General features: G+C 61.3%; 49 protein-coding genes (2 of these 49 cut by a window edge). 42 read left to right on the top strand and 7 right to left on the bottom strand.

What is annotated here, in order from left to right:
• Positions 1–169: the 3' portion of a DRTGG domain-containing protein gene (locus tag H7C18_RS16950; protein WP_185130278.1), read on the top strand. The gene continues 1,175 nt to the left of window position 1, outside the view; the window shows 169 of its 1,344 coding nt (coding positions 1,176–1,344); the start codon falls outside the window, past its left edge; it ends in the stop codon at positions 167–169.
• On the opposite strand, the gene H7C18_RS16955 is transcribed toward H7C18_RS16950, so the two are convergent.
• The 3 genes from H7C18_RS16955 to H7C18_RS16965 all read right to left on the bottom strand — a co-directional run bounded on the left by H7C18_RS16955 (position 141) and on the right by H7C18_RS16965 (position 1,361).
• Positions 141–446: a YtpI family protein gene (locus H7C18_RS16955; RefSeq protein WP_185130279.1), complete on the bottom strand. Its 306-nt coding sequence runs from the start codon at positions 444–446 to the stop codon at positions 141–143. The genes H7C18_RS16950 and H7C18_RS16955 overlap by 29 nt on opposite strands.
• A gap of 90 nt (positions 447–536) precedes the next feature.
• Entirely contained in the window at positions 537–1,025 is a 489-nt protein-coding gene (locus H7C18_RS16960) for a sporulation membrane protein YtrI (protein WP_185130280.1), read from the bottom strand.
• 9 nt (positions 1,026–1,034) lie between these two features.
• Positions 1,035–1,361 (bottom strand): YtrH family sporulation protein, encoded by a 327-nt coding sequence (locus H7C18_RS16965; protein ID WP_185130487.1) that lies wholly within the window; start codon positions 1,359–1,361, stop codon positions 1,035–1,037.
• 101 nt (positions 1,362–1,462) lie between these two features.
• Between H7C18_RS16965 and H7C18_RS16970 the strand changes: the two genes are divergently transcribed.
• The 17 genes from H7C18_RS16970 to H7C18_RS17050 all read left to right on the top strand — a co-directional run bounded on the left by H7C18_RS16970 (position 1,463) and on the right by H7C18_RS17050 (position 23,129).
• Complete coding sequence (locus H7C18_RS16970; protein WP_185130281.1) at positions 1,463–5,119, top strand: DNA polymerase III subunit alpha; 3,657 nt, start codon at positions 1,463–1,465, stop codon at positions 5,117–5,119.
• A gap of 242 nt (positions 5,120–5,361) precedes the next feature.
• Positions 5,362–7,599, top strand: a complete 2,238-nt coding sequence (locus H7C18_RS16975; RefSeq protein ID WP_185130282.1) for a helix-turn-helix domain-containing protein — start codon at positions 5,362–5,364, stop codon at positions 7,597–7,599.
• A gap of 202 nt (positions 7,600–7,801) precedes the next feature.
• The gene (locus H7C18_RS16980; RefSeq protein WP_185130283.1) at positions 7,802–9,400 is read left to right on the top strand and encodes an extracellular solute-binding protein; all 1,599 of its coding nucleotides are present in this window, start codon (positions 7,802–7,804) and stop codon (positions 9,398–9,400) included.
• Positions 9,397–10,299 carry an ABC transporter permease gene (locus H7C18_RS16985; protein WP_185130284.1) on the top strand — a complete coding sequence of 301 codons (903 nt, stop codon included), beginning with the start codon at positions 9,397–9,399 and terminating at the stop codon, positions 10,297–10,299. Before H7C18_RS16980 ends, H7C18_RS16985 begins: the two co-directional genes overlap by 4 nt.
• A gap of 1 nt (position 10,300) precedes the next feature.
• Positions 10,301–11,191, top strand: a complete 891-nt coding sequence (locus tag H7C18_RS16990) for a carbohydrate ABC transporter permease (protein ID WP_185130285.1) — start codon at positions 10,301–10,303, stop codon at positions 11,189–11,191.
• Between the two features lie 49 nt (positions 11,192–11,240).
• Positions 11,241–11,915: a hypothetical protein gene (locus H7C18_RS16995; protein WP_185130286.1), complete on the top strand. Its 675-nt coding sequence runs from the start codon at positions 11,241–11,243 to the stop codon at positions 11,913–11,915.
• On the top strand, positions 11,912–12,994 hold the full coding sequence (locus H7C18_RS17000; RefSeq protein ID WP_185130287.1) for a Gfo/Idh/MocA family protein: 1,083 nt from the start codon (positions 11,912–11,914) through the stop codon (positions 12,992–12,994). The genes H7C18_RS16995 and H7C18_RS17000 overlap by 4 nt, the downstream gene beginning before the upstream one ends.
• A gap of 24 nt (positions 12,995–13,018) precedes the next feature.
• Positions 13,019–14,011 (top strand): Gfo/Idh/MocA family protein, encoded by a 993-nt coding sequence (locus H7C18_RS17005; RefSeq protein WP_185130288.1) that lies wholly within the window; start codon positions 13,019–13,021, stop codon positions 14,009–14,011.
• A gap of 1,120 nt (positions 14,012–15,131) precedes the next feature.
• The gene (locus H7C18_RS17010; RefSeq protein WP_185130289.1) at positions 15,132–15,320 is read left to right on the top strand and encodes a glutamate decarboxylase; all 189 of its coding nucleotides are present in this window, start codon (positions 15,132–15,134) and stop codon (positions 15,318–15,320) included.
• A 176-nt stretch (positions 15,321–15,496) separates the two neighbouring features.
• Positions 15,497–16,393 carry an acetyl-CoA carboxylase, carboxyltransferase subunit beta gene (gene accD, locus H7C18_RS17015; RefSeq protein ID WP_185130290.1) on the top strand — a complete coding sequence of 299 codons (897 nt, stop codon included), beginning with the start codon at positions 15,497–15,499 and terminating at the stop codon, positions 16,391–16,393.
• Positions 16,383–17,372 carry an acetyl-CoA carboxylase carboxyl transferase subunit alpha gene (gene accA, locus H7C18_RS17020; protein ID WP_185130291.1) on the top strand — a complete coding sequence of 330 codons (990 nt, stop codon included), beginning with the start codon at positions 16,383–16,385 and terminating at the stop codon, positions 17,370–17,372. Before accD ends, accA begins: the two co-directional genes overlap by 11 nt.
• A 127-nt stretch (positions 17,373–17,499) precedes the next feature.
• Complete coding sequence (gene pyk / locus H7C18_RS17025) at positions 17,500–19,254, top strand: pyruvate kinase (RefSeq protein WP_185130292.1); 1,755 nt, start codon at positions 17,500–17,502, stop codon at positions 19,252–19,254.
• 115 nt (positions 19,255–19,369) lie between these two features.
• The gene (locus H7C18_RS17030; protein ID WP_185130293.1) at positions 19,370–19,849 is read left to right on the top strand and encodes an acyl-CoA thioesterase; all 480 of its coding nucleotides are present in this window, start codon (positions 19,370–19,372) and stop codon (positions 19,847–19,849) included.
• Between the two features lie 87 nt (positions 19,850–19,936).
• A complete protein-coding gene (locus H7C18_RS17035) occupies positions 19,937–20,344 on the top strand; it encodes an FxsA family protein (RefSeq protein ID WP_185130294.1) in 408 nt (135 codons plus the stop codon).
• A gap of 7 nt (positions 20,345–20,351) precedes the next feature.
• Positions 20,352–20,603 (top strand): hypothetical protein, encoded by a 252-nt coding sequence (locus H7C18_RS17040; RefSeq protein WP_185130295.1) that lies wholly within the window; start codon positions 20,352–20,354, stop codon positions 20,601–20,603.
• A 157-nt stretch (positions 20,604–20,760) separates the two neighbouring features.
• Positions 20,761–22,842, top strand: a complete 2,082-nt coding sequence (gene ppk1 / locus H7C18_RS17045) for a polyphosphate kinase 1 (protein ID WP_185130296.1) — start codon at positions 20,761–20,763, stop codon at positions 22,840–22,842.
• A gap of 125 nt (positions 22,843–22,967) precedes the next feature.
• Complete coding sequence (locus H7C18_RS17050; protein ID WP_185130297.1) at positions 22,968–23,129, top strand: mechanosensitive ion channel protein MscL; 162 nt, start codon at positions 22,968–22,970, stop codon at positions 23,127–23,129.
• A gap of 139 nt (positions 23,130–23,268) precedes the next feature.
• Here H7C18_RS17050 and H7C18_RS17055 read toward each other — a convergent pair whose 3' ends face one another.
• Positions 23,269–24,810 (bottom strand): Ppx/GppA phosphatase family protein, encoded by a 1,542-nt coding sequence (locus H7C18_RS17055; RefSeq protein ID WP_238357760.1) that lies wholly within the window; start codon positions 24,808–24,810, stop codon positions 23,269–23,271.
• 507 nt (positions 24,811–25,317) lie between these two features.
• Here H7C18_RS17055 and citZ point away from each other — a divergent pair.
• From citZ to H7C18_RS17085, 6 genes are all read left to right on the top strand, one after another.
• On the top strand, positions 25,318–26,433 hold the full coding sequence (citZ, locus tag H7C18_RS17060; RefSeq protein ID WP_185130298.1) for a citrate synthase: 1,116 nt from the start codon (positions 25,318–25,320) through the stop codon (positions 26,431–26,433).
• A gap of 108 nt (positions 26,434–26,541) precedes the next feature.
• On the top strand, positions 26,542–27,837 hold the full coding sequence (gene icd, locus H7C18_RS17065) for an NADP-dependent isocitrate dehydrogenase (RefSeq protein WP_185130299.1): 1,296 nt from the start codon (positions 26,542–26,544) through the stop codon (positions 27,835–27,837).
• A 185-nt stretch (positions 27,838–28,022) separates the two neighbouring features.
• Entirely contained in the window at positions 28,023–28,214 is a 192-nt protein-coding gene (locus H7C18_RS17070; RefSeq protein WP_185130300.1) for a hypothetical protein, read from the top strand.
• A 21-nt stretch (positions 28,215–28,235) separates the two neighbouring features.
• Positions 28,236–29,180, top strand: coding sequence for a malate dehydrogenase (mdh, locus tag H7C18_RS17075; RefSeq protein WP_185130301.1), 945 nt, complete (start codon positions 28,236–28,238; stop codon positions 29,178–29,180).
• 459 nt (positions 29,181–29,639) lie between these two features.
• Complete coding sequence (locus tag H7C18_RS17080) at positions 29,640–30,059, top strand: hypothetical protein (RefSeq protein ID WP_185130302.1); 420 nt, start codon at positions 29,640–29,642, stop codon at positions 30,057–30,059.
• A gap of 231 nt (positions 30,060–30,290) precedes the next feature.
• Positions 30,291–30,707 (top strand): RrF2 family transcriptional regulator, encoded by a 417-nt coding sequence (locus tag H7C18_RS17085; protein WP_185130303.1) that lies wholly within the window; start codon positions 30,291–30,293, stop codon positions 30,705–30,707.
• On the opposite strand, the gene yfbR is transcribed toward H7C18_RS17085, so the two are convergent.
• Positions 30,704–31,297, bottom strand: coding sequence for a 5'-deoxynucleotidase (gene yfbR / locus H7C18_RS17090; protein ID WP_185130304.1), 594 nt, complete (start codon positions 31,295–31,297; stop codon positions 30,704–30,706). The genes H7C18_RS17085 and yfbR overlap by 4 nt on opposite strands.
• An 89-nt stretch (positions 31,298–31,386) precedes the next feature.
• Here yfbR and H7C18_RS17095 point away from each other — a divergent pair, with 89 nt between their 5' ends.
• From H7C18_RS17095 to H7C18_RS17105, 3 genes are all read left to right on the top strand, one after another.
• Positions 31,387–32,925: a fumarate hydratase gene (locus H7C18_RS17095; protein ID WP_185130305.1), complete on the top strand. Its 1,539-nt coding sequence runs from the start codon at positions 31,387–31,389 to the stop codon at positions 32,923–32,925.
• A gap of 40 nt (positions 32,926–32,965) precedes the next feature.
• A complete protein-coding gene (gene pnpS / locus H7C18_RS17100; protein WP_185130306.1) occupies positions 32,966–34,765 on the top strand; it encodes a two-component system histidine kinase PnpS in 1,800 nt (599 codons plus the stop codon).
• Positions 34,766–34,939: 174 nt separating this feature from the next.
• Complete coding sequence (locus H7C18_RS17105; protein ID WP_185130307.1) at positions 34,940–35,674, top strand: response regulator transcription factor; 735 nt, start codon at positions 34,940–34,942, stop codon at positions 35,672–35,674.
• Between the two features lie 47 nt (positions 35,675–35,721).
• On the opposite strand, the gene H7C18_RS17110 is transcribed toward H7C18_RS17105, so the two are convergent.
• Entirely contained in the window at positions 35,722–36,591 is an 870-nt protein-coding gene (locus tag H7C18_RS17110; protein WP_185130308.1) for an AraC family transcriptional regulator, read from the bottom strand.
• A gap of 149 nt (positions 36,592–36,740) precedes the next feature.
• On the opposite strand from H7C18_RS17110, the gene H7C18_RS17115 reads away from it, so the two are divergent.
• The 3 genes from H7C18_RS17115 to H7C18_RS17125 all read left to right on the top strand — a co-directional run bounded on the left by H7C18_RS17115 (position 36,741) and on the right by H7C18_RS17125 (position 40,137).
• Entirely contained in the window at positions 36,741–37,790 is a 1,050-nt protein-coding gene (locus H7C18_RS17115) for a Gfo/Idh/MocA family protein (protein WP_420481871.1), read from the top strand.
• 224 nt (positions 37,791–38,014) lie between these two features.
• Positions 38,015–38,977, top strand: a complete 963-nt coding sequence (locus tag H7C18_RS17120) for a sugar phosphate isomerase/epimerase family protein (RefSeq protein WP_185130310.1) — start codon at positions 38,015–38,017, stop codon at positions 38,975–38,977.
• A 20-nt stretch (positions 38,978–38,997) separates the two neighbouring features.
• Positions 38,998–40,137 (top strand): Gfo/Idh/MocA family protein, encoded by a 1,140-nt coding sequence (locus H7C18_RS17125; protein ID WP_185130489.1) that lies wholly within the window; start codon positions 38,998–39,000, stop codon positions 40,135–40,137.
• Positions 40,138–40,456: 319 nt separating this feature from the next.
• Here H7C18_RS17125 and H7C18_RS17130 read toward each other — a convergent pair whose 3' ends face one another.
• Positions 40,457–40,870, bottom strand: coding sequence for a cupredoxin domain-containing protein (locus H7C18_RS17130; protein ID WP_185130311.1), 414 nt, complete (start codon positions 40,868–40,870; stop codon positions 40,457–40,459).
• 402 nt (positions 40,871–41,272) lie between these two features.
• On the opposite strand from H7C18_RS17130, the gene H7C18_RS17135 reads away from it, so the two are divergent.
• From H7C18_RS17135 to polA, 12 genes are all read left to right on the top strand, one after another.
• Positions 41,273–43,063, top strand: coding sequence for a pyrroloquinoline quinone-dependent dehydrogenase (locus H7C18_RS17135; protein WP_185130312.1), 1,791 nt, complete (start codon positions 41,273–41,275; stop codon positions 43,061–43,063).
• A gap of 93 nt (positions 43,064–43,156) precedes the next feature.
• Positions 43,157–44,335, top strand: a complete 1,179-nt coding sequence (locus tag H7C18_RS17140; RefSeq protein WP_185130313.1) for a carboxypeptidase-like regulatory domain-containing protein — start codon at positions 43,157–43,159, stop codon at positions 44,333–44,335.
• Between the two features lie 133 nt (positions 44,336–44,468).
• On the top strand, positions 44,469–46,220 hold the full coding sequence (locus H7C18_RS17145; RefSeq protein WP_185130314.1) for a pyrroloquinoline quinone-dependent dehydrogenase: 1,752 nt from the start codon (positions 44,469–44,471) through the stop codon (positions 46,218–46,220).
• Positions 46,221–46,478: 258 nt separating this feature from the next.
• Positions 46,479–47,642, top strand: a complete 1,164-nt coding sequence (locus H7C18_RS17150; RefSeq protein WP_185130315.1) for a methyl-accepting chemotaxis protein — start codon at positions 46,479–46,481, stop codon at positions 47,640–47,642.
• A 118-nt stretch (positions 47,643–47,760) separates the two neighbouring features.
• Positions 47,761–48,690 (top strand): phosphate ABC transporter permease subunit PstC, encoded by a 930-nt coding sequence (pstC, locus tag H7C18_RS17155; RefSeq protein WP_185130316.1) that lies wholly within the window; start codon positions 47,761–47,763, stop codon positions 48,688–48,690.
• Entirely contained in the window at positions 48,687–49,574 is an 888-nt protein-coding gene (pstA, locus tag H7C18_RS17160) for a phosphate ABC transporter permease PstA (RefSeq protein ID WP_185130317.1), read from the top strand. Before pstC ends, pstA begins: the two co-directional genes overlap by 4 nt.
• 10 nt (positions 49,575–49,584) lie before the next feature.
• A complete protein-coding gene (pstB, locus tag H7C18_RS17165) occupies positions 49,585–50,343 on the top strand; it encodes a phosphate ABC transporter ATP-binding protein PstB (RefSeq protein ID WP_185130318.1) in 759 nt (252 codons plus the stop codon).
• Between the two features lie 35 nt (positions 50,344–50,378).
• On the top strand, positions 50,379–51,125 hold the full coding sequence (gene pstB, locus H7C18_RS17170) for a phosphate ABC transporter ATP-binding protein PstB (protein WP_185130319.1): 747 nt from the start codon (positions 50,379–50,381) through the stop codon (positions 51,123–51,125).
• 93 nt (positions 51,126–51,218) lie between these two features.
• Entirely contained in the window at positions 51,219–51,878 is a 660-nt protein-coding gene (gene phoU / locus H7C18_RS17175; RefSeq protein WP_185130320.1) for a phosphate signaling complex protein PhoU, read from the top strand.
• A gap of 274 nt (positions 51,879–52,152) precedes the next feature.
• Positions 52,153–54,006, top strand: coding sequence for a diguanylate cyclase domain-containing protein (locus H7C18_RS17180; protein WP_185130321.1), 1,854 nt, complete (start codon positions 52,153–52,155; stop codon positions 54,004–54,006).
• Entirely contained in the window at positions 54,003–55,262 is a 1,260-nt protein-coding gene (locus tag H7C18_RS17185; RefSeq protein ID WP_185130322.1) for an EAL domain-containing protein, read from the top strand. Before H7C18_RS17180 ends, H7C18_RS17185 begins: the two co-directional genes overlap by 4 nt.
• A gap of 181 nt (positions 55,263–55,443) precedes the next feature.
• Positions 55,444–57,671: the 5' portion of a DNA polymerase I gene (gene polA, locus H7C18_RS17190; RefSeq protein ID WP_185130323.1), read on the top strand. 451 nt of this gene lie beyond the right edge of the window; only the first 2,228 of its 2,679 coding nucleotides appear in the window; the start codon lies at positions 55,444–55,446; its stop codon lies off the right edge, out of view.

Below are 57,671 nucleotides of genomic sequence, written 5' to 3' on the forward strand. Positions count from 1 at the left end.
CATGACGACGTATTTCCTGCGCACCGTCCCGATCGACGCATCGATCTCCATCGTGCCCAGCATCATCGAATCGAGCCGCCGCCATCTCATGATGGAAGTGAAGGTGCTGCTGGACAGCGACGTGATGGCCCGGGCGATGCTTACCGCGCAGACGATCGATGCTTTGTGAAGTAGGAATGGTTGCGGATGCCGGCGAACAGGTTGAACAAGCCGAGCACCAGGAACATGGAGCCGACGATGACGCGAAGCGTCGAGCCGCTGAAGAGAACCATCTGGATCAGCGCCAGAAAGATAAGCGTGAGGCCGATGCAGATGTTCATGCGGGCGCCGTACAGTCCCCTCAGAATCGGGTCGCGGCTTCTCCTGGAGCGATAGCTGAAGACGACGGACAAGACGACGGTCACGAGCACGATGGCGCCGAACGTCCATTGGAGCGCAGTAATCATGAAGGACGTAACCCCTTTGCACCGAATGCGGCGCGCGCGGCGCCGTTTTTCCCATTGTAGCACAAAAAGGCACTCGGTTCGCGCCGGCGTTCACTGCGGCGGCTTGAGCTCGGCTTCCGCCCATACCTGCAGCACCGAATCGGCCACGAGCATCGTCTTGATCCGGACGGTCACGTTCTGCTCCGCAACGCCCGTATACGTCTTGTTCTCGAGCAGCTTGCGGACGAGCTGAGCGTCCGAGCCGATGTCGTAGACGCTGCGGCCTTTCAGGATCGACAGGTCTTTTTCCAGCCGGTTCTTGATGTCGGTCTCCTGCACCGTGCTCATCTTCTGCTTTTTTCCTTCCGGCTCGAGCACGAACACGACGATGCTGCGGATCACCGTTACCCTTCGATCCGCCAGGAGCTGGCTTTCCGTCAGATTTAGCTGTTCCTTGAGCTGGTAGTTCTGGTCGGCGATACGGCTTGTCTGATCCAGCACCATCGCGCTATAGATCGCCGCCCCGATGATCATCCCGCAGACCAAATAAGCCATCGCCTGCATTCCCCGGCGATACCGCTTGAAATCCGGAACCCGCATCGGCGCCGCTCACCCCGCGTTCCGGCACATCCAGTTCACGAGCTCGGTAGCCAGATGCGCGCCGAGGAATGCGCAAAGAATGTAGAATACCTGCTGCAGGGCGGGAGACAGGAAGCCCTCCATCACGTTGGCTTCGATGACCCGGATCGGGTCGATCGAGCCGCCGATCGCCACGACGACCGCCCAAATTTTGATGCGTCCGGCGATGTTCAGCATCGTCTCCTGGGGCGACACCCAGAGGAACAGGGCGGCCATGCCCGCCAGCATGGCCGCGCCCAGCACGACCCCGAACGCAATGAAGAAATCCAACGTCGCTTGATAATAGAAACGATTCATCCGATCCATGCGGATCCCCTCCCCTATCACTATATGGGACGGGCCGCCCGCCTTATGATACAATTGGTGCAAGGAGTTTACCGGAAAAGAAGGGAATAGGCATGTGCGGTTTCGTTCATTTGCACGTACACAGCGAGTATAGCCTGCTGGACGGGGCGTCGCGCATCCCGGAGATGGCGGACCGGGCGGCGGAGCTGGGCATGAAGGCGTTGGCCCTGACCGATCACGGGGTCATGTACGGCGCCATTCCTTTTTATAAAGCTTGCCGCGAGCGGGGGATCAAGCCGATTCTCGGCATGGAAGCCTACATCACGGCGGGTTCCCGGCAGGAGCGCGCGTCGCGGCGCGATCAGCCGATCTATCATCTGACCCTTCTCGCCAAGAACGCGGCCGGGTACCGCAACCTGATGAAGCTGACGTCCATCGGGCATCTCGAAGGCTTCTATTATAAGCCGCGCATCGACTTCGAGGCGCTGTCGGCGCATGCCGAGGGGCTGATCTGCCTGAGCGGCTGCCTGAGCAGCGAGCTGTCGCGCCTCTTGATCGACGGGAAATACGAGGAAGCCAAAGCGCTGGCGCTGAAATATCGCGGCCTGTTCGGCGAGGACTATTTCCTGGAGCTTCAGGACCACGGCGTGCTCGACCAGAAGAAGACCGCTGCCGGCGTGCTGCGGTTGTCGCAGGAGACGGGCATTCCGGTCGCAGCCACGAACGACTCGCACTATTTGCGCGAGGAGGATGCGGGGCTGCAGGAGGTGCTCCTGTGCATCGGCACCGGCAAAACGCTGGAAGACGAAGACCGGCTGAAGATGGACACGTCCCAAATCTATCTGAAGAGCGGGGAAGAGATGGCGGCGCTGTTCCGTCATGTGCCCGAAGCGATCGCCAATACGGCGCTCATCGCGGACCGCTGCGAGCTGGAGCTGGAGTTCGGGAAGCACATTCTGCCGCAATATCGGCCGCTTCCGGAAGGCTTAAGCGCAGGCGAATATTTGGCGCAGCTGTGCCGCGAGGGACTGGAGAGGCGCTACGGCGCTCTGGCGGAGTGGAACCAAGAAGACGCAGCCTCCGAGGGAGGCTTCCGCAGGCTGGCCGAAGACCGGGTTCGGTACGAGCTGGACGTCATCGGGCGGATGGGATACGACGACTATTTTCTGATCGTATGGGATTTCATCCGGTTCGCGCATGAGCAAGGCATCGCGACGGGACCCGGACGGGGCTCGGCCGCCGGCAGCCTCGCGGCGTACTGCCTGAACATTACGGACGTCGATCCGCTCAAGCATAAGCTGCTGTTCGAGCGCTTCCTCAACCCGGAGCGGGTCTCGATGCCGGATATCGACATCGACTTCTCCGACGAGCGCCGGGACGAGGTGATCCGGTACGTCGCCGGCAAGTACGGAAGCGAGCACGTCGCTCAGATCATCACGTTCGGAACGCTGGCGGCGCGGGCGGCGGTGCGGGACGTCGGCCGGGTGATGAACGTTCCGTTCGGCGACGTGGACAAGGCGGCGAAGCTGATTCCGGGAATGCCGGGCATGTCGATCGAGCGGATGTCCCGGGAGAATGCGGACTTCCGCGCTCTCGAACAAAACGGCGGCATCGTCTCCGAGATGATCGCCATGGCCCGCAAGGTCGAAGGCTTTCCGCGCCACGCGTCCACGCATGCGGCCGGCGTCGTCATCTCGTCGGAGCCGTTGACCGACTATGTCCCCCTTCAGGAGGGAGCGGGCGGCGTTCCGCTGACGCAGTATTCGATGGAGCATCTGGAAGCGGTCGGCCTGCTGAAAATGGATTTTCTCGGCTTGCGCACGCTGTCGATCATCGAGCGGACGCTGCGCTGGGTGCGGGAGGAGACGGGACGGGAGCTGCGTTGGGAGGACGTTCCGGACGACGATCCGGCGACGTACGAGCTGCTCGGCCGGGGAGACACGACCGGCATTTTTCAATTGGAGTCGACGGGCATGCGGCGGATGCTGCGGGACATGAAGCCGTCCTCGTTCGAGGATATCGTGTCGGCCGTGTCGCTTTATCGTCCCGGCCCGATGGAATTCATTCCGCAGTTCATCCGCGCCAAGCGGGGGGACGCGGCTGTCGTTTATCCGCATCCGGTGCTGGAGCCGATTCTGCGGGACACGTACGGAATCATCGTGTATCAGGAACAGATCATGCAGATCGCGTCTGCGATGGCGGGCTTCTCGCTCGGCGAAGCGGACCTGCTGCGGCGCGCGGTCGGGAAGAAGAAGCGCGAGGTGCTGGACGAGCAGCGCGAGCATTTCGTCGGCGGGAGCGTAGGGCAGGGGTTCTCCGCCGAGGAGGCGGGCCATGTGTACGATTTGATCGTCCGGTTCGCGGATTACGGATACTGCCGCGCCCACGCCGCCGCTTACGCGGTGCTCGCGTTCCAGACGGCTTACTTGAAGGCGCACTATCCCGTTCCGTTCATGGCGTCGATGCTGACGGCGGTCATCGGCCACCAGCGCAGAACGGCGGAATATGTCGACGAATGCCGCAAGATGGGCATTCCGGTGCTGCCGCCGGACGTGAACGAGAGCGGCGTGCTGTTCACGCCCGCGCCGCGAGCCGACGAACCGGTCGGGGCGGACGGGGAGCCGCAGCCGGTCGGCGCGATCCGCTTCGGACTGGCCGCCGTCAAGAACGTCGGCACGCAAGCGATCGACAACTTGCTGGCGGAGCGGGCGAAAGGACCGTTCGAGAGCCTGACCGACCTGTGCCGCCGGGTCGATCCGCGCGTCTGCAACAAACGCGTGCTGGAGTCGCTGCTGCTCGCCGGGGCGATGGACACGCTGCCCGGCCACCGGGCGCAGCGGCTTGCCGCCCTGGACGAGACGGTGGAGGCCGCCGCCTCGTGGCGCAAGGAGAAAGAAGAGCTGCAGCTCGAGCTGTTCGATCTGGGCGAGTCGCCGAATTGGAACGTCGACCTGCCGACCGTGACGCCGTACACGCCGTCTCAGACGCTGGAGCTGGAGCGGGAGCTGCTCGGCCTGTACTTGTCCGGCCATCCGCTGGACGAATTCGACGAGCTGCGGGAACGGCTCGGCCTCGACCGGCTCGTCGACATGGCGGACATGGCGGACGGCGCCGCCGTGCTGACGGCGGGCATGGTCGCCTCGGTCAAGCCGATCGTGACGAAGAAGGGCGAGGCGATGGCGTTCCTCGAGCTGGAAGACCGCATCATGAGCGCCGAGATCGTCGTCTTTCCTTCCGTCTGGAAGACGGCCTCTTCCGTGGCGGGCAAGGGCGAGCTCGTCCTGGTGCGGGCGAAGGTGCAGCACGGGGACGAGGACTTCAAGCTGCTCGCGGACGGCATCGTGCCGCTCACCGCGCCGGATCTGCCCGCGCAGGCGGAGCGCCTGCGCCGCATGGGCGGCGGGCGCCAGGGCGGCTCGGGCGGCCCGCCCGGGCCGCGGGGCGAAGGACGCCAGGCGGCACAGCCGGCACGAGCGCCGCAGGAGCCGCCGCCGCGGCCGAACGGGCGCCCGGCACAGCCGCAGCCGCAACCGAATGAACCGCTGCAGCGCGTCTACATCCGCATCGGCGCGGACAGGGAGCGGCCTAGCGTGCTGGAGAGCCTGAAGCGGCTGCTCGCCGTACATTCCGGTCCGCTCCCGACGCTGCTCTATTACGAGGCCAAGCGCCGCACCGTCGAGCTTTCCGCCTCTCTGCGCGTGGAGCCTTCGTCCGAGCTGATCTTCCAGATCGAGCAGCTGCTCGGCGCCGGAAGCGTCCGCGTCAAATAATGGATAAAGCGAGCCGCCGTCCCGACCGGGATGGCGGCTCTTTATCCGTAAAGATGGCACAAGTTCCCGGAGTCCCCGCAAAGTACTTGAGCAAGCTTCGAAGCCCAGCCCCGCTTTGCGGGGTTGTTTTACATTCCCGGGCTTGCTCCGTTCCCGTTTCCGTTCCCCTCAGGCAACACTACGATAACACACGACTGTTATGCTGATAGAAACAGTTTCGCGCGCCGAAAGAAGAGGGGAATATGGAAAATCAAAAATGGTATCGTCGTCTTCACTTAACCTATCTGATCATTCTGCTCGTCTCCGGAGCCGTCATCGCCTCCATCGTGTTCAACGTCGTGTACGGGAACCTCGTTCAGGAGAACGAGAAGGCAAGCCGCGCCTACACGCAGCGCGTCGCGGACAGCGTGGCGTCCTCGCTCAAAAATATCGAGCTGACGCTGGCCGCCCGGCTCGTCGGCAACGAAGCGGTCGACGACTTCTTCAACGGCGGCTCCGCGGATCCGCAGCTGGCCGAGTACAAGGCGTCGCTCGAAATCTCCGACATCCGCAACAACCCCATGATCTACTCGGCGTACTTTTATCGCTACAAGGACGGGAAGGTGCTGACGGGAGGCTATGCCGCCAAGCTGGACGATTTCTCGGACAAGCCGTTCGTTCTCGGCGCTTCGCGATCGCCGGGCGCGCGCTGGTCGCCGGTTCGCGGCTATACCGAGTATCCGCTGATCGACCCGCCCGAGCGCGTCGTCTCCATCGTCAAAAAAAGGTCCGGCAACGAAGGCCTCGTCGTGCTGAACGTCAAAGCCGACCGGCTGCTGTCCGCGGCGGGCGCCCTCCGAAGCGATCCGCGCTTTCGGCTCGCCATATCGGACGGCACGGGACAGACGATCTATTCGGCCGGCGGCTCCTCCGGATCGAAGCGGTTGGCCGAGCTGACCAACGATTATACGGGCTGGCGGTACGAAGGCGGGATGGCCGAAGTCGGCCTGTTCGAGGAGGCCGTCCTGCGCTCGCTGATGCCCCTTGCGATCGTCTTTCTCTCTCTCGCCGCCATCTATGCCTGCATGGCCTATATCGCCCGGAGGAACTTGCGGCCTCTGGAAAAGATCGTTCGCCAGTTTACGTCCTCTCACCAGGAGGCCAGAACGGAGGCGGCCGGCGGCGGCTTGCGGACGGTCGAACGGGCGGTCGACGCGATGCTGGACCGGGTGAGCCGGGCGGATCGGCAGCAGGCCGAGAACGTGAGGATCAAGCGCAAGCAGTTCTTTTTCGACCTGATGGAGGAAGAGGAGGAGGGGCTGTCCGCCCCGGATTGGCGCGAGTACGCCAAGCTGTTCGGGCTGGGCGGAGAGCGCTGCGCGCTGACGATCGCCATCCTGGAGATCGACAGATACGTTCCGCTGCTGCGCCGCGACCGGGAGGCGCTGCTGGATTCGAAGCGCCGGCTCGGCGAAGCGGCCGCCAGGCTGCAGAACGGCGGAGCGGGCGTCGTCGCCCTGGATTGGATATCCGGCGACCGTTTGGCCCTGCTCCTGAAGGCCGAGCTCGCCTCGGATCTCGTCGTGGCGGCGTCCGAGCATCTGTTGAACGAGCTGCTGGAGCGTGCCGAGCGGGAGCTTGCCTTTACCGTGACGGTCGGGCTCGGCACGGTTGCGGGCTCTTTGGCCGAAGCCGCGATGTCATTCCGCGAGGCTCTGTCCGCCCTGCAATACAAAATGACGGCGGGAAACAACCGGATGATCGTCTATCGCGAAATCAGGGACATGGAAACGGGCATCGATTCGCGCTATTTCAAATGGCTGGAAGATCTGATTCACCACTTCCGAATTCCCGTGACGGAATGGAAAAGCGACTTCGCCAAAATTTTCGACCATCTGGAAGATCGCGTGCTGAAGAACGAGGAAATGCAGCTGCTGCTGAACTATTTTACGCACCGGTTCGCGCGGGAAATGGAAGAGATCTCGCCGGAGATCAGCGGCTACTGGCATGCCGTCACCTTTCCCCTCATGACCGGCGCGCTCCGCGAGACGGGGGCGGTCGCGGAGATCCGCCCGCTCTACGAAGCGCTGATCGAGGAGCTGTACGGCAAATACGCCGCCATGCTCGAGAGCGGCGACGGCAACCGCGTCGTGTACGAGGCGAGAAAATATATCGAAGAGGAGTACGCCAATCCCGATCTGTCCTTGAGCCATCTCAGCGACCGGTTCGGCATCAACGGCAAATATCTCAGCCAATTGTTCAAGGACGAGTTCGGCGTCAAGTTCGTCGATTTTCTGATCGGCCTGCGCATTTCCCAATCGCAGAAGCTGCTGCGCGACACGGAGCTTTCGGTCAATGAAATTTCCAGACGCGTCGGTTACGAGCATGCCATCTCCTTCGGCCGGGTCTTCAAGAAATCGGTGGGCGTCTCTCCCGGCGACTACCGCAAGGCGATGCGGCCCGCGGGAGACATCCGAAGCGGGGCGGAGAAGCCCGTATGACCGCGGCGCCCCCGTAATCCGACATTTCGTCTATTCGCCGAAAATGGTTTATCCTGCCGGAAAACTCCCGCCTTCCGTACCGTCTGCCTTTTCGTTTGCGCCGCGGAAACGTGTAAATTGCCGCGTTCCCGCGACAACCGCTATAACGGAGTTGCAGGCCGATCGGCGGCCTCAAAAATCGATTGCGAGGTGTTTGGAGTTTATGGGACGGAAGGCGAAAGCGAAAGGTACGATCGCGGCGGCGGCCCTGGCGGGCATGCTGCTGGCGGGATGCTCGTCCTCGGGCGGCGATGCCTCAAGCGGCGCGGCTTCCCAAGCGGCGGGTTCTCCTGCCAAGGGAGAGCAGGTCACGCTGAAGGTCGGCGTCTTCGACAGAGGCAACTCCCCCGCAGGCTACACGGCGACGGACAATTATTGGACCCAGTATGTGCAGGAGCATTTCGGCGATCCGAACAACATCAAGGTGGAGTTCGTGCCGATTCCCCGTACGGACGCGACCGACAAGGTCAACGTCATGATGTCGAGCGGGGACGCCCCGGACATCGTATTCGCCAACACGAACCCGCTAACCTCCTACGGCTACGCCAAGGACGGCGGCCTGATGCAGCTCGGCCAGCTCATCGACCAATACGGCCCGAACCTCAAAACCTATCTTGGGCCCGCGCTCGAGCGCGGCAAATTCGACGGCGTTCAGTACGCGATTCCCGGGCGGCGCGTCAACACGGGGAAATACGAGAACTTGATCCGCAAAGACTGGCTGGACAAGCTAAACCTGCCCATGCCGCAGACGACCGAGGAAGTATACGAGACGCTCAAAGCTTTCAAAGAGAAGGATCCCGGGCAGACCGGCGGCAAGGCGATTCCGCTCGGCTTCTCGCTCACGGCGGCGTCCATCGAGCCGATCGTCTGGTCCTTTATCCAGGACGGGCTGACGGACGAGCAGCGCTACACGCTCTCGGAGAACCTCGGCTATCCGGTGCTGCTTCCCGGACACAAGGAAGCGGTCCAATTTCTGAACAAGCTGTACAACGAAGGGCTCATGAGCCCGGATTTCTCGCTGGATAAGGACGAGAAGCAGTTGTTCCAGGACGTCATGACGGGGAAGGTCGGCATGTACAGCGACAACCTCGGCAACGCCTACAACGACACGCCGGGCATCGCCAAGGTGCTGACGCAGAACGTGGCGGGCGCCCAGCTGGTTCCGGTCGATCCGTACACGAACAACGCGGGCAAGCACCTCAAGCCCGAGTACGATCCGACGGGGTTCTACCTGATGATCCCGGCATCGAGCAAGCGCGGGGCCGAAGCGATCAAATATTTGGACTGGATGGCGCAGCCCGACGTGCTGAACACGATTCTGAACGGCATCGAAGGCGAGGATTACAAGCTGGTGGACGGCTTGCCCCAGCGCATCGCTTCCGAAGAGACCACCAAGCGGATGTACAACGCCGGAGACATTGCGATGATTACGCAAGGACAGGACTTCGGCAGCGACGAGAAAAACTGGGAAGCGGCGGCGGCTTCCGTGCCCGAGCCGTTCCGGAAGGATGTGGTCGACGCCTACAAGATGTCGATGACGGACACGATCAATTACGCCAACTTTACGACGCCGATCGAGGCGGAGAACAAGTACATTCCGGCACTGCAGGATAAGTACAACGAGTTGATCGTGAAAAGCATCATGGCGAAGCCGCAAGACTTCGACAAGACGTATGACGGCTTGATGAAAGATTACATGGCGAGCGGCGGAGACGCGATCGAGAAGGAACGCAAGGAAGCGTACAAGGCGATGGCCCAATGAGCAAGCTGGCGTATTACCGCCGCAACTGGCAGCTTTACGCGCTGCTCGTCCTGCCGCTCGCATACTTTGCGATCTTCAAGTACGGTCCGATGTACGGCATCGTCATCGCTTTCCAGGATTTCAACCTGTTCAAGGGCGTGGCCGGCAGCGACTGGGTCGGGCTCGACGTCTTCCGGGAAGTGTTCGGCATGAGCTCCTTCTACAAAGCGCTCCGCAATACGTTCCTGCTGAACCTGCTCGACCTGGCCGTCTCTTTTCCGGCACCTATCGTGCTTGCGCTGCTGCTGAACGAGCTGAGGGGCAAGCGATTCAAGAAGTTCGCGCAGACGACGCTGTACTTGCCCCACTTCCTGTCCTGGGTCATCATCGGGGGCATCATGTACCAGGTGTTCGCGACGAATACGGGCATCGTCAACTTGCTGCTCGGGCGCCTCGGCATGGCTCCGATCCCGTTTTTGACGGACAAGTACGACTGGCTTCTGACCTATCTGGCCGTCGGCGTCTGGCAGAGCGCCGGCTGGGGCACGATCATCTACCTGGCCGCGATCGCGGGCATCAACAAGGAGCTGCATGAAGCGGCCGCCGTCGACGGCGCGGGGCGGCTGCGCCGAATGCGGTCGGTGACGCTGCCGGGCATCCGGTCCACGATCGTCGTCCTGCTCGTGCTGAAGATCGGGGAGATCGTTCAGATCGGCTTCGACCGGCCGTACGTGCTCGGCAACGTCAGCGTCAACGACTTTTCGGAAGTCATCAGCACCTTCGTTTACAAGACGGGCATTCAAACGGCCGATTTTTCCACGGCGACCGCCGTCGGACTGTTTCAGGCCGTCGTCGGCATCGCGCTGCTGCTCGCATCGAATTACGCGGCCAAAAAAATCGACGGACACGGGGTCGTATAAGATGGATACCCTCACGAAAAGAACGGCGCGCCGAAGCGGAATCCAGGCGTTCGAACGGGTCAACGTCTGCCTGATCGCCTTGCTGGCGATTCTGTGTCTCGCCCCGCTTCTTCATATCGCCTCGGTCTCGCTGAGCGGAAGCCGGGCGATCTTGTCGGGCGAGGTGACGCTTTTCCCGGTCGGCGTCAATTTCGACGCGTACGGGAAAGTGTTTCAAGATGACTCGATGGTACGAGCCTTGCTGCTGACCGTGCTGCTGACGGCCGTATATACGGGCGCGGCCATGCTGCTGACGATCTTCGCCGCTTATCCGCTCTCGAAGCGGCTGCGAGGCCGCAGCTTCTTCCTGTTCGTCATCTTGTTCACGATGTTCTTCAGCGGCGGAACGATTCCCGACTATTTGCTCATTCGCAGTCTGCATCTGACCAACACGTTAGGCTCGCTGATTTTGCCGTCGCTGCTCAATCCGTTCTTCCTGATCATTCTCGTCTCGTTTCTCCGGTCGCTTCCGCAGGGGCTGACGGAGGCTGCGGCGATGGACGGCAGCGGCCATTTCCGGACGCTGGCGAAGATCGTTCTGCCGCTGTCGGCGCCCGCGCTGGCGACGCTCAGTCTGTTTTATGCCGTCGGCCGGTGGAACGGCTTTATGGACGCTTTGATGTACATCACGAACCCGAAGCTGTATCCGATTCAGCTCAAGCTGTATCAGATCGTCGCGAACAGCATGACGAACGACCCGCTGTCGATGCAGGGCGACCAGCTCGTCGCGATTATGCCGGAGAGCATCAAAGCGGCCAGCATCATGTTCGCCACGGTGCCGATTCTGATCGTTTACCCGTGGCTGCAAAAGTATTTTATCTCCGGCGTCATGCTGGGATCGGTCAAGGAGTAGGGCGCTTGCGCTTTAACCGCGACAAACCTAGAGAGGATGAACTTTTCCTATGAATATCGAATGGATCACCAAGTATGCTCCCTATTTGTATTTTGACAAAAACGAGCCGTTCTTTCCGGTTCGAGTCGGCGTCACGGTGCTGGAGGAGGCGGGCCCTTCTCCTTCGACCCGCAGAACGTTCCCGTTCAACGACTCGCGTCTTCAAGCCATTATCGAGTATGCGATCTATTGGGATTACGACATCCAGCACCTGTACGAGCTGGAGCACGTTTGGGTGTACGTGGGGCATGACGGCGAGGTGCTCGACTGCGAAGCCAGCTTTCACGGCCATTTCTTTAAAGGGCTGCTGCGCGACCGCGGCAATTTGACGGACGGCACGCACGCGAAGCTGTATTCGCAGCCGGGCAAGCATGCGTTCATGCCGGATCACGAAATGTTTTACCTGATTCCCGACCTGATGACCGCCACGAACGAGAACGCCGGCAGGCGCGGGCTGCTCGTGACCGGACCGTTCGACGGCGTCTATTCGACCGACGACGAGACCGATCGGATCGTCGAGCAATATCTGAAGACGCTGCGCTTCCAACCGAGCATGGAATTCGAAGAGTATCGCATCGATCCGTCCCTTTACGTATCTTGGGCGGAGCTGCATGCCGAGGTGCCGCTTCGCATCAAGGACAGGCTGGCGGAAATCAGGCAAGCGACGGGAGGGACGGCACGATGAGCGATCGCGTTAGAGTGGGAATGATCGGCTGCGGGTCGATCGCCATGGGCAAGCATCTGCCGAGCCTTGCCAAGCTGGAGCAGGTCGAGCTGTGCGCCTTCAGCGACATGGCGCCGGAGCGGGCGGGGCAAGCCGCCGAGAAGTTCGGCGCCCCGGGCGCCCGCGTCTATGACGATTATCGCGAGCTGCTGGCCGATCCTTCCATCGACGTCGTCCACATCTGCACGCCGAACGACAGCCATGCCGAAGTGTCCGTCGCGGCGCTCGAAGCGGGCAAGCACGTCATGTGCGAGAAGCCGATGGCGAAGACGGCGGCGGACGCGCGCCGCATGGCGGAGACGGCCCGGCGGACGGGCAGGAAGCTGACGATCGGCTACAACAACCGCTTCCGGCCGGACAGCCAGTTCATGAAGCGGATGTGCGAGAGAGGCGAGCTGGGAGACATTTATTTCGCCAAGGCTCACGCGCTTAGAAGACGCGGGGCGCCGACGTGGGGCGTTTTCCTCGACAAGGAAAAGCAGGGCGGCGGGCCGCTGATCGACATCGGCTCGCACGCGCTCGATCTGACGCTGTGGCTGATGAACAATTACGAGCCGCGCGTCGTTCTGGGCACGGCCTACCGGAAGCTCATGCCAGGGAACGGTACGGCGAGCGCCGGCGGTTCCTGGGAAGCCGACCCGCATGCGGTCGAGGATTCCGCGTTCGGCATGATCGTGATGAAGAACGGCGCGACGCTGATGCTGGAATCGAGCTGGGCGATCAATCTGCTGGATCCGCTGGAAGCCCGTTACACGCTTTGCGGAACCGAAGGCGGCGCGGACGTGAAGGACACGCTGCGCCTCAACGGGGAGATGCACGGGAGGCTGTTCGCGAATGCGATTCAGTTCGACGGCAAGGGCGCGGACTTCGCCCAAGGACGCAAGGAGAGCATGCAGGACAAGGAGATCCGGCTGTGGATCGAAGCCGTCCTGAACGATACGGAGCCGGTCGTGACGCCGGAGCAGGCCTGCGTCGTATCCGAAATCATCGAAGCCGTCTACGAGTCGAACCTTACCGGCAAAGCCATCTACTTCGATTAAAGCTAGGGGAAAGGAGACCGGGCCATGATTCGCATTGCGATTCTCAGCTATTGGCACGTTCACGCGAAAGATTACGCGCGGCAGGCAGCGCAGCATCCGGATGCCGCCATTACGGCCCTGTGGGACGAAGACCCCGTACGCGGCCGCGCGCAGGCGGAAGCTCTGGGCGTTCCTTATTACGGCAATCTCGAGGAGCTGCTGGCGAAGCCGGATATCGACGCGGTCATCGTCACGGCTCCGACGACGATGCACCGCGAGGTTCTCACGGCGGCGGCGGAAGCGGGCAAGCATATTTTCACGGAGAAGGTGCTCGCTCCCACGGTGCGGGAATGCCGCGAAATCCTGAAAGCCGTCCGCCGCAAGGGCGTCCGATTGATGGTATCCCTGCCCCGGCTGCATGCTCCGTTCGCGCTGGCCGCGAAGGAGGCGATCGGCCAAGGCAAGCTCGGCGAGCTGACGCTGGTGCGCGCCCGCCTGTCGCACAGAGGAGCGCTCTCGGGAGAACTGCCGGACTATTTCTTCCTGCCGGAGCAGACCGCGGGCGGGGCGATGATCGACCTCGGCTGCCATCCGATGGTAGTAACCCGCCTGCTGCTCGGCATGCCCGAGAGCGTCAGCGCCTCCTACGGCTATATCACCGGACGAGACGTCGAGGACAATGCGGCGGCGGTGCTGCGTTATCCCGGCGGGGCGCTCGGGATCGTCGAGGCCGGCTTTGCGAGCCGCTCCCCGTTCCTGCTCGAAGCGCACGGAACGGAAGGAAGCTTGACGTTTTCCGCGCACAGCCGCAAAATGATCGTCGCCGGCACGGCGAGCGGTGCCGGGACGCTGGAAGAGTGGCCGCTTCCCGATGCTCCGCCTTCGCCGATGGATCAGTGGCTGAGCGAGATTCGAAGCGGAACGTCCGACGACCGCAATGCCGGGTTCGCCCTCGATCTCACGCAGCTCATGGAAGCCGCGAACCTGTCGGCGCGGGCGGACCGTGCCGTTCGGCTGAGCGAGATTGGCGAAGCCTAACGGCCGCGCAAGGACCTCTTTCCCGTTTGAAGGCGGGAGGAGGTCCTTTTTGCATCATACAGAAATAGACTAGGATCCACTCCTTTTCAATCCTGTATGATCTCCGATAGGACGGATGCGCCTTAAGACAAGGACGGTTCAGCCGTTTTGCTGGCAACGAGGAGGATCTGTGTCGCTGCAAATACTCATTCCGGGTCTCCTGAGCGGAGGGGAGCACTATCCGTACGACATTAAGAAGAAGATTAAATGCCTTTGGACTATTCCGTTACGTTACGATGGAACGCTGTATTACCAGTCGACGTGCTTCGCAAAACGTGAACTTGCAGCCGACTGCCGCCTCCCGAAGGCCGCTCTAAGTTCACCGCGTGAACTTGCAGCCGACTGTCGCCTCCCGAAGGCCGCTCTAAGTTCACCGAGTGAACTTGCAGCCGACTGCCGCTCCCTGATGGCTGCTCTAAGTTCACCGAGTGAACTTGCAGCCGACTGCTGCCCCCTGATAGCCGCTCTAAGTCGGGGACCAGAGAAGACGATGCACAGTATGACGGACGAAAGCCGAAAAGCGCAGAGGAAAGGATTTACGACATGCTCGGGAACTCCCAAGCATTTATTCGCTGCATTCCTCGATGATGTTCCTGGACAAGGTCGGTCCACGCAAGCCGGCTTTTTTGATCGAGGAGGCGATCGGCTATTCGAATATGAGACTTGATGCTCATGGAGCGAAACGATCTTGAACAGCTCGAAATCGTCGCAGAAAAGAAGGAATTGGTCGCTCTGATCGGCGAACATGCCCGTTCCTCCGTTCCAAACGATCCGATTGGCTGCAAAAGCCGCTCGCCTATGTTCGCTTCAAGCGGCGTTCGTTCGTTTCCCCGGTTTCTTTCGCTCCGCGCCGGGACGGGAACGCTCGGTTGCTAGTCTTGAGGCATCTGTGCTATCATTTCTTTATTGTGGAGCGAAATACGCCCACCGGACGGATTCCCGGCGCATAGGCCCGCCCGCCCATGTCAGACGAGCGCATTCCGGCAGGACAAGCCGGTTTTTCGCGCGGGTCCGGGTCGTTTTGAGGTCCTATCCTACTCGCCAGATTCAGTCTAAAGCCATCCATTGGGGGTACCGCTTCATGTGGACGGTCATTTACATTGCGCCGACCGCGAAGATTGCGGAACGGATTCAGAAGCGTCTGACCGAGGAAGGCTTCCTCGTGCAGGTTCGCCCCATCAACCTGACCAAGCCTCAATACGAGATATTGGTGCCGTCCGGAGAAGTGCGGGAAGTGCAGGAAGTGCTCGGCAGCATCTTGCATCCGTAATCGACCCCGCCCGCCGGCAGCAGGCGAAGCCGTTACCTACGACGGACCGGATTCCGTCGGGCTTTTACGGTTTGCCGACGGCATGCCCTGCGCACGTCACGCCTGAACGAAGCGGACCGTTCCCGAGCTTTGCGCCCTGGTCGGACCGCCATTTTTGCGCCTTGTGAGGTGTCGCTGTGTTCAAAGATTTTTTTCAGAAAAAGAAATATGCGGTCGTCCCGGCTCAGCCGAGCTCGAACGCGAACGCCGCCGAGGAGCGGCCGAAGCGCGAGATTCCGGAAGGGCTTATGAACCGTTGCCCGAAGTGCGGCAATATTCAGTTCACCAAGGAACTTGAGAAAAATTTGAAGGTTTGCTCCACGTGCGATTACCATTTTCGCCTGAACGCGCTGGAGCGCATCTCGCTTACGGTGGACGAGGACCGGTTCGTCGAGATCGACGGGGATCTGGTGTCCAAGGACCCGCTCGGCTTTCCCGGCTATAAGAAGAAGCTCGAGCAGCAGACGGAGAACTCCGGCTTGCGCGACGCGATCGTGACCGGAGAGGCCGAGATCGGCGGATTTCCCGTCGTGATCGGCGTCATGAGCTTCGACTTTTTCACCGGAAGCATGGGATCGGTCGTCGGCGAGAAAGTGACCCGCGCGATCGAGCACGCGGCCCGGAAGCAATTGCCGCTCATTCTGTTCTCCACGTCGGGGGGAGCCCGGATGCAGGAGAGCATTCTCAGCCTGATGCAGATGGCCAAGACGAGCGCCGCGCTGGCGAAGTTCCAGGAAGGCGGCGGCTTGTACATCTCGGTGTTTACCGACCCGACGACGGGCGGCGTCTCCGCGAGCTTCGCAAGCCTGGGGGACTACAATTTGGCCGAGCCCGGCGCGCTGATCGGCTTCGCCGGCCGCATCGTCATCGAGCAGACGATCCGGCAGAAGCTGCCGGACAACTTCCAGACGGCGGAGTTCAACCTGCAGCACGGCCAGCTGGACAAAGTGGTGCACCGCAAAGACATGAAGTCGTTCCTGACCAAGCTGCTCGACATGCATGCCGTGAAAGGAGTGCGAGCGGATGTCCGCTGATTTGCCTTTTGAGAAGCCGCTCGACGATCTTCGCAAAAAAATCGATCATTTGCGTCAAGTCGGCGTCGACCAGCAGATCGACTTCTCCGAGGAGCTCGCCAAGCTGGAAGAGCGTTACAAGCAGTTGGAAGACGAAATCTACAGCCAGCTTAGCGCGGCGCAGATCATGCACGTGGCCCGTCTTCACCAGCGCCCGACTTCGCTTGATTATATTCAACTGATCTTCACCGATTTTATCGAGCTTCACGGGGACCGGCTGTTCGGAGACGATCTCGCGATCGTCGGCGGACTCGCCAAGCTGAACGGGGTGCCGATCACGATCGTCGGACACCAGCGGGGGAAGGACACGAAGGACAACATTCAACGTTTCTTCGGCAGCCCGCATCCGGAAGGATTCCGCAAAGCGCTTCGGCTCATGCAGCAAGCGAGCAAGTTCGGCCGTCCGATCGTCACGTTCATCGACACGAAGGGCGCTTATCCCGGCGATACCGCCGAAGCGCGCGGGCAATCCGAGGCGATCGCCCGCAACCTTCGCGAGATGGCGCTGCTTCGCGTGCCGGTCGTCTGCGTCGTCATCGGCGAGGGCGGCAGCGGCGGGGCGCTCGCACTCGGCGTGGGCAATCGCGTGCTGATGCTGGAGAACGCGATCTACTCCGTGATCTCCCCGAACGGCGCCGCGTCGATTCTGTGGAAGGACGCCTCCAAGGCCGATGTGGCCGCCGAGGCGATGAAGATTACCGCCCGCGACCTGAAGGGATTCGGGATTATCGAGGAGATCATCCCCGAGCCGAAGGGCGGCGCGCACCGCGATCCGGCCGCTCAGGCGGAGTCGATCCGGGAGGCACTTTGGCGCCATTTGCAGGAGCTGTCGGCCATGTCGCCGGAGCAGCTGATCGACGACCGTTACGAGAAGTTCCGCCGGATCGGCGAGTTCGACGTCGCGAAGACGGAAGAAATCCGGACCGCCGCCGTCGAATGACGCGGCCGCCTGCACCCAATCTTTGTTGATCTTCCCCGAAGTCCTCCGCGTCGTCCGTCGGCGCGAAGGCTCGGGTTTTATCAAGTTATGCACGTTACGCAAGCAAAAAACGGAGGAAAGAGAAATCATGCGCAAAACAAAAATCGTCTGCACCATCGGCCCCGCTAGCGAATCTTTGGAGAATACCAAAAAGCTGATCCAATCCGGCATGAACGTCGCCCGGCTGAACTTCTCCCACGGCGACTACGAGGAGCACGGCAACCGGATCAAGACCATCCGCCAAGCCAGCAAGGAGCTCGGCAAGACGGTTGCGATTCTGCTCGACACGAAAGGTCCGGAGATTCGGCTCGGCAAGCTGAAGGAAGAACCGATCGAACTGGTACAGGGCGAGACGATTACGCTGACGACGGAAGAAATTTTAGGCGATCTTCATCGGATTCCGATCACATACAAGGAGCTGCCGGGCGACGTCCACGTCGGTTCGACGATCCTGATCGACGACGGCCTGATCGGGCTCACGGTACTGGAAATCCAGGGCACCGAGATCAAGTGCGAGATCGTCAACAGCGGCCAAATCAAGAGCAAGAAAGGCGTCAACGTGCCGGGAGTCGCCATCTCCATGCCCGGGATTACGGAGAAGGACGCAGCCGACATCCGCTTCGGCATCGAGCAGAACGTCGATTTCATCGCGGCTTCCTTCGTTCGCCGCGCCAGCGACGTGCTTGAGATCCGCGAGCTGCTTGAGCGCTACAACGGCCGCCACATTCAAATTATCTCGAAGATCGAGAACCAGCAGGGCGTCGACAACCTGGACGAGATCCTGGAAGTGTCCGACGGCCTGATGGTCGCGCGCGGCGACCTCGGCGTCGAGATTCCGGCCGAGGAAGTGCCGCTCGTTCAGAAGTCGATGATCGAGAAGTGCAACCGCGCCGGCAAGCCGGTCATCACCGCTACGCAGATGCTCGATTCCATGCAGCGCAACCCGCGCCCGACGCGCGCGGAAGCGTCCGACGTGGCGAACGCCATCTTCGACGGCACCGACGCGATCATGCTGTCCGGCGAGACCGCCGCGGGCAAGTATCCGTCCGAATCGGTGCAGACGATGGCAGCCATCGCCCTGCGCGCCGAGTCGGCTCTTCACTATCGCGAGATTTTCCAGAAGCAAGCCAACGCCCAGCAGACGACCGTCACCGAAGCGATCAGCCAAGCCGTCGCCAACTCGGCGCTCGACCTGGATGCCGGCGCGATCATTACGTCCACGGAGAGCGGCTATACGGCCCGCATGGTATCCAAATACCGTCCAAAATCGCCGATCGTCGCCGTAACGCCGGAAGAGCAAGTGCTGCGCCGCCTGCAGCTGATCTGGGGCGTCACGCCGGTGCAAGGAACGCTTGCCGGCTCGACCGACGAGATGTTCGACATTGCGGTTGAAGGCGCGCTGAAGTCCGGCATCGTTCATTTGGGCGACACGGTTATCATCACGGCGGGCGTTCCGGTCGGCCGGTCCGGCACGACGAACCTGATCAAGATCCACCACATCGGCGAACTGATCGCCAAGGGCCAAGGGATCGGCTCGCTGAGCGCCACCGGCAAAGTCGTCATCGCCCGCACGCCGGAAGAAGCGGCGCGCAAAATGACGGAAGGCGCGATTCTGGTCGCTCCGTCGACGGACAAGGAGTATATGCCGGCATTCGAGAAGGCGGCCGGCGTCATTACCGAATGCGGCGGCATTACCTGCCACGCCGCCGTCGTCGGCCTCAACCTGGGCATTCCGGTCATCGTCGGCGTCGAGAACGCGCTCGGCTTGCTCTCGGACGGCAAGGAAATTACGCTGTATGCGGAGAAGGGCGTCATCTACTCCGGACAAGCCAAAGTTTTGTAAGCCCGAGCAAGGGCGTTTCTTAAAGAAATTCGGAGAAGTAGCGGCGAGCGGTTGCCGCTATTTCTCTTTTTCATCGGTAGGAGAAAATCGGGTATCATGAAGGGAGATCGAGACGATGGGAGACTGGTTCCTGTTCCCGCTTCGCGTCCGCTATCAGGAGACCGACAAGATGGCGGTCGTTTATCATACGAATTACATTACCTGGTTCGAGATCGGCCGGACGGAGTGGATCCGCCAAGCGGGCTTTTCCTACCGGGATATCGAGGAGCGCGGGCTGCTGCTGCCCGTGGTCAACGTGGAAGCTTCTTACGCCCAACCGGCGCGTTATGACGATTGGGTAACGGTCTGCACCCGGGTCGCTCAGCTGTCGAAGGTGCGCATTCAGTTCGAGTACCGGGTCGTGCGAAAGGAAGAGGCGGGAATCGAAACTCCCGCGCCTTCGTACTCGTCGGAGCTGCCCGAAGGTACGCTGCTGGCCAGCGGAAGTACGACGCACGGGTGGATCAACGAGAAGTGGAAGGTCGTCGGGCTGGACCGGGCGGCGCCCGACATTTACGACGTGCTGCGCAGCCGGGCGGGACTGACGCCGGACTGAACCGCAAAGAACGCGGCGGCGGGCGAAACTTTGTCGCGCCGACCCACGTAGTAACGGATCATAAGAAGGAGAAGGGGGAGGTTGGCCATGCTCATTCGCAAAGCGGGGTTGTGGTTCTTGATCGCCATCGCGGCGGAACTGGCGGGAATCGTCGTCATGAGCAGCTGGATCGGCGGCGGAGCGACGTTCGGGCTGCTGCTGCTCGGCGCGGTGATCGGTGCTTGGCTCCTGCAGAGCGAGGGGCGCAAGGCGTGGCAGGAAGCCGGACGGCTGATGCGCGAGGGCCAGCCTCCGGGGCATGCCGTCCTGAACGGGCTGTGCGTGATGGCGGGCGGCATTCTGCTGATCGTCCCCGGCTTCCTGTCGGACATTGTCGGCCTTACGCTGCTTCTTCCGTTCACGCGTCCCCTGTACCGGGCCTGGATGTTCCTCTGGCTGGAACGGAGGTTCCGGTCCGGCTCGATTCGCGTGTTCCGCGGTCCGTTCGGGAGGTGACGGCGCCGTGAGAATCCGCCTGTTCCGTTGGACGACCCGCGTAGGCGTATGGATTCAGCGCGCCCAATACGCGCTGATCGGCCTGATCCTGCTCGGCGCCCTCGATTACTTCGCCGCCTACGATCTGCTCATCGCCTTGTTCGGCACGTTGGGTCCGGGCGTCGCCCCGCTGGTGTTGATCGTGGTTCTGTTCCTCCTCTATAAAGGCTATCGCCGCTCTCGCCGGACCCGCCGCGGCGGCGACGATCCGTCCCGTTGAATGCAGCCCGTTCGAATTCGGTTCTTTTCTCCCCCGGAAGATCAATTCCCATCGTATTTTACATTCCGTTAACATTACAAATACATTCCTCTTACCCGGATCCCACATAATCAAGGGACAAGGCCGTCGAACAGAGGCGGCTCCGGGGGGATCAGGGATGACGGTGTCGAAACATTACATCAATCGCGATTTAAGCTGGCTCGAGTTCAACCTGCGGGTGCTGGAGGAAGCCGAGGATGCGACGACGCCTTTGCTGGAGCGGCTTCTGTTCCTGTCGATCGTGTCGAGCAACCTGGACGAATTCATGAGCGTGCGCGTCGCCGGCTTGAAAGACCAACTGAGGGCCGGTTACCACAACAGCGATTTTACCGGCTATACGCCGAGAGGCCTGCTTCGGAGAATCATGAAGCGCTCCGGCCTGATGGTGAGAAGACAGTACAAAGCGTATCGCGAGCTTATGCGCTCGCTCTCCCGCGAAGGGGCGGCCATCGTCTCCTATGCCGATCTGAACGAAGAGCAGGCGAAGGAGATGACCGAATACTTCCAGGAGATCGTCTATCCCGTCCTTACGCCGATGGCCGTGGACAGCAGCCGGCCGTTCCCCCTCGTTCACAGCAAGGAGATTTATTTGGCCGTCGTTCTCCATCCCAGTCTGGGCGACGCCAAGCTCGAAGGACCGTCGTTCTGCGCGATCGTGCAGGTGCCGTCGATTCTTCCCCGCACGATCCGGGTCACCGGCCGCAAAAACTCGCGGAAACAAACGTATATCCTGCTCGAGGATCTGATCCGGGAGCAGATCGGCCAGCTGTTCAGCGGGTATTCGACCGAAGCCGTCCATGCGTTCCGGCTGACCCGCAATTCGGATTTGTCGCTTAACGAGGAAGGGACGGAAGATCTGCTGCAGGAGATCGAGAAGGAACTGCGCAGGCGCCGCAGAGGGTTCCCCGTCCGTCTGGAGATCGAGAAGGGGATGCACGAGCACGCCCGGGAGCTGCTGATGGAGGAGCTGGACATTCAGGAGGACTGGCTCGAGATCGACGGACCGCTCGACCTGAGCTTCCTGTCCAAGTTCGCCGCCTCGCTGCCGAACGCCGACCATCTGCGCTACAAGCCGATCGATCCGGTCTATCCTCCGGAGTTCGAAGAGGCGGACGAGCTGATGAGCGTGCTGCGGGAAAAGGACGTTCTCGTCTACCATCCTTACGAATCGTTCGAAGCGGTAAACGACTTCATCTGCGAAGCGGCGGAGGATCCCGACGTGCTGGCGATCAAGATGACGCTGTACCGGGTCAGCGGCCAGTCCGTGCTCGTGCAGGCGCTTGTCCGCGCGGCGGAGTCGGGCAAGCAGGTCACCGTCGTGGTCGAGCTGAAGGCGCGATTCGACGAAGAGCGCAACATCGCTTGGGCGAGGCAGCTGGAGAAGGCGGGCTGCCACGTCGTCTACGGACTGGTCGGGTTGAAGACCCACGCCAAGATCACGCTGGTCGTCCGCCGGGAGCAGAACGAGCTGAGGCGGTACGTTCACGTCGGAACGGGCAACTATAACGAGAACACGGCGCGACTGTATACCGACGCCGGGCTGTTCACCTGCCATCCGGACATCGGAGCCGACGCATCCGCGCTGTTCAACGAGATGACGGGCTATTCGACGCCGCACGACTGGCGCTCCTTCGCGGTCGCTCCGGCCGGGCTGAAGCCCAAGCTGTTCGACCTGATCGACCGGGAGATTGCCCACGCGAAAGAAGGGCGTCCGGCCGGCATCGTCGCGAAGATGAACTCCCTCTCCAACCAGTCGATGATCGACAAGCTGTACGAGGCTTCGCAGGCCGGGGTCTCGATCGACCTGATCGTCCGCGGCGTATGCTGCCTGCGGCCGGGCGTTGAGGGGCTGAGCGAGAACATCCGCGTGATCAGCATCGTCGACCGCTACCTGGAGCACTCGCGCATCCTGGCGGTGTCCGGGGGAGGGGAAGAAGAAGTCTACATCTCCAGCGCCGACTGGATGACGCGCAACTTGAGCCGGCGGGTCGAGCTGCTCTGCCCGGTATACGACCCCTCCCTGCGGCAGATGCTGTTGAACCTGCTGCGGACGAACGTTCGGGACAACGTCAAAGCCCGCTTGCTGCAGCCGTCCGGCAGCTATGTTCGGGTGGAAAACGGCGAGCTTCCGCTGCGCAGCCAATTCGTCGCGGCCGACATTCCGCTCTGGAAGACGGTGGCCGCTTCCGCCTCGGATTGAGGGTCGACGCCGAAGCCCGCTTTGCGGGGATATTTTACACAATTTTTAAGCTTCTTCGCATCTGATCTTAACAATTGCCGCATATGATGAATATATCGACAATTGAAGAAGGAGGAAGCGACTGAATGATCGTATTCGACGTCATCGTCGACGGCAGCGTCAAAGAGACGATTCGGCCGAAGACGCAAAAGCTGAGAGAAATCCACGATTTTCTGAACGAGCAGATGAAGCTGCTTAGCCGAAAGTACGGCTACGGCGTGTTCGTCAAAAGAAGAATGATCTACTAGCCGAACAAGGTGCCTGATGACAAGCACCTTGTTTTTTTATGTCGCTTGGGATCGCCGAAGCGACCGGCCGGGGGATGCCCCTCCGGAGTTTCCGCCGAAAGGGGGGAGAAGCGCCTGCGGCGCCGTAAAGCGGGATGGCTTATACGACCGTCAGGCGCGGGGTCAGCCGCCAAATCTTGCGAAATTCCTTGGCGAGAGAATCGACTTCGGTTCTCTCGACGGGCAGAGGATGGCGGGCGGTGGCGGCGAGCTTCAGCTTGTTGCCCCGGGCGACCGAGACGTGAAGCGAGGTGACGGCCTGGGACTCGCTGCGGTCCAGCGCGGCAGCAAGCTGAAGCAGGGAGCCGAGCTTGAATACCGCCTCGTAATCGCCGTTCTGCAGCAGCTGCCGGTAGGCGGACAGCTTCTTGCGGGCCGGAGAAGTCCCCCGGTAGGAGGCGATCGCCGCCGTCAGCAGAATCTCGCGGTGGGTCAGACCGTTCCAATGGGCATGCGTCAGCAAGTAGAACGTATGGTCCGAGAAGTCGTTGACGTCGATGATCGCCCCGATCTTGAACAGCCTGGAAGCGGCGTCGAGCCACGCGCGCGCGCGGGAGGGAAGCGACTGGCCGCCGGAAGAAGCGAGGCGGTCGAACAGCGTCAGCGCGAGCTTGTTCACCTGCAGAGGATGCTCCTGAGGCACGGACGGATACAGCGCCGCCAAGTTGCGGATGCTCTCCTCCAGCACCATCGACGCATCCGAGACGTCCGTGCGCGGCAGGCACGTCTCGAAAAAGATGCCGTCGCGCAGCCCGGCTCCGCAGATGACGATGCGGGACGCGGAAGTCATGCGCGTCACGCTCTGCAGGATGGCGAGACCGGGGACGATGACGTCCGCGCGGTCCTTGGACAAGCCCGGCACCTTGCGGCGCTTGTCCACGTTCAATGGCGCCAGCGCGTTCAGCTTGTCGCTCAGCTTCTTCACAGGCACCTCGTAGCCGTGCAAGTTGGCGTACGGGTAGTTGTCCGCGCGCTGGCACAGCTTGGCGAGCGCGCGGGTGGTGCCGCCGAGGCCGATCAGCGGCAGCCCGGGGTGCTCCGCGATCCACGCCTGCTCGCGCATCGTCGCCTGGATGTCCGCCTGCAGCCGCTCGATCTGGGCGGCGGATACGGCGCCTCCGCCAAGCGAATGGCGGAGGGCGGTGTTGACGCAGCCGAACGGGAAGGAGACGGCATTGACCAGCTTCCGCCCGAGGATGAGGCTGACTTCCGTGCTCCCGCCGCCGATGTCGACGAGGAAGCCGTCCTGGACGTCCATCGTGCGCAGCATGGCGACGCAGCCGAGTCGCGCTTCGTCCTCGCCCGGCAGCAGCTCGATGTTCAGTCCGGCTTTCCGCCCGAGCCTCTCCAGCACTTCCCGGCGGTTGGCCGCCTGGCGGATGGCGGCCGTCGCCACGGCGCGGATACGGGTCGCGCCGTGCATCCGGCAGATCCGGCGGAAATGCCGGAGAACTTCCACCAGCTCGCTGACCGCATCCAGCGGCAGGATGCCGTCCCCGTTCAGCTTCTGGCTAAGCCTGGCGGACCATCTGCCCTGATCGATCACGCGGTAGGCGCCGTTGTCCATTACCTGATAGACGGCAAGCCGAACGGTGTTGGAACCGATGTCGATCATGCCGGTCACTTGACTGTGCTTCTTCAATTGCGGCTCGCTCCTTCCGTAGGTCGAACGGGACGGGGACTGCTGTCCGAATGGTGCGAATGCCGTCGCCGAAAATGCGTTGTCGCGCCTGGGTCGTGGACCTATTTTACCATTCCGGGGCGTGGCGCAAAAGCGCCTTGTCTTTTTTTCTCTTCGGTTCCGCGCGTTCCGTTCCCCCGGACCGAATGAATAATGTTCCAGGTTAGGTAAATCATTAATGGGAAGGCAGCCGCGACAAGCAAATTCTATGGCCGCGATAAAGCATTTTTATGTGCCGTTCGGTTCCATTCGCGGTTCAAATCGTTTATCATTGAAAATGGACTGAAATTCCGTGGGAATATCTGTTTTTTCCGCAGGCTGGCGAACGGAATGTCCGCTTTGCTTGACGGTTCGCGCGCATTCTATGTTTTTCGAATCGTCTTCCGGATCCGTTTGCCGGGTTCACCTTGTCAGCCGGAATCGCCTCGCGGCGGTTCCTTCATTTTGTTTCTTAAAGGAGAGAAAACCATGACGGCAACGAAAGGTCTCGAAGGCATCGTAGCGGCCTCCTCCTCGATCAGTTCGATCATCGACGGCGTGCTGACGTACCGCGGCATCGACATCGACGAGCTGGCGGAGAAGGCGACTTTCGAAGAAGTCGCTTATTTGTTGTGGCACGGCAAACTGCCGACCCAATCCGAACTGGACGGGCTGCTCGCGCAGCTGGGCGAATACGCGGCCGTTCCGGAGCAAGTGATTGCCGGGCTGCGCCTGTATCCGGCTGGCAGCAACTCGATGGCGGCTCTGCGCACGGTCGTCTCCAGCCTGGCGCTGTACGATGAAGAAGCGCAGGACATGAGCCGGGAGGCGAACGTTCGCAAGGCGGTCAAGCTTCAGGCGCAGCTTCCGACGGTCGTGGCCGCGTTCGCCCGCATTCGCCAAGGCAAAGAGCCGATCGCGCCGAAGAAGGGCGTCCCGATCGCGCACAACTTCCTGTATATGCTGACCGGCGAAGAACCGGCCGCCGTCGCCGTCGAAGCGCTGAACAAGGCGCTCGTCCTGCATGCCGACCACGAGCTGAACGCGTCCACGTTCGCCGCCCGCGTCACGGTCGCGACGCTGTCCGATATCTACTCCGGCGTCACGAGCGCGATCGGCGCGCTCAAAGGCCCGCTGCACGGCGGCGCCAACGAAGCGGTCATGGTCATGCTGGACGAGATCGGCTCCGTCGCCAACGTCGAGCCGTATATCCAGGCGAAGCTGGACCGCAAGGACAAAGTCATGGGCTTCGGCCACCGGGTCTACAAGAACGGCGACCCGCGCGCCAAGCATCTGCAGGCGATGTCCCGCCAGCTCGGCGAGCTGAACGGCGACATGAAGCTGTACGACATGTCCGTGAAGATCGAAGATCTCGTGACGGGACAGAAGGGCCTGAAGCCGAACGTCGACTTCTATTCCGCTTCCTGCTACACGATGCTGGGCATTCCGCGCGACTTGTTCACGCCGCTCTTCGCGATCAGCCGCGTATCCGGCTGGACGGCTCACATTCTGGAGCAGCTTGCCGACAACCGCCTCATTCGCCCGCGCGCCGAGTATGTCGGACCGGTCGGCCAGCATTACGTGCCGATCGCCCAGCGCGGCTGATTCCTACCGGTTCGCTCCGGCGGAACGCCCCTTGGCCCGCGGGCCGGGGCGTACGCCGGTTTCTTATGGATCATTCCTAACTTATCGATGCAGGAGGAGAATGTACACATGGCACAATTGGAAAAATTCGCGGCTCCGACTTCCGGAGAAGCCATCACGGTCAATAACGGGGTTCTGAACGTTCCGAACAACCCGATCATTCCGTTTATCGAAGGCGACGGCACCGGCCGCGACATCTGGCGCGCCTCCCAGCGCGTGCTGGACGCGGCGGTCGAGAAGGCATACAACGGCCAGAAGAAAATCGCTTGGTACGAAGTGTTCGCCGGCGAGAAAGCTTTCAACGCGTACGGCGAATGGCTGCCGAACGACACGCTGACCGCGATCCGCGAGTACATCATCGCCATCAAGGGACCGTTGACGACGCCGATCGGCGGCGGCATCCGCTCGCTGAACGTCGCGCTGCGGCAGGAGCTGGACCTGTACGTCTGCCTGCGTCCGGTTCGCTACTTCAACGGCGTTCCTTCTCCGGTCAAGCGTCCGGAGCTCGTCGACATGGTCATTTTCCGCGAGAACACCGAAGACATCTACGCGGGTATCGAATATCAAGCCGAAACGGCCGACGCCAAGAAAGTCATCGAATTCCTGCAGAAGGAAATGGGCGTCAAGAAGATCCGCTTCCCCGAGACGTCCGGCATCGGCATCAAGCCGGTCTCGTCCGATGGCTCGAAGCGTCTCGTCCGCGCCGCGATCGAATACGCGATCAAGCACAAGCGCAAATCCGTTACGCTCGTTCATAAGGGCAACATCATGAAGTTCACCGAGGGCGCGTTCAAGAACTGGGGCTATGAAGTGGCCGAAACCGAGTTCGCGAATCAGACGTTCACGTGGGGCCAATACGACAAGATCAAGGCCGAGCAAGGCGAAGAGGCTGCCAACGCGGCTCAGAAAGCGGCTCTGGCGGAAGGCAAGATCCTGATCAAGGACGCCATCGCCGACATCGCGCTGCAGCAAGTACTGACGCGTCCGACCGACTTCGACGTCATCGCGACGCTGAACCTGAACGGCGACTATCTGTCGGACGCGCTGGCTGCGCAAGTCGGCGGCATCGGCATCGCGCCGGGAGCGAACATCAACTACGTGACCGGACATGCTATCTTCGAAGCGACCCACGGCACCGCGCCGAAGTACGCCGACAAGGATGTCGTCAACCCGGGCTCCGTCATCCTGTCCGGCGTCATGATGTTCGAGCACCTGGGCTGGCTGGAAGCGGCGGATCTGATCTACAAAGGATTGGAAAAGTCGATCAACAGCAAGATCGTCACGTACGACTTCGCCCGTCTGATGGAAGGCGCGACCGAAGTGAAGTGCTCCGAGTTCGCGGATCAGATCATCAAGAACATGTAATTTAGGGACGGACCCCCTAGATCCCCCTTTCCAAGAGGGACTCCGAGGGCGCTGCCCTCCGGACACCCTGCCGAATAACGTTCGGGGAACTGAGGCGCGTTGAAGGAGGGGACGGCGGAGGCCGATCCGTCCGTCGGACTTGTCCGACGAACGGATCGAGCCGGCTGTTCGCGGGGAACGTTAAAATGGAAACGGCGTTATTTGGACAAAATCAGGGGTATGCTGTAGATGATGGCATCGAAACCCTTTATTTTGCAAATAGCGTCGTTTTTTCGTTTATTGGGGCATGGAAGGGCGCGGATATCGTAACCGGCAGGATCGTAAAACTAGTTTTCCGACCTATTAAAATAGCCGAAGCCGCTCTGGCGGCTGCTTAACCCAAAAGGAGGCAATACGTCATGGCGATCAAGCGAGCGAAAATAACGGTGATCGGAGCGGGCTTTACCGGGGCGACCACCGCCCTGATGCTGGCGCAGAAGGAGCTTGGAGACATCGTTCTGCTGGACATTCCCCAACTGGAGAATCCGACGAAGGGCAAGGCGCTCGACATGCTCGAATCGACGCCGGTTCAAGGCGTCGATTCCCGGATCGCGGGCACGGCCGATTATGCGGATTCCGCGGGCTCCGACGTCGTTATCATCACGGCCGGCGTCGCCCGCAAGCCGGGCATGAGCCGCGACGATCTGGTAAGCACGAACGCCGGCATTGTCAAGTCCGTTTGCGAGCAAGTGAAGGCGGCCAGCCCGAACGCGTACGTCATTATCCTCTCGAACCCGGTCGACGCCATGACTTATGTAGCGTTCAAGGCGCTCGGCTTCCCGAGAAACCGCGTTATCGGCCAGTCCGGGGTGCTGGATACCGCCCGTTACAACACGTTCCTGGCGGAAGCGCTGAACGTGTCCGTGGAGGACGTTCGCGGCGTCGTGCTCGGCGGCCACGGGGACGACATGGTGCCGCTCGTCCGCTATACGACGATCGGCGGCATTCCGGTCGAGAAGCTTCTGCCCAAAGATCAGATCGACGCGATCGTGCAACGGACCCGGGCGGGCGGCGGCGAGATCGTGAGCCTGCTCGGCAACGGCAGCGCCTACTACGCCCCGGCCGCTTCGCTCGTGCAAATGACCGAAGCGATTCTGAAGGACAAGAAGCGCATCCTGCCGGTCATCGCCTTGCTGCAAGGCGAATACGGCTACAAGGATCTGTTCATGGGCGTGCTGGCCGTGCTGGGCGGCGACGGCATCGAGAAGGTGATGGAGCTCGAGCTGACCGCCGAAGAGAAAGCCGCGATGGACAAATCGGCGGATTCCGTCCGCAGCGTCATCCAGGTCGTCGAGAACGCATAAGGAGCGCCTTTTCCAGAGGTGTGGCGATCTGGCTAACGAATCCACGGGTTCTTATTTGGCAAAAAAGCGGGAGGCTTGCGTTTTAAAGAAACGGAGAAGACTTATTGGCCTGCTTCATCCGGCAAACGGCCATCATTTGCCCCAATAAGCTCTCCTCGATTCGTCGCGCTTTGCCAACCCTTGATATTGCCGAAATAGCGTCGCTGGGATTCGTTAGCTTCTTCGCTCGCTCTCAAGCGGCCGTCCGCCGGACGTCCGATACGAGAAATGAGCGTATCCCCCCTTGCAGGTTATGTTCGATTAACCGTTGCTAGGCGGAAGCCAGTTCCCGTTCTGCGTATCCTTGCGCGCAAGGGGGCTTCTTGCCGTTTTTGGCCGGGAAAGTTTTGTTTGCCTCGCGATTTGTGTATACTGAATTTGATTGCCTGTACATAAGAGGTCAAGGAGGACTATGGAATCATGACGACTTTTATGCTGTTTCTCCACGTCCTGGGCGCGACGGGAATGGGGGTCTACGTCGTTCTTCCTTTCGTGGCGGGAAAGTTCAAGCAACTGTCCACGCCGGCTCAGGAAGGACTCGCGAGCGGCCTGCTGACGGCCGGACGGGTCGGCCAGTTCGGGCTCGTGCTTCAGCTGCTGACGGGCGGATACTTGATCTCGCAAGGAGATTACGGAACTTCCTGGATGATTACGATTATCGTTCTGTTTGTCGCCCTCGGCGCGGTCAGCGGCATCGTGCAAGGCCCGCTGAAACGCATTAAGACGGCTACGGCCAGCAACCAGGACGCTTCCGGCGCGATCTCCCGCGTTCAGACGCTCAGCGTGTTGGCGGTGCTGCTCTTCCTCGTCATCCTGTGGATGATGAAGAATCCGTGGTAAAGGGGTAAGGCAGCGACGAGAGCCCGTTCTTCGCGAACGGGCTCTTTTTTTATTCGATGCCGGATCCGTCCGGATTCCAAGAAGAATGATATCGGACGGATATCTCAAAGGAAGCGGGCGAAAGGTCTCGAAACGGTAAGCAATTCATCACGATACTCCTGTATGCCCGACTTGAGCCGATCGGCGTTCGGAGTTATTCTAGACGCACGGAGTCGATAATGGAGGTGCAAGATGAAATTTTCCCAGGCAACCGACTATGCGCTTCACGCCATGCTCTATCTGATCTCGGCGGCGCCCGATAAGCCGATCGGCGTGCAGTTTCTGTCCGAGAAGCTCGGCGTCTCCCAGACGTACTTGTCCAAAATGATGACCAAGCTGGTCAAGGCCGGGCTGATTCAATCCGCTCCCGGCGCCCATGGGGGATACCGCCTTCGGAAAAACCAAGACGAAATTTCCTTTCTCGATATCATTCAGGCGATCGAAGGGACGGCCTCCTTATTCGAGTGCAGCCTTCAGCACGGGAGCGAATGCCTGATCCAACAGGTCGTAATCGAAGCCGAACGGCGGATGGAAGACTATTTGAACCAAACGAAATTAGCCGACGTGGCCAAAAAGCTCCCGACGGAGGAGAAGCACGCCCATTCCTAATCGGCATCCTCCGACAGCTCGTCGATCGTCTTCTCGAAGCTCGGGGCGAGCCGCTCCAGGAACCAGTCGACCTCGGGCATCCCGTAACCGCGCAGCTTCTCTTCCATTTGCTTGCGGGCGGTGGCGAAATCGCGGTTGCCGGCCGACATCTCGCTGACGCATTTGAGGTAGGCGTCCAGCACGTCGGCGGCTTTGACGAGCCGGGCCAGCTCGGGAGAGTCGGCTTCTCTCGCGAGCAGAGGACGATAGACGTCCTTCAGCTCCTCGGGAACCGTCCCCAGCAGCCGCTCGGCGGCCAGCGTCTCGATCTGCCGGAAGTTGCCCAGCAGCTCGGGATTATGGTGCTTTACGGGCGTCGGAATGTCGCCGGTGATCACTTCGGTGACGTCGTGAAACAGCGCGTACGCCGCCGCCTTCTCGGGGTCGATGTCGCGTCCGAACACGCGGCTGGCGATGCTGCCCAGCAGGTGAGCGAGCAGCGCCGTATGATACGAATGCTCGGCGACGTTCTCGCCTTGCGTCTTCCGCATCAGGCTCCAGCGTTCGATATATTGCAGGCGGTACAGATAGGCGAGAAAATGATGGGACATGGCAGGCTCCTTTTTCTCACGGGAAGGGTCTCTGTGATATTATATATTTATTAAAGCCTTGAGAATAGAGAGGAGATTTTACCGTACTTATGTCTACCTTCGAAGAAAGTATCTACCAGCTGATCGTCGAAACGTCCACGAACCTCCCGGCCGACGTCAGAAGGAGAATCGCCGCCGCCCGAGAAGCCGAGGACCGCGCCACCCGGGCCGGCTTGTCGCTGTCGACGATCGCGCAGAACATCGAGATGGCCGAGTGCAACGTCTCGCCGATCTGTCAGGACACGGGGATGCCGACGTTTATCGTGCATACGCCGGTAGGCGCGAATCAGATCGTCATGAAGCGGGAGATTCAGCAGGCGATCGCCCGCGCTACGAAGGACGGCAAGCTGCGGACGAACTCCGTCGATTCGCTGACGGGCGCCAACACCGGCGACAATCTGGGCCCGGGCACGCCGGTCATCCACTTTGAGCAGTGGGAGAAGGACGAGGTCGACGCGCGCCTCATTCTGAAGGGCGGCGGCTGCGAGAACAAGAACATCCAATACAGCCTGCCGTGCGAGCTGGAAGGGCTGGGCAAGGCCGGCCGCGACCTGGACGGCATCCGCAAGTGCATTCTGCACGCGGTTTACCAGGCGCAGGGCCAAGGCTGCAGCGCGGGCTTCATCGGCGTCGGCATCGGCGGCGACCGGACGACCGGATACGAGCTGGCGAAGCAGCAGCTGTTCCGCCACGTCGAGGACGTAAACCCGATCCCCGACCTCGCGAAGCTGGAGGATTACATTCTGGACAAGGCGAACCGGCTCGGCATCGGAACGATGGGCTTCGGCGGCAACGTGACGCTGCTCGGCTGCAAAGTCGGGGTCATGAACCGGCTGCCGGCGAGCTTCTTCGTCTCGGTCGCATACAACTGCTGGGCTTATCGGCGCCAGGGCATCCTGCTCGACGGCTCCACTCACGAGATCAAGGAATGGATTTACGAGACCGGCTCGAACGTGAAAATGAACTCGGAGGACCAAGCCGCCTCCGAAGCGGCACCGGCCGCCGAGCGCCGCGAAGTCGTGCTGACCGCGCCGCTGACCGAGGAGCAAGTCCGTTCGCTGAAGGTGGGCGACGTCGTCATTCTGAACGGCGAGATGCATACCGGACGCGACGCGCTGCACAAGTATTTGATGGATCATGACGCGCCGATCGATCTGAACGGCAGCGTTATCTATCACTGCGGCCCCGTCATGCTGAAAGACGAGGAAGGCTGGCACGTGAAGGCGGCCGGGCCGACGACGAGCAGCCGCGAGGAGCCTTACCAAGGCGATATTATGAAAAAGTTCGGCATCCGCGCGGTCATCGGCAAAGGCGGCATGGGCGCGAAGACGCTGGCGGCGCTCCGGGAGCACGGCGGCGTCTATCTGAATGCGGTGGGCGGCGCGGCGCAATATTATGCGGAGTGCATCAAGAAGGTGAACGGCGTCGACTTCATGGAGTTCGGCATCCCGGAAGCGATGTGGCATCTGCAGGTCGAAGGGTTCGCGGCGATCGTGACGATGGACTCCCACGGCAACAGCCTGCACGCCGACGTCGACCGCGATTCCAAGGAGAAGCTCGCCCAGTTCAAGGATCCGGTGTTCGCTTAAGCGAGTCGAGTTTTAACCAAATTGACGTTCGGGGAGCGCCATGCACAAATTTCGCTTAAAGCTGACCGTGCTGTTCATGCTGCTGATCGGGCTTACCGTGCTGGCTGCCGGCATCCTGACCGGGCAATCCTACAAGGAGAACCATCAGAAGACGCTAGAGGACCATATGCTTTCGGAGATCCGGGTGCTGATGGCCGCGGCGCCGTGGCCCTCCGGCCAGCCGCAGGGCGAGCAAGCCGCGTACCTGCAAAGTCAGGCCGAGAAGTTCAAAGCGATCGCCGATATGCGGATCACCTACATTCTCCCGGACGGGAAGGTGCTCGGCGACTCGGATCACGATCCGGAGACAATGGAGAACCATGCCCAGCGCAAGGAAGTGAAGGAAGCGCTGGCGTCCGGGACGGGCAGCAGCGTTCGGCGCAGCGCGACGCTGAACGAGAACATGCTGTACGTCGCGATGGCCGTTAAAAACGGGACGCAGACCGAGGGGATCGTCCGGCTCGCGGTCAGTCTGAAGGATGTGGAGCGCAGTCTCGGCCGCATGTGGCTGGCGCTGGCTGTCGGGCTGCTCGCCCTCTACGTCATCGCCGCGGCGATCGGCTATCGGGTCGCGAGAAGCGTCACCCGGCCGCTGGAGAAGATGACGGACGCGGCAAAGCGGATGGCCGCGATGGATTACGGCATCCGCGTGGCGGCGGACGGCAGGGACGAAGTAAGCGAGCTGGCGAGGGCGCTCAACGCGATGGCCTCCAATCTGCAAGAGCGGATCGACGAGACGCGGCAGAACGAGCTGCGGCTTCAGGCGGTGCTGGACAACATGGACAGCGGCGTCATCATGGTCGGTCCGGACGGCCGGATCAAGCTGTACAACCGCGGGGCGGAACGGCTGCTCGGCGGATCGGCGGCGGACCGGCTGGGCCGCAGCTATTCGGAGGACCGCCGGCAGTTCGAGCTGCTTCGCCTCATTCGGGAAGGGCTGGAGCAGCCCGAACCCCGGCACGAGGAGCTGACGGTATACTTCCCCGAGGAGCGGCTGCTGGAGCTCAACCTGGTGCCGCTGCGAATGGGCGAGGAAGAGGAGCCGGGACTTCTGCTCGTGCTCCAGGACGTGACGGCGATTCGCCGCCTCGAACGGATGCGCAGCGAGTTCGTCGCCAACGTCTCCCACGAACTGAAGACGCCGGTCGCCGCCGTCAAAGGCTTCGCCGAGACGCTGCTCGGCGGAGCCGTGAACGATCCGGAGACGGCCGAGTCGTTCCTGAGAATCATCCATGACGAGAGCGAACGGCTGAACCGGCTGATCGGCGACATCCTGGAGCTGTCCAAGATCGAATCCAGACGGTCTCCGCTGCAATGCTCGCCGATCGAGCTGCCGGCCTTCCTCGGAAGGCTGATGGGCCTGATGTCCGCCGACGCGGCGAAGAAGAACATCGGCCTCGAATGGCACGCGGACCCGGAGCTCTTCGTCGAAGCGGACGAGGACCGGCTCGGCCAGATTCTGCTGAATCTCGTGCAGAACGGCATCAACTACACGCCGTCCGGGGGCAAGGTCCAAGTCACCGCGGAGCTCGTTCAAGGGACCGACCCCGAAGGCCTGGACGACAAAGTGCGAATCGTCGTGTCCGACACGGGCATCGGCATTCCGAAGAAGGATCTGCCCCGCATCTTCGAACGGTTCTACCGGGTGGACAAGGCCCGTTCCCGCAGCTCGGGCGGGACCGGTCTCGGTCTCTCGATCGTGAAGCACCTGGCCGAATTGCATCACGGCTCGATCCGCGTGGAGAGCACGGTCGGCGTCGGGTCCCGGTTCGTGCTGGAGCTGCCGCTGCTCCAGCCATAGGCGCCCCGGCTATGCGTTTTACCTTCGGTTAACGTACGATATACGGACGTTTGTGAAGCAGCAGCCGATTTTACGTCCCGTTAACAATCGGATAACGCGGGTTTTACAGTCGTTTGATACAGTCAAAGGGTAAAGCACAAAACGGCAGGTTGATAAGCCGGACCGGAGGTTACGATGTCGGACAAGGCGCTGATCATAGAAGACGAACCGACCATTGCGCGACTGGTCACCTACAACCTCTCGCAGGAAGGCTACGAGACGGAAGTGGTTGGCAACGGTGCCGAAGGGCTCCGCAATGCCATTCATGAGAGCTACTCGATTATTTTCCTCGACCTGATGCTCCCGGGCATGAACGGCTTCGAGGTGCTGCAGAAGCTGCGGGAGAACGGCGTGAAGACGCCGGTTATCATTTTGACCGCCCGCAACGCGGAGGAAGAAGTGGTTCAGGGCCTCAAGCTGGGAGCCGACGACTACATCACGAAGCCGTTCGGCGTGGCCGAGCTGCTCGCCCGGACGTCGGCGGTTCTGCGCCGCTTCCGCAACGAGGAGCCGGGAAGCGGGGACGCGAAGCCGGGGGCCGAACGGGTCGTCTCGCTCGGGGACCTGCAGATTTACCCCGACAAATACGAGGTCTATTTGAGCGGGCAGGAAATATCGCTTCGGCCGAAGGAATTCGAAGTGCTGCTGTACCTGGCGGAGCGGCCGGGCATCGTCATTACGCGGGACGACTTGATGAATGTCGTCTGGGGCTTCGATTATATCGGCGGCCAGCGGACGGTGGACGTTCACGTCAGCTCCCTTCGCAAGAAGCTGGAGCTGAACCAGCAATCGGTGCAGATCGAGTCGATCCGCGGCGTCGGCTACAAGCTGACCGTAAGCCGCAGAGGCGGCGCGGCGTTGAACAAATAAAAGAAGCGGCCGGGATTTCGGCCGCTTCTTTTATTCGGCGCTTGGCGTTAGCCTCGCCCCCAAGCGAGCATCCGGCGCTGGAACTCCTTGGGCGAGCAGTGGTTGAACCGCTTGAACATCTTGTAGAAGTGGGCCATGTTCGGCATCCCCGTCTGATCGCCGACTTCGCTGATGCTGAGGTCGCGGGTCAGGAGCAGCTGCTCGGCCCGTTTGATTTTGCGGAAATTGACGTATTCGGTAAACGACAGCCCCATCGTCTTTTTGAAAAACTTCACGAAATAATAGTAGCTCATGTTGGCCAGCCGGCATGCCTCCTCGACGGTCACCTTCTCGCCGATGTTGCCGTCGACGTAGTCGAGCACGGGCTTGAGCCGGATCCGCTCCACGCGGTCCTGGTTCGCCAGCAGCCCCCGCGTGTCCGCCCGAATCAGGATGAGCAGAATCTTCTTGATCAGCAGATTGACGGCGAGCTCGTAGCCGCTCTCCTTGTTTTGAACCTCGACGAAGATGTCCCGGATGCACTCCGCGACGGCTTGCCGGGATTCCGGATGGTCCCGGAAAATATAATTCATGGCGCTGAGCGGCACCTTGGTCTCATTGAAGTATTGGAGATAGGGAATGGTACTCTGATCGAAAAACGTCTGCAAATCGAACTGGAGAATGATGTAGTCCGTCTTGTCTCCGTAGCTGCGGTCGCGATGAAGCTGGGAGCTGCCGAGCACGATGACATCGCCGTCGCGGAGCGTGAACACCTCGTCCTTGATCTCGACGTCGAGGCGGCCTCTCTGGACGAGCATCAGCTCGCATTCGGGATGATGATGCCAGTTGACGGCAAAATTGAGCTCGCGGTTCGACTGCCAGACCTTGATCGAGAGCAGCGGATTCTCGTATTCGATTTTCTCCTGTACGACCTGCATGCCGACTTAGGCCCCCTAATGGCAAAATAGCATAATGACCCCTCATGATCGGGAATGGGAATCCGGCGAACTCATGCTATACTTAAATTGTAGAAGGAATTCAGCATCCTTGCAAGGAGGACAAGCGCTTGAGCAAAATCAATGTCGGCATGATCGGCTGCGGAGGCATCGCGCACGGAAAACATTTTCCGTCCCTTGCCAAAATTCCGGAAGTCCAGCTGACGGCATTCTTCGACGTGTCGGCGGAGCGCGGGCAAGAGGCCAAGGAGAAGTACGGCACGCCCGACGCGAAGGTGTACCAGAGCGTTCAGGAGCTGCTGGACGACCCGAACGTGCAAGTGGTGCACGTCTGCACGCCGAACGACACGCACGCGGAGATCTCGATCGCCGCCATGGAGGCCGGCAAGCACGTGCTGTGCGAGAAGCCGATGGCGAAGACGTCGGCGGACGCGCGGCGGATGTACGAAGTGGCCGAGCGGACGGGACGCAAGCTGAGCATCGCGTACCAGAACCGGTTCCGCGCCGACAGCCGCTGGCTGCATGAAGCGTGCCGCAACGGCGAGCTCGGCGAGGTGTATATGGCCAAGGCGCACGCCATTCGCCGCCGCGCCGTTCCGACATGGGGCGTGTTCCTGGATAAAGAGAAGCAGGGCGGAGGCCCGCTGATCGACATCGGCACGCATGCGCTGGACCTTGCGCTGTGGATGATGGACAACTATGAGCCGCGCACCGTGCTCGGCACGACGTACCGCAAGCTTGCGGAGCAAGGAAGCGCGGCGAACGCGTGGGGCAACTGGGACCCGGCCAAGTTCACCGTCGAGGATTCCGCTTTCGCCATGATCACGATGAAGAGCGGGGCGACGGTCTGGCTGGAGTCGAGCTGGGCGCTCAACACGCTGGACGTGGACGAGGCGAAGGTAACTTTGTGCGGAACGAAAGCCGGCGCCGATATGAAAGGCGGATTGCGCGTCAACGGCGAGGAGCGCGGGCATCTGTACACGAAGGAGATCGTGCTCGGAGACCAATGGAACAAAGCCGCTCCGAACGATTCGGCCGAACGCGAAGCGCGCGCCTGGATCGACGCGATTCTGAACGATCGCGAACCGGTCGTCACCGCCAAGCAGGCGCTCGTCGTCCAGGAAATTCTTGAGGCGATCTACGAGTCAGCGGCAAAAGGGCAAGCCGTATCGTTCGTCTAGCTGCCATTTCCCGGGAAATTTCGACAGTCGGTCGCACCGGCGGTACGAAGAATTTGGAAAAGGAAGATGACAGCGTTTCAATCCTTTAGTAAACTATGTTTGATCGCTAAACTAAGGTCGGACAAGCGGAACGAAGCGGAGAGGGGCGCGCTGGATGTGCCGACTTCCCGCCCGTCCCGGTTTGCGCCGGCCTTCCCAAACTCCGAAAGGTCAGGTGAAGCTCGTTGAAACTCGGTATTTTCCTCGTATTGTTCGGCCAGCAAACGCTGGAGCAAGCGCTTGATACGGCCAAGTCGGCCGGTATTCAAGCGGTCGAGCTGGGAACGGGAGGATTTCCCGGTACCTCGCACGTAAATGCCGCCGCCATCCTGAATGACGAGCAGGAGATCGCCCGCATTCGCAACGCGGTCGAATCCCGCGGCCTCTCGATCAGCGCGCTGAGCTGCCACGGCAATCCGCTTCATCCGGACGCCGCCCAAGCGAAAGCTTTCCACGACGATTTCGTCGCTACCGTACAACTCGCAGAGAAGCTTGGCGTGGACACGGTCATTACGTTCTCCGGCTGCCCGGGCGACTCCCCGAACGCCAAATATCCGTCCTGGGTCACTTGCCCGTGGCCGCCGGATTTCCTGACGGTGCTCGAATGGCAGTGGAACGAGATCGCCATTCCGTATTGGAAGGAACAATCGGCTTTCTGCCGCAAGCACGGCGTGAGGGTCGCCATCGAGTCTCATCCGGGCTTCCTCGTATACAACACCGAGACGGCGCTTCGCCTGCGCCGCGAAGCGGGCGACAACATCGGCGTCAACTTCGATCCGTCCCACCTGTTCTGGCAGGGCATGGACCCGATCGAGTGCATCAAGGCGCTGAGCGACTCCATCTATCACGTTCATGCCAAGGATACGAAGATCGACGCCCGCAACACGGCGCTCAACGGCGTGCTGGATACGAAGCATTACGGCGACATTCTGAATCGCTCCTTCGTGTTCCGCACGGTCGGATACGGGCATGACGACGATTTCTGGAAAGCGATGGTCAGCACGCTTCGCACGGTCGGTTACGACGGCGTGATCAGCATCGAGCACGAAGACGGCATCATGAGCGTAAACGAAGGCTTCACGAAAGCCGCCGGTTTCCTGAACGGTCTCATTCTCAAAGAAAGCGCGGGTGAAATGTGGTGGGCGTAAGCAAAAAGATCAATGTCGGCATGGTGGGCTACAAGTTCATGGGGAAAGCCCACAGCCATGCTTATAAAGATGTGAACATGTTTTTCGATATGGACGCGGAAGTCGTCATGAAGTCGATCTGCGGCCGCAACGAGCAAGGAGTCAAGGCCGCGGCCGAGAAGTTCGGCTGGGAAGGCTACGAGACCGACTGGCGCAAGCTGGTGGAGCGCGACGACATCGACTTCGTCGACATCAACGCGCCGAGCGACGCGCATAAGGAGATCGCTCTGGCGGCGATCGCGGCCGGCAAGCACGTGTTCTGCGAGAAGCCGCTGGCGCTGAACCTGGCCGACGGCCGCGAGATGCTGGCGGCGGCGGAGAAGGCCGGCGTGAAGCACGGCGTCTGCTTCAACTACCGGTTCCTGCCGGCCGTGCAGCTGGCGAAGAAGATCATCGACTCCGGCAAGCTGGGCGAGATCCATCACTACCGGGCGACTTATCTGCAGGATTGGCTGGTCGACCCCGAAGCGCCGCTCGCTTGGCGGCTGAAGAAGGAAGTCGCTGGCTCCGGCGCTCACGGCGACATCAATGCGCACAGCATCGACCTGGCTCGCTTCCTGATCGGGGAGTTCGATCGCGTGGTCGGCCATAACCGCACGTTCGTGAAGGAGCGCCCGCTGCTCGCATCGTCCGAGGGCGGACTGGCGGGTCAAACCGGCAGCAAGGAGAAAGGCGAAGTGACGGTTGACGACGCGACGGCTTTCCTGGCCGACTTCCAGAACGGCGCGATGGGCATCTTCGTCGCCAGCCGCTTCGCGACGGGCCGCAAGAACCACAATACGTTCGAAATCCACGGCAGCAAGGGCACGATCCGTTGGGATCTGGAGCGGCTCAACGAGCTGGAAGTATACTTCCGCGAAGACGAGCCGGAACTGGCGGGCTTCCGCCGCATTCTGGCGACCGAGCCGCAGCATAAGTACGCCGGCAACTGGTGGCCGACGGGGCACATCATCGGCTACGAGCACGGCTTCGTGCACATCGCGTACGAGTTCGTGCAGCACATCGCAGCGGGCACTCCGTTCGCGCCGACGTTCGCCGACGGCGTCAAGTGCCAGGAAGTGCTCGAAGCGGTCGATCTGTCGATCGAACGCGGCACGTGGGTCAGCGTGTCCGAAGTCTAAAGGCGGAAGCGCATCGGCCGAAGGCCATCCCCGGGTTCAGACGAACCCGAGGATGGCCTTATTTATTTGAACCTTTTCGGTTCGGAGCCGGAAAAGAGAGTCGCCAGACTGCCTACATGGACGGAAATGCGGCGGATCTGCCGAAAGAGGGGCGTCCAGGCTTACATTCGGCCGGAAATTGGCGGACAGTGAGCGGCAATGTGTGGCGAGGTGTATGCACCGGATGATTTATCCCTGAACGAAGGGGATTTCGAAGGAAAGCAAAAAAAGGGGGAACCCCGCCCAAGCGGAGTTCCTCCTTTTTTTGACAGGCTTCGTATTAGGAAACCGTGATCGTACCCGTCATGTTGTCATGGCCGGATCCGCATTGAATGGAGCAGTTAAAGTCGTACGTGCCGGCTTTGTCGAACGTAACGGATGCCGATTCGCCGTTCTTGAGGTTTACGTTCATATCCGGAATTTCAAAGCCATGATTGCCGTCCGTATTTTTCAACGTAAAATTGACGGTATCGCCGACATGGACCTGAATATCGTTCGGAGTAAACTCGAAGCTCTTGGCTTCAACCGTAATATTCTGCGTTTGGCCGCCCGCTGCTGCAGAGCTTGCCGGCGCGCTGGCGGACGGGCTGCCTGCCGCATTGTTGGCATTGTTGTTGTTGCTTCCGCAAGCGCTCAGCGCGAATACGGCGGCGACGGCTACGATCGCCAGAAACAGATAAGATTTTTTGAACATGACCCATTCCTCCTGTTGTCTGTTGATGAAGAACCTTACTAGTAAGAATCCTGTCAACATGCTACTTTACGCCTTTGACTAGCCATCCGTCAATCTTTAACTTACCCAGCTTAGGGCGATTTAATCGGAAATTCATCGAATTGTCACGAATTCAATAGAAGAATCTTCAGGTAGGGCATCAAATATGTAATTGACGAATTAGACATCAGGTAGTAATATTCCTAATGCATGAAATCTTACTAGTAATTTTATACCTGTCGCTTGTACTACCGCAATCCTACAAATGATGAAAGAGGGGTTGGGCTCGGAAAAAAACACTGCCTTTGGGCAGTGGCCTTAGCACTAAAACGGTTATATACAAAGAGAAAGCTGTCCAAACACCATCAGAGGAGGAACATCAGCATGAAAAGAACGTACGCCGTTGTTGGCGCCGTTCTCGCAGCCAGCCTGGCGCTGACCGCGTGCAACAGCGGCAACAACAACAACAATTCCGGCGCATCGCCTTCGGGAACGGCTTCGGCTTCTCCGAGCGCGTCGTCGTCGGCATCCTCTTCGCCGTCGGCATCTCCGTCGGCATCTTCCGCCGCTACGGTTACCGGAAGCACTTTCGAGAACTTCGGCACTTATGGATTCGATCTGAACAACTCCCGCCACGTCCCTTATAAAGAGGTTACGGCAGACAACGTGAAAGACCTCGGCGTCGTCTGGTCGGCTGATTTGAAAACGCTTGACAAAGATGTGAAGAACGGCAACCAATCGTACCCGGTCGTCGTCGACGGCGTCATTTACGTGACGACTTCCGGCAACCAAGTATTCGCTTTCGATGCCGTAACCGGCAATCAGCTGTGGCATTGGAAACCGCCGGCTGAAGAAGCGGCGAACTACAGCAAGGCCGGCATCATCGCCAACCGCGGCGTCGCCGTCGGCGACGGCAAGGTGTTCATGCTGACGATCGATTGCCAACTGGTCGCTCTCGACCAGAAGACGGGCCAACTGGTGAAGAAAGTCAAGCTGAGCGATTACTATCCGGACGTAACGATGGAAAACGGCTACTACGAAACGACGGCTCCGCTATTCTACAATGGAGTCGTTTATATCGGCAGCAGCGGCGGCGACAACGGCGTCCGCGGCTTCGAAGCGGCGTTCAAGTCCAGCGACCTGACCCCGGCTTGGGATAACCCGTTCTGGACCGTTCCGCCGAAGGGTCAAGATTGGCTCGCGAACAGCAATTTCCAAGGCGGCGGCGCGGTATGGAACCCGCCGGCCATCGACACCGAGACCGGCATCATGTACTTCGCGGTGGGCAACCCGGCGCCGGACTTCTACGGCGAAGCTCGTCCGGGCGAAAACCCTTATACGGACTCCGTCGTCGCCGTCGAGGCGGCAACCGGCAAGCTCGTATGGGCGAAGCAGGAAATCAGCCACGACCTGTGGGACTATGACGCCGCGGCATCCCCGATGATCCTGAACGCGACCGTGAAAGATAAGCAGCAAAAAATCGTCGTCGAAGGCGGCAAGTCCGGCCAATGGTTCGCCTGGGACGCCAAGACCGGCGATGTGGTGTGGGACGGCGTTCCGTTCGCGAAGATCGATCACCCGAAACCGACTCCGGAAGGCGTCATGGTCTATCCGGGCGCTCTCGGCGGCGAAAACTACGCCCCGGAAACGTATGATCCGGCTACGAACTATGTGCTTATTCCGGGCGTAGAAGAGGGCATGCTTATCAAAGCGGCCAAAAACCAAGACGAAGCGTCCACGCCGGATTCCCCGGGGGCTCAAGCTTTCGGTACGTCGATGGGCGAGACGCCTCCCGACGTCAAGACGTACGGTACGATTACGGCGATCGACGTCAATACCGGCAAGCAGGCTTATCAGATCGAAACGAAGGATCCTCAACGCGGCGGCCTGACGAGCACGGATACCGGCCTGGCGTTCTTCGGAGAATTGGACGGCAAGATCAACGCCCTGGACATCAAGTCCGGCAAAGTGATCTGGTCGTTCCAAACGGCCGGCGACAACATCCAAGCCGCTCCGGCGATCTTCACGGTGGACGGCAAGCAGTATATGACGTTTACGTCCGGCGGCACGAAGCCGAAGGTTTATGTATTCGCGATCGGCGGCGACAAAACGCAGGGCGACGCGGGAACGGCGGATACGTCCGACGCTCACCAATCGTCGGACAGCAGCAAATAAGTCTGGCGGCTTCCCGCTCAGGCAGCAAAAACAGCTTCAGAAGGGCGGGGCTTCGTCAGCCCGCCCTGATTTTTTGGAAAGGAGGGTCGACTCATGAAACGGGTTACGAAATCGGCGGCGCTCCTGCTGCTGGCCGCGGGGCTGGCGGGCTGTTCCGGCAATAACGACGAGGCCGCAACCTCTGCGACCTCCGCTTCTTCGGCGGCCGCGACACCTGCCGTCTCTTCACCGGCAGCAGAGACAGCGGAAGCCCATCTGGACCTGGACCAAACTTCCTATACGCTAAAACAGTGGAAGAACGACGGTTCCCATACGGTTACGACAAAGGGCAAGCTGCTGCTCGGCGATCAGCCTGTCGCGAACGCGGTCATCCACGTCGGAGACAGCCTGCATGACATCGTGACCGGCGAGGACGGTTCGTTCGAGATCCTGGTCGACCAAAGCCTGCTGTCCCAAGTGCCGGTCCACGTCGTCTCGCTGGACAAGGCGACGGTCGGCGGCCAGCCGGTCGCCAAGGACGCGGCCGATCAACTGATGTCTGCCTCGTCGTACTTGAACGTGTACTACCCGATTCAAACGACAAAGGCGGAGGCTTCCGCCCAAGACCCGAATCAAGTGGAAGTGCACGGCAAAGTCGTCAGCAATCCCGGAGACGTCATCTCCTTCTTCCAGATCGACAAGTACCGGATCGGCGGGATCGTGAAGGACGCAAACGGCAATCCGGTCAAGGACGCCGTCGTCTGGATCGACCGGGACGAAGGGGAAGGCTTCGCCAAGTCTACGCCGACCGACGCTGCCGGACGCTACTATATGTACTACTTGCCGGAAGACGACGAAGGCACGAATCTGACGGTAACGACCGACGACGGGAAAAACAGGTACACGCTGCCCGAAGGCCGGGTATTCTATATTCCCGACCATACTAGCGTCGACATCAATATTACGCTCCCGAAGGATGGCAACGTGATCGTCGACAAGCCTCCGACTTTGGAAGCCGTTACGTCTCCCGGAGCCATGTATACGGGCATCCTCGTCGGCTTGAACGTTCCGTCCGACGTATCCTATTCCGTAACGATTCCGGACAAGGAAGGCAACTTCGCGTTGACGGTGCCGAAGGACGTATGGGACCGGAACCCGACATTCTTCGAGACGAAAATGACGAAGTTCGTCGAGAACCGTACGTTGACGTGGGGAGATACGTTGGAGTCGAGCTTTCTGGAGCCGGGAGCGAACGATCCGAAGACGATCGAGGCCAAGCCGGCAGACGCATAACGGCCGTTAAACGGCACCTTTGAACCGTCCCCGAATCGCAGGGGACGGTTCTTTGTCATTTCCTCATAAGGATATGGTCTCGATGGCATGATAAGGATAAGCATCGGAAACCACAGTCTGGGAGGATCATCAAATGAACAAATCGTCCGCCGCCGTCGGCGTCGTCCTGACGGCGAGCCTCGCTCTGAGCGCTTGCGCTACGAGCAATAACAACGCGGCACCGGGAGCGACTCCTTCGGCTTCGCCTTCGGCCACGGGAACCGCTTCGCCTTCGGCGTCGCCCTCCGCGCCGGCGAGCGTTACCGGCACGAACTTCGAAAATTTCTCGACCTACGGCTTCGACCTGAACAACTCGCGCCACGTTCCTTATAAAGGAATTACGGCCGACAACGTCAAAGATCTCGGCGTCATCTGGTCCGCGGATCTGAAGACGCTGGACAAGGACGTGAAGAACGGGAACCAGTGCTATCCGGTCGTGGTTGACGGCGTCATGTACGTCTCGACGTCCGGCAACCAGGTGTTCGCGTTCGACTCCTTGACCGGCAACCAGATCTGGCATTGGAAGCCGCCGGCCGACCAGGCCGCCAATTACAGCAAGTCGGGCATTATCGCCAATCGCGGCGTCGCCGTGGGCGAAGGCAAAGTGTTCACGCTGACCATCGACAATACGCTCGTGGCGCTGGACCAGAAGACGGGGCAGCTCGTCAAGCAGGTACCGATCTCCGATGCGATCGAAGGCGTTACGCTGGATAACGGCTATTACGAGACGACTGCGCCGATCTATTACAAAGGCAACGTCTATATCGGAAGCAGCGGCGGCGACAACGGCGTCCGCGGCTTCGAGATGGCGTTCAAGGCGGCCGACCTGTCGCCGGCTTGGGAGAAGCCGTTCTGGACCGTTCCGGCCAAGGGGCAGGACTGGCTCGCGAACAGCAACTTCCAAGGCGGCGGCGCCGTCTGGAATCCGCCCGCCATCGACACCGAGACCGACATCATGTATTTCGGCGTCGGCAACCCGGCCCCCGACTTCTACGGGGAGAAGCGTCCCGGAGCGAATCCGTACACCGATTCGGTCGTCGCCGTCAAAGCCGCGACCGGGGAGCTGGTCTGGGCGAAGCAAGAGATCAGCCACGACCTGTGGGATTATGACGCCGCTTCTTCGCCGATGATCCTGAACGCGACCGTCAAGGGCCAGAAGAAGAAGATCGTCGTCGAAGGCGGCAAGTCCGGCGAATGGTTCGCCTGGGACGCCGCTACCGGAGACGAGATCTGGAAGGGCGTCCCGTTCGCGAAGATCTCCCACCCGAAACCGACGCCGGAAGGCGTTATGGTTTATCCGGGCGTATTGGGGGGCGAGAATTACGCCCCGGAAACTTACGACCCGGCCACCAACTACGTGCTCATTCCGGGCGTCGAGCAAGGCCAAGTGCTTAAAGCGGCGAAAAACCAAGACGAAGCCTCCACGCCGGATATGCCGGGCGCGCGGGCGTTCGGTACCTCGACGGGCGAAGGTCCATCCGGAGAGACCCCGTACGGAACGGTGACCGCCATCGACGTCAATACGGGCAAAAAGGCGTACCAGATCAAGACGAAGGACCCTCAGCGCGGAGGCCTGACCAGCACCGATACCGGCCTGGCCTTCTTCGGCGAACTGGACGGCAAGATCAACGCGCTCGACATCAAGTCCGGCAAAGTGATCTGGACGTTCCAAACGGCCGGCGACAACATTCAATCCGCTCCCGCTGTTTTCACGGTGGACGGCAAAACCTATCTTGGGTTCACTTCCGGCGGCACGAAGCCGAAGGCGTACGTGTTCGGTCTCGGCGGCGACAAAACCCAGGGGCAGGCGGGTCAAGCCAACACGGGCAGCGCTCACGCCGGATAACGAAGATTCAAACTGCATGACGTCCCGGGAGGCCGGGCGGAACGTCGAAACGCCGACGTCCGCCCGGCCTCGTTTTGTTTGAGGACGCTCGATTTTACATTCGGATAACGCTGTCCGAACGGAGGGTTAACAACAGCTTGATACGATAGTCCTAACTAGAGAGCCCGGCCCGGGCGGATGGGGGAGAAGTCGATGGTGGCCGTTATGGAAGCGATCGTTTCGCCGTTGACAGAAGCGACAAAGCCTGAGGAGGACCGAATGCAAAAGAACGGGCAGCCGATGAAGGACCTTTTGACACCAATGCAAGAAGGCGTTGCCGCTGCGTTTTTCTCGTCCTTGCGTCTGACCGAATGGGTGAGAAGCTGTCCTCTCGTTGCGCCCGATCAGCTTTGCACGGAAGTATCGGAGCTGTTCCGTCGGCGCACGGAGCTGGAATGCGTCGCGATCGTCGACGAGGCCCAGCGGCCGCTCGGCCTGATGATGAAGCATCGCTTCTTCCAGCAGCTCGGTTCGCGGTTCGGCACGGCGCTGTTCGGAGACAAGCCGATCTCCGCGCTGATGGACCGCAGTCCGCTTCTGACGGAATGGGATACGCCGCCTCAGGAGCTGATCGACCGGGCTTTGTCGCGCAGCGACGAGACGCTGTACGATACGGTCGTCGTGACCGAAGGCGGGAAGACGCTCGGCGTCCTGACGATCAGCGATCTGCTTCAACTTTCCCGTCTGCTGCAAAAGGAGGCTTCCGACCGGCAGGTTCAGACGGCGAGGGAAGCGGAAGGGATGATCGGAAGCATCCATGAGGCGGTCGTCAAAGTCGCCGAGACGGCCGACCGCTCGAGGCAGAGCGGCGAACGGATCTCGGAAGCGACGGAGAAGGGGCGGGAGGAACTGATGCTGACGCTCGAATTGTTCCGTCATTGGACCGGGTCCGCGGAGGAACAGGAAGCGTCGGCGTCCGTGCTGCTCGAGCGGGCGAAGGAAGCGTTCGACATCGCCGCCGTCATCGCCGAACTGGCCGACCGCTGCAACCTGCTGGCCGTCAATGCGCAGATCGAAGCGGCGCGGGCCGGCGAGCACGGCCGCGGCTTCGCGGTCGTCGCCCGGGAGGTGCGGGAGCTCGCCGACCTGACGAAGCAATCGGCGCAGCGGATCAACCGGCAGCTCGGAGATATGGCGCAAGCGGCCGGCGCGGTAGCGGAATCGGTGGGCAAAGGGAAAAGAAAGGCCGATGAGGGAGTCGTCCACGTAGGCAATGCGGAAGCGGCCTTCTCCCGCCTGTGGGAGATCGGCGCGGACAACCGGATCGCGGCGCAGCGGATGGCGGAAGCCTCGCGCGAAGCCAGCGCCGTTACGAACCGGATTCGCGAGCGGATGGCCGCACTGACGGCCGAATTGGGCCGGAAGCGCTATTTGACGACATGATTTTGGAACATTGGCGCTCTGTTAACGAGGGCGTTTTTTTACATTCCGTTAACAGTACGAAAACATCCCTTTGACGAAGGGAAGATACAATCGGAGTGTGATGAAAGGAGCATCCCGAATGCAGGCAACCACGTCCAAAGTCCGATCCGATGCCTCGCCGCTGGCCGGCAAGCGTCCCAAGCACGCGAGAGAAGAGCTTCGCGGCAGGATTTACATCTATTTTTGCGTTCTTCTCATGATTGTCACGATCTTCTCCATCGTTTATTTTATCGCTTCGCGGGGACTTGCCCCGTTCTTCTCCGGCGATGTCGGCATCGGGGACATGCTGCTCGGCCAAACCTGGCGGCCGGAAGGCGCGCCGGCTGCGTTCGGCGCGTTCCCGTTCCTGTTCGGTTCGTTCGCCACGTCGCTTCTGGCGGCGATCATTTCCGCTCCTCTCGGCTTTTGCGCTTCGATCTTCATGACGGAGATCATGCCCAAGTTCGGGAGAACCGCGCTGCAGCCGGCCATCGAGCTGCTGGCGGGCATTCCGTCGGTCGTCTACGGCTTCGTCGGCCTGTCGGTCGTCGTTCCGTTCCTGCGCAACAACTTCCCCGGCCAAGGGATCGGCATTCTGGCCGGAGCGATCGTATTGTCGATCATGATTCTGCCGACGATCACGACGATCGCCACCGACTCGCTGCGCAGCTTGCCGCACGGCTTGAAGGAAGGCTCTTACGCGCTCGGGGCGACCCGCTGGCAGACGATCTCGCGGATCGTGCTGCCGACGACGCTGCCCTCGCTGCTGACCGGCGTCGTGCTCGGCATCGCCCGGGCGTTCGGCGAAGCGCTCGCCGTTCAGATGGTTATCGGCAACGCGCCGGTCATTCCGCATTCGCTGTTCGAGTCGGCCACGACGCTAACAAGCGTCATTACGCTGGAGATGGGCAACACGACGAGCGGCTCGCTGCATAACAACGCGCTGTGGAGCCTGGCACTCATGCTGCTGATCATGACGTTCCTGTTCGTGTTCGTCGTCCGCATGCTCGAGAGGAGGACGAAGCGATGAGCCCCAGAACCGTCGACCGCATCGCCACCGGAGTCATCTGCGCCGTCGCGGCGCTTATTATGGCGGTCCTTGTATCGCTGCTCGGCTTCCTGCTCTTCCGGGGCGTCCGTCATATCGATTTTCACTTTCTGACTTCCGTTCCGCAGACGATCAAGGCCGGCGGCGGCATCGGCCCGCAGCTGTTCAACTCGCTGTTCCTGCTCGTGCTGACGATGATCATCACGATTCCGCTCGGCATCGGGGCCGGCATTTACATGAGCGAGTATGCCAAGCCGAATCGGCTGACCGGATTTATCCGGTTAGTCGTCGAGGTGCTCTCCTCGTTCCCGTCCATCGTCGTCGGCCTGTTCGGCCTGCTCGTCATCGTGAATACGTTCGGGCTCGGCTATTCGCTGCTGTCCGGCGCGCTGGCGCTGACGGTGTTCAACCTGCCGATGATGGTTCGGCTCACCGAGCAGTCGCTGCGCAGCGTTCCGCGGGAGCAGAAGGAAGCGGGACTGGCGCTCGGCATGTCGCAATGGAAGACGATCCGCTCGGTCATGCTGCCGGTCGCGCTTCCGTCCATCGTCACCGGCACGATTCTCGCGGCCGGACGCGTCTTCGGCGAAGCGGCGGCGCTGCTGTTCACCGCCGGCATGAGCTCGCCGCGGCTTGACTTCACCGACTGGAACCCGCTGCACCCGGCATCGCCGCTCAATCCGATGCGGCCTGCGGAGACGCTGGCGGTTCATATCTGGAAGATCAATAGCGAAGGACTCGCGCCGGACGCGCCGCAGATCGCGGCGGGCGCCTCGGCCGTGCTGGTGATCATGGTGCTGCTGTTCAATCTGGGCGCGCGCTGGTTCGGCCGCGTCTTGTACCGTAAACTGACGGCCGGCAAGTAGGAGGGGAACCATGAACGAGCAAGCTTTTTATACGAAGGATCTGTCGGTCTACTACGGGGAGAAGCAGGCGGTCAAGAAGATCAGCATGGACTTCCCCGATCGCCAGGTGGTGGCGCTCATCGGCCCGTCCGGCTGCGGCAAGTCGACGTTCCTGCGCTCGCTGAACCGGATGAACGATCTCATCGCCGGCTGCCGCATCGAAGGGGAAGTATGGATCGGCGGACAGAACATTTGCGATCCCGCCACCGACGTCGTCAGCCTGCGCCAGAAGATCGGCATGGTCTGGCAGCGTCCGAACCCTTTTCATAAATCGATCTACGAGAATATCGCCTTCGGTCCGCGCTATCACGGCATTCGCGGCCGGAAGGAGCTGGACCGGATCGTCGAGGACTGCCTGCGCAAGACGGCGCTCTGGGACGAAGTGAAAGACCGGCTGGACCAGTCGGGACTGGCGCTCTCGGGAGGCCAGCAGCAGCGGCTTTGCATCGCCCGTTCGCTGGCGGTCAAGCCTCGCATTCTGCTCATGGACGAACCGGCGTCGGCGCTCGATCCGGTGTCGACCGCGAAGATCGAGGAACTGATCGGCGAGCTGAAGAAAGAATACTCGATCGTCATCGTGACGCATAACATGCAGCAGGCGGCGCGAATCTCGGACCGGACGGCGTTCTTTTTCCTCGGTGATCTGGTGGAGTACGACGATACGCAGAAGATGTTTACCAACCCGAGCCGCAAGTCGACGGACGATTACTTGTCCGGCCGATTCGGCTAAGCGCCGGGGCGAAGAACGCGGGAGGGAAAACGAACATGATCGAAATCGAGAACCTGGAGTTGTACTACGGTTCGTTCCAGGCGCTTCGCCATGTCAATCTGTCGGTGCCGGAGCGCAGCGTGACGGCGTTCATCGGCCCGTCCGGCTGCGGCAAGTCGACGCTGCTTCGAACGTTGAACCGAATGAACGACGCGATCGCCGGCGTGCGCATCGAAGGCAAGGTCGAGATTCAGGGGCGGAACATCTATGCGCAGGATATGCAGATCGAGGAGCTTCGCAAGCGGGTCGGCATGGTGTTCCAACAGCCGAATCCGTTCCCCAAGTCGATCTACGACAACGTCGCTTACGGTCCCCGGCTGCACGGGAAGACGAAGAAGGCAGACCTGGACGCACTGGTGGAGAAAAGCCTGCGATCGGCGTCGCTCTGGAACGAAGTGAAGGACGTGCTGAAAAAGTCGGCGATGAGCCTGTCCGGGGGCCAGCAGCAGCGGCTGTGCATCGCGAGGGCGCTGGCGGTCGAGCCGGACGTGCTGCTCATGGACGAATCGACGTCCGCGCTCGACCCGATCTCGACGACGAAGATCGAGGAGCTGACGCGCGAGCTGTGCAAGGATTATACGATCGTGATGGTCACTCACAACATGCACCAAGCGGCTCGTATCTCGGACCGGACCGTGTTTTTCCTGAACGGCGAAGTGGTCGAAGCGGCCGATACGCAGGCGCTGTTCTCCTCGCCGAAGGATCAGCGCACGGAAGATTATATTTCGGGAAGATTCGGCTGACGCAAGCTGAAATCGAATGCGCAAGGCGGATTCGGCGCATGCAAGGGGCGCCGCTTTTTTCACCTGACCACTAAAGGAGAGCGGGAGAAGCGAATGGTGACGAGACGGGATTTCGATATCGGACTGGAACAGCTGCAGAAGATGCTGGTGGAGATGGGCGAGCGCGTCGAACGGGCGCTGGCCGGAGCGATGGACGCGCTGGAGTCGATGAACGCGAGCGAAGCGCGGGAGATCGTGAAAGGAGATCCCGAGCTGAACCAGATCGAGGAGCGGATCGCCGATCTCGGCGCCAAGCTGATCGCGACCCAACAGCCGGTCGCCAAGGATCTTCGCCGCATTCTCGTGGCGCTCAAAATTTCTTCCGACTTGGAACGGATGGGCGATCTGTCGGTAGACGTCGCCAAAGTCGTGCTGCGGCTGGAAGGGCAGACGCTGTTCAAGCCGCTGCTCGACCTGCCCCGCATGGCGGCGATCTCGCGGACGATGATCGTGGAGTCGATCCGGTCCTACGTCGACGAGAACGTCGATCTGGCCTACAAGATGGCCAAGGACGACGATCAGGTGGATGCGCTCTACTCGCAGCTGATGCACGAGATGTTCCTCCTGATGGCGGAGAATCCGAAGATCGTCGGCCAGGCGATGCTGCTCAGCTTCGTCGGGCGGTATATCGAGCGGATTGCCGATCATGCGACGAACATCGGCGAGAGCGTCGTGTTTCTCGTCGTCGGCAATCGGCCGGACTTGAATCAGTGAGCGGACAGCTCGGCATGCAGCCGGAGCCGGTAACGGCTTCGGCTGTTCGCGCATCTTGAACCTTTCTTTGAGTAGGTCTTCGGACTCTTTAGATCGAATGTCGAATTTTGTAAAATAGGACCAAAGACCCGATCAGTTTACATACGGTTAACACGAATCCGCATCTGCCTTCACAAGAAGAGAGTATGGTTATGGATACCGATAGGATCTTTGTCCTGCGCCGTCCGCCGTTCGGGCGGATGCGCGAAGATAATGTGGATCGGAGGAAACGGCCATGGAACGTGACGGGCATGTCCATGGAGATGCGGCGCCGGCCCTCGGCGCCGCCGTTCGCTACCGTCCCGTCGTGTCGCTGCTCGACGGTTCGGCGTTCGGCTACGAGGCGGTGCCGGAAAGGCCGTCCGGTTCGGCGGAAGCGGCGAGGGCGGGCACCGCCGAAGGGAAGCGCGAGCCGGATCCCGTTGCCTTCTGGGAGGCAGTTCTGGGGGGACTGCCGGAAGCGGTGAAGAAAGGACGGGCGAAGCTTATGGCTCCGCTGCCCCGGCCTTCCTCTCAAGCCCGCGACGCCGAAGAGGAGCTCTCGCCGGAAGCGCTGCTGCGGCTCAGCGGGGAAGCGGGTCTGACCCCGGGAAACGTCGTGCTGACCCTCTCGGACGAAGAAGCGGCCGATCCGGAGACGGAGGAAAGGCGGCGCGACGCCTTGCTCGGCTTCCGCGCCGCCGGTTTCCGAATCGCGCTCGCCGGCGTCGTTCCTCGGCGGAATTCGCTGCGCCGGCTGCTGGAACTGCATCCGGACTACGCCCGGGTGGACGTGGGCTGGTCCGGGGACGAGCGCCCGGATGCCGAGACGGCGGCGGGCAAGAGAGAGGAGTCGGGCAGAGTCCGCAAGGCGGCGGCGCTGGCGGACGAGGCGCTGCTCGGAGCGATCGCGGGATTGGCCCGGGACGAACAGATCGTGCTGATCGCCGACGGCGTCTCCGGCGAGTCTCAATTGGGCGTTCTGGCGGCGAGCGGGATCGGCTACGGCCAAGGAAGCTGGCTGGGGCCGGCGGAAGAACGGCCGGGCGGCGTTCGTCCGGATGTGCGGGACCGCATCCGCCGCGAGACGGCCGAGCGGTACCGGAGCGAGGCGGGGGCGCTCTCGGAATTGGCGGTGACGGCCGAGACGTTCCCGAGCGATACCCCGATCTCGGACATTGTCCGGCAGTTCGAGAGGCGACGCGACGCCCAGGGATTCGCCATCGCCGAAGAAGGCCGCCCCGTCGGGCTCATCATGAAGGAGAAGCTTCACCAGCTGATGTCCGGCCAATTCGGTCCTGCGCTCTACTGGAAGCGGCCCGTTGCCGGAGTAATGGACAAGCAGCCCTTGATCATGGACGAAGGGACGCCGGTCGAGCTGGTGTCGCGAATGGCCATGGCCCGCGAGCCGGACAAGCTGTACGACGCGGTTATCGTCACGCGGGCGGGATTGACGGCGGGCCTCGTCTCGATCCGTTCGCTGCTCGAATGGGTCACCCGGCGGAATATCAAGGATGCAAGGGGAGCGAACCCGCTCACGGGATTGCCCGGCAACGAGCCGATCCACCGGGAGCTTAGCCGGAGAATCGGAGAGGGGCGGCCGTTCTCCGTCCTGTACGCGGACCTGAACCGCTTCAAATGGTATAACGACCGGTACGGCTTCCGGCAGGGAGACGAGGTCATCCGGTATACGGGCGAGACGATCGTGTCGGCGGTTCGGACGCTTACGCCGGAAGAAGGTGGATTCGTCGGCCACATCGGCGGCGACGATTTTATCGCGCTGCTTCCCGGCTTGCAGTCGGTTTCGCTTTGCTCGGAGCTGCTGAAGCGGTTCGACCGGGGAATCGGAACCTACGGCGGAAGAGACACCGGTCCCGTTCTGGACCGGGACGGGCTTCCCACCGCCGACGGCGGCTTGTCTCTGTCCCTCTCGCTGCTGCTCTGCGAGCGGACGGACGGATGGACGCCCGAGCTGCTGGCGGAGCGGGCCGCCCTGCTCAAGAAAGAGGCCAAACGGCAGACCGGAAGCGCCCTGGTCTGGGAAATGCTGCGCGAACCCGGCGAAAGCGGGGGCAAATCATCCATAACGGTTGGAGTGAAGTCATCATGATGGGAACCTGGTTGGAGAGCGGCGGCTGGAGCCGGCTTACGGAACGCGCCGCGGAGCTGTTCGGAAACGGTGGAGACGGCGGAGCGCTGGGCCTGATCTGCCTTGAACTGGACGGGAGTCCCTACCGGGAGAACGGTCCCCCCCGGATCTGGAACGATTGGCTTGCGCAGAACGGCGCGGCCGACGCGAAGCTGTGGCTGGGCGCGGAGGTGGCCGGGCATTTGTGGGTTTGCGCGGAAGTCCCGGCGGCGGAGGGGCTCGCGGACGACGTGCTCAGGGATGCGGGACGGAAATTGCGGCACGTGCTGCTCGCCCGGGGGAAACCGAGCGGCGACGGAAACGACGTATCTTCGGGAACGAATGACGGCGAGGGCTTCGGATACGCGGTATTGAAAAGGGGCCCGGGGTGCCCGGCGTCGATCAAGGATGCGATGTACGAGGCGGCGGTTCAGGCAATCTGGCGGCTGCGGCAGTCGGTCGTTGCGCGGGACGGGGACGATGAGCCGCAGCGCATAGAGATGGAGCGCCTGCTCCGCGAGAGAAGCATCCGCAGCGTCTATCAGCCCATCGTCCGCCTGGGGGCGGGCGAAGTGTTCGGCTACGAAGCGCTGACTCGGTGCCCGGCGGACAGTCTGTTCGACGGCCCGCTGGCGTTGTTCGGCTTCGCGGAGAAGAACGGTTACGCGTACGCGCTCGACCGGCTGGCCCGCGAGAAAGCGATCGACGGCGTTCCGACGTTGAATACGGCGCAGAAAATTTTCATCAACGTGACGATGGGCATCATGAAAGACCCCCGGTTCGTCTCGGGCCAGACGGCGCAATGGCTGCGCCGGCGCGGTCTGCGGCAGGGACAGGTGGTGCTGGAGCTGACGGAACGCAGCTCGATCGACGACTTCGGGGAAGCCAAGAAGATTTTGCGGCATTACCGGGAACAAGGCTACGAGATCGCCATCGACGACGCGGGAGCCGGCTATTCTTCCTTGCAGGCGATCGTGGAGCTGCGGCCCGATTATATCAAGGTGGACAAGTCGCTCGTTCAGAACGCGGACGGGGACGAGATGAAGAAGCAGATGCTTCGGACGTTCGTCCGTTTCGCCAAAAGAATGGATATCCGCACCGTGGCGGAAGGGATCGAGCGCCCGCAGGAGCTTCGGATGCTGCGGACGATGGGCGTCGATTTCGGCCAGGGCTACTTGCTCGGAAGGCCGGGAGAGTACGGAGCGGATGCGGCGCGGAACGGCTTGCCCATGGGGTGAGCCGTTTTTTGGATTCGAGGCATTCCCCGGTTCCTGCGATTGGCAGTCTCTCCTCCTCTTCCGGCGTCGCCGCGGGCCCGCGGTTTATGGTATGATGGAAGATAAGAATGTCCGCCCCGGCACGTACGGGGGCGGGGAGGAAGACCGGGCGCGGACAATCGCGCGGACAAGTGGAGGCGACATGGGAACCGAGAAGCAGAAAGTGCTATTGATCGACGGGAACAGCATCGTGAACCGGGCTTTTTACGCGATGCCGCCGCTAACGAACAGCACCGGCTTGCATACAAACGCGGTATTCGGCTTTACGACCATGCTGCTAAAGGTCATCGAAGAGGAGAAGCCGACGCACTTGCTCGTCGCGTTCGATGCCGGGAAGGCGACGTTCCGGCACGAAGGCTACAGCGAATACAAGGGCGGGCGGCAGAAGACGCCGCCGGAGCTGTCGGAGCAATTCCCGCTGCTCAAGGAACTGCTGCACTCTTTCTCGATCAAGCAGTTCGAGCTGAGCGGGTACGAAGCGGACGATATTATCGGAACGTGGACGCGGCTGGCGGAAGAGCAAGGGCAGACGGCCGTCATCGTCTCGGGCGACAAGGATATGCTGCAATTGGCCAGCGACCGGGTAACGGTGCTGCTGACCCGCAAAGGCGTGAGCGAGGTGGACCGGTTCACGCCGGAGGCCATCGCCGAGAAATACGGCCTGGCGCCGCAGCAGATCATCGACCTGAAGGGGCTCATGGGCGACGCTTCCGACAACATTCCCGGCATTGCCGGGGTCGGGGAGAAGACGGCGCTGAAGCTGCTTGCCGAATACGGTACGGTCGAAAGCGTGCTCGAGCATGCGGGCGAAATCAAAGGCAAGCTGGGCGAGAACGTGCGGGCTCATCAAGAGGATGCGCGAATGAGCAAGCAGCTGGCGACGATCTTCCGGGAGGTGCCGGTCGAGCGGACGTGGGACGAGCTGCGCTGGGAAGGCTATGAGGCCGCGGAGCTGGCGGCCGCCTTCCGCAAGCTGGAGTTCAAGTCTCTGATCGAACGGCTCGACTTGTCCGGCGCCGGGTCGCACGTTGGGGAAGAGGCGAAGGCGGCGGCCGATTACGAGGTCGTCTGGGCCGGTCCGGGGGCCGAGCGGGAATGGGCCGCGCTGAACGAGGCGCTTCCGGCCGCCGAGTCCGTATTGATCGAGTGGAGCGGAGACAATCCGCACCAGAGCTTGGGAATCGGCCTGGCGATCGCCGCCGGCGGCCGGGTGTTCGCCGTCCCGCACGAGGCGCTGGCGGGGGACGAGGCCGCGCGGCTGCGCGAGTGGCTCGCCGACGGCGAGGCGCCGAAGCGCGGCTACGACCTGCACGGCGCCGAACTGGCGCTGGCGCGTTCGGGCTATGAGCTGCGCGGGCACGCGTTCGACGTGCAGCTGGCCGCGTACCTGCTCGATCCGACGGAGGCGAATCCGTCGCTCGCCGGGCTGCTGCAGCGGCAGGGCCTGGCGCCGATCGCCTTCGACGATGCGGTCTACGGCAAGGGCGCGAAGTTCCGCGTGCCGGAGCGGGAGGCGCTGGCGGCGCATCTGGCGGCGAAAGCCGACGCCGTCCGCCGCTTGGCCGGTCCGCTGGCGGAGGAACTGGACCGGGCGGGCATGCGCTCGCTGTATTACGAGCTGGAGCAGCCGCTGTCGCTGATCCTCGCCGGCATGGAGAAGCAGGGGATCGACGTCCGGTCGCAATCCTTGGCGGAGCTCGGACAAGAGTTCCAAGGCGAGATCGAGCGGATCGTCGGCGAGATTCACCGGCTCGCGGGCTTCGAGTTCAACATCGGCTCCACCAAGCAGCTGGGCGACGTGCTGTTCGAGAAGCTCGGCCTGCCGGTCGTCAAGAAGACGAAGACCGGCTATTCCACCGACGCGGAAGTGCTGGAGAAGCTGGAGCCGTTCCATGAGATCGTGCGGCTGATCCTGCACTACCGGACGCTGACGAAGCTGCAGTCCACCTATATCGAAGGGCTGCTTAAGGAGATCCGGCCCGAGGACGGCAAGATCCATACGTATTACCGCCAGACGATCGCGGCGACGGGGCGGCTGAGCAGCCAGTACCCGAACCTCCAGAACATTCCGATCCGGCTGGAGGAAGGGCGCCGGATCCGGAAGGCGTTCGTGCCGTCGGAGCCGGACTGGCGCATCGTCGCGGCGGACTATTCGCAGATCGAGCTGCGCGTGCTGGCTCATATCTCCGGCGACGAAGGCCTCGTCGAGGCGTTCCGCCAGGAGATGGACGTTCATACGAAGACGGCGATGGACGTGTTCGGCGTTCAGGCGGACCAGGTGGACGCGGGCATGAGGCGCCAGGCGAAGGCGGTCAACTTCGGCATCGTCTACGGCATCAGCGACTACGGGCTGTCGCAGAACCTGCACAT

It is taken from the genome of Cohnella zeiphila (assembly GCF_014212055.1).
GTDB classification, from domain to species: domain Bacteria; phylum Bacillota; class Bacilli; order Paenibacillales; family Paenibacillaceae; genus Cohnella; species Cohnella zeiphila.

Bases quoted from the DNA above. Each gene is read 5' to 3' on its own strand.
- H7C18_RS16955 (WP_185130279.1), bottom strand. From the start codon at position 446: ATGATTACTGCGCTCCAATGGACGTTCGGCGCCATCGTGCTCGTGACC.
- H7C18_RS16960 (WP_185130280.1), bottom strand. From the start codon at position 1,025: ATGCGGGTTCCGGATTTCAAGCGGTATCGCCGGGGAATGCAGGCGATG.
- H7C18_RS16965 (WP_185130487.1), bottom strand. From the start codon at position 1,361: ATGAATCGTTTCTATTATCAAGCGACGTTGGATTTCTTCATTGCGTTC.
- H7C18_RS16970 (WP_185130281.1), top strand. From the start codon at position 1,463: ATGTGCGGTTTCGTTCATTTGCACGTACACAGCGAGTATAGCCTGCTG.
- H7C18_RS16975 (WP_185130282.1), top strand. From the start codon at position 5,362: ATGGAAAATCAAAAATGGTATCGTCGTCTTCACTTAACCTATCTGATC.
- H7C18_RS16980 (WP_185130283.1), top strand. From the start codon at position 7,802: ATGGGACGGAAGGCGAAAGCGAAAGGTACGATCGCGGCGGCGGCCCTG.
- H7C18_RS16985 (WP_185130284.1), top strand. From the start codon at position 9,397: ATGAGCAAGCTGGCGTATTACCGCCGCAACTGGCAGCTTTACGCGCTG.
- H7C18_RS16990 (WP_185130285.1), top strand. From the start codon at position 10,301: ATGGATACCCTCACGAAAAGAACGGCGCGCCGAAGCGGAATCCAGGCG.
- H7C18_RS16995 (WP_185130286.1), top strand. From the start codon at position 11,241: ATGAATATCGAATGGATCACCAAGTATGCTCCCTATTTGTATTTTGAC.
- H7C18_RS17000 (WP_185130287.1), top strand. From the start codon at position 11,912: ATGAGCGATCGCGTTAGAGTGGGAATGATCGGCTGCGGGTCGATCGCC.
- H7C18_RS17005 (WP_185130288.1), top strand. From the start codon at position 13,019: ATGATTCGCATTGCGATTCTCAGCTATTGGCACGTTCACGCGAAAGAT.
- H7C18_RS17010 (WP_185130289.1), top strand. From the start codon at position 15,132: ATGTGGACGGTCATTTACATTGCGCCGACCGCGAAGATTGCGGAACGG.
- accA (WP_185130291.1), top strand. From the start codon at position 16,383: ATGTCCGCTGATTTGCCTTTTGAGAAGCCGCTCGACGATCTTCGCAAA.
- pyk (WP_185130292.1), top strand. From the start codon at position 17,500: ATGCGCAAAACAAAAATCGTCTGCACCATCGGCCCCGCTAGCGAATCT.
- H7C18_RS17030 (WP_185130293.1), top strand. From the start codon at position 19,370: ATGGGAGACTGGTTCCTGTTCCCGCTTCGCGTCCGCTATCAGGAGACC.
- H7C18_RS17035 (WP_185130294.1), top strand. From the start codon at position 19,937: ATGCTCATTCGCAAAGCGGGGTTGTGGTTCTTGATCGCCATCGCGGCG.
- ppk1 (WP_185130296.1), top strand. From the start codon at position 20,761: ATGACGGTGTCGAAACATTACATCAATCGCGATTTAAGCTGGCTCGAG.
- H7C18_RS17050 (WP_185130297.1), top strand. From the start codon at position 22,968: ATGATCGTATTCGACGTCATCGTCGACGGCAGCGTCAAAGAGACGATT.
- citZ (WP_185130298.1), top strand. From the start codon at position 25,318: ATGACGGCAACGAAAGGTCTCGAAGGCATCGTAGCGGCCTCCTCCTCG.
- icd (WP_185130299.1), top strand. From the start codon at position 26,542: ATGGCACAATTGGAAAAATTCGCGGCTCCGACTTCCGGAGAAGCCATC.
- H7C18_RS17070 (WP_185130300.1), top strand. From the start codon at position 28,023: ATGGAAACGGCGTTATTTGGACAAAATCAGGGGTATGCTGTAGATGAT.
- mdh (WP_185130301.1), top strand. From the start codon at position 28,236: ATGGCGATCAAGCGAGCGAAAATAACGGTGATCGGAGCGGGCTTTACC.
- H7C18_RS17080 (WP_185130302.1), top strand. From the start codon at position 29,640: ATGACGACTTTTATGCTGTTTCTCCACGTCCTGGGCGCGACGGGAATG.
- H7C18_RS17085 (WP_185130303.1), top strand. From the start codon at position 30,291: ATGAAATTTTCCCAGGCAACCGACTATGCGCTTCACGCCATGCTCTAT.
- yfbR (WP_185130304.1), bottom strand. From the start codon at position 31,297: ATGTCCCATCATTTTCTCGCCTATCTGTACCGCCTGCAATATATCGAA.
- H7C18_RS17095 (WP_185130305.1), top strand. From the start codon at position 31,387: ATGTCTACCTTCGAAGAAAGTATCTACCAGCTGATCGTCGAAACGTCC.
- pnpS (WP_185130306.1), top strand. From the start codon at position 32,966: ATGCACAAATTTCGCTTAAAGCTGACCGTGCTGTTCATGCTGCTGATC.
- H7C18_RS17105 (WP_185130307.1), top strand. From the start codon at position 34,940: ATGTCGGACAAGGCGCTGATCATAGAAGACGAACCGACCATTGCGCGA.
- H7C18_RS17110 (WP_185130308.1), bottom strand. From the start codon at position 36,591: ATGCAGGTCGTACAGGAGAAAATCGAATACGAGAATCCGCTGCTCTCG.
- H7C18_RS17115 (WP_420481871.1), top strand. From the start codon at position 36,741: ATGATCGGCTGCGGAGGCATCGCGCACGGAAAACATTTTCCGTCCCTT.
- H7C18_RS17125 (WP_185130489.1), top strand. From the start codon at position 38,998: ATGGTGGGCTACAAGTTCATGGGGAAAGCCCACAGCCATGCTTATAAA.
- H7C18_RS17130 (WP_185130311.1), bottom strand. From the start codon at position 40,870: ATGTTCAAAAAATCTTATCTGTTTCTGGCGATCGTAGCCGTCGCCGCC.
- H7C18_RS17135 (WP_185130312.1), top strand. From the start codon at position 41,273: ATGAAAAGAACGTACGCCGTTGTTGGCGCCGTTCTCGCAGCCAGCCTG.
- H7C18_RS17140 (WP_185130313.1), top strand. From the start codon at position 43,157: ATGAAACGGGTTACGAAATCGGCGGCGCTCCTGCTGCTGGCCGCGGGG.
- H7C18_RS17145 (WP_185130314.1), top strand. From the start codon at position 44,469: ATGAACAAATCGTCCGCCGCCGTCGGCGTCGTCCTGACGGCGAGCCTC.
- H7C18_RS17150 (WP_185130315.1), top strand. From the start codon at position 46,479: ATGCAAAAGAACGGGCAGCCGATGAAGGACCTTTTGACACCAATGCAA.
- pstC (WP_185130316.1), top strand. From the start codon at position 47,761: ATGCAGGCAACCACGTCCAAAGTCCGATCCGATGCCTCGCCGCTGGCC.
- pstA (WP_185130317.1), top strand. From the start codon at position 48,687: ATGAGCCCCAGAACCGTCGACCGCATCGCCACCGGAGTCATCTGCGCC.
- pstB (WP_185130318.1), top strand. From the start codon at position 49,585: ATGAACGAGCAAGCTTTTTATACGAAGGATCTGTCGGTCTACTACGGG.
- pstB (WP_185130319.1), top strand. From the start codon at position 50,379: ATGATCGAAATCGAGAACCTGGAGTTGTACTACGGTTCGTTCCAGGCG.
- phoU (WP_185130320.1), top strand. From the start codon at position 51,219: ATGGTGACGAGACGGGATTTCGATATCGGACTGGAACAGCTGCAGAAG.
- H7C18_RS17180 (WP_185130321.1), top strand. From the start codon at position 52,153: ATGGAACGTGACGGGCATGTCCATGGAGATGCGGCGCCGGCCCTCGGC.
- H7C18_RS17185 (WP_185130322.1), top strand. From the start codon at position 54,003: ATGATGGGAACCTGGTTGGAGAGCGGCGGCTGGAGCCGGCTTACGGAA.